The sequence below is a fragment of the Paenarthrobacter sp. 10N417 genome (genome assembly GCF_056394745.1).
The window spans coordinates 57,672-114,116 of record NZ_JBFTIL010000027.1 but is presented as its reverse complement, the minus strand read 5'-3'; the positions used below and the strand labels follow the sequence as shown (position 1 = coordinate 114,116).

General features: G+C 62.2%; 57 protein-coding genes and 4 pseudogenes (2 of these 61 running past the window's edge). 32 read left to right on the top strand and 29 right to left on the bottom strand.

What is annotated here, in order from left to right:
• On the bottom strand, positions 1-153 hold the beginning of the coding sequence (locus AC1DCM_RS24165) for a hypothetical protein (protein ID WP_477520009.1). The gene continues 336 nt to the left of window position 1, outside the view; 153 of the gene's 489 nt are visible here — the first part of the coding sequence; the start codon lies at positions 151-153; its stop codon lies beyond the left edge, outside the window.
• Positions 154-375: 222 nt separating this feature from the next.
• Positions 376-840 (bottom strand): single-stranded DNA-binding protein, encoded by a 465-nt coding sequence (locus tag AC1DCM_RS24160; RefSeq protein ID WP_477520008.1) that lies wholly within the window; start codon positions 838-840, stop codon positions 376-378.
• A gap of 200 nt (positions 841-1,040) precedes the next feature.
• Between AC1DCM_RS24160 and AC1DCM_RS24155 the strand changes: the two genes are divergently transcribed.
• Positions 1,041-1,331, top strand: coding sequence for a hypothetical protein (locus tag AC1DCM_RS24155; RefSeq protein ID WP_477520007.1), 291 nt, complete (start codon positions 1,041-1,043; stop codon positions 1,329-1,331).
• 461 nt (positions 1,332-1,792) lie between these two features.
• Here AC1DCM_RS24155 and AC1DCM_RS24150 read toward each other — a convergent pair whose 3' ends face one another.
• The 17 genes from AC1DCM_RS24150 to AC1DCM_RS24070 form a co-directional block, all read right to left on the bottom strand.
• Positions 1,793-3,034 (bottom strand): hypothetical protein, encoded by a 1,242-nt coding sequence (locus tag AC1DCM_RS24150; RefSeq protein WP_477520006.1) that lies wholly within the window; start codon positions 3,032-3,034, stop codon positions 1,793-1,795.
• Positions 3,031-3,573 (bottom strand): DUF4365 domain-containing protein, encoded by a 543-nt coding sequence (locus AC1DCM_RS24145; protein WP_477520005.1) that lies wholly within the window; start codon positions 3,571-3,573, stop codon positions 3,031-3,033. Before AC1DCM_RS24145 ends, AC1DCM_RS24150 begins: the two co-directional genes overlap by 4 nt.
• A 511-nt stretch (positions 3,574-4,084) precedes the next feature.
• The gene (locus AC1DCM_RS24140; protein ID WP_477520004.1) at positions 4,085-4,936 is read right to left on the bottom strand and encodes a hypothetical protein; all 852 of its coding nucleotides are present in this window, start codon (positions 4,934-4,936) and stop codon (positions 4,085-4,087) included.
• Between the two features lie 115 nt (positions 4,937-5,051).
• Entirely contained in the window at positions 5,052-5,348 is a 297-nt protein-coding gene (locus AC1DCM_RS24135; RefSeq protein ID WP_477520003.1) for a hypothetical protein, read from the bottom strand.
• Positions 5,345-5,740, bottom strand: a complete 396-nt coding sequence (locus AC1DCM_RS24130) for a hypothetical protein (protein WP_477520002.1) — start codon at positions 5,738-5,740, stop codon at positions 5,345-5,347. The genes AC1DCM_RS24135 and AC1DCM_RS24130 overlap by 4 nt, the downstream gene beginning before the upstream one ends.
• A gap of 4 nt (positions 5,741-5,744) precedes the next feature.
• A complete protein-coding gene (locus AC1DCM_RS24125) occupies positions 5,745-7,577 on the bottom strand; it encodes a type IV secretory system conjugative DNA transfer family protein (protein ID WP_477520001.1) in 1,833 nt (610 codons plus the stop codon).
• A complete protein-coding gene (locus AC1DCM_RS24120) occupies positions 7,574-9,136 on the bottom strand; it encodes a conjugal transfer protein TraC (RefSeq protein WP_477520000.1) in 1,563 nt (520 codons plus the stop codon). Before AC1DCM_RS24120 ends, AC1DCM_RS24125 begins: the two co-directional genes overlap by 4 nt.
• On the bottom strand, positions 9,133-10,671 hold the full coding sequence (locus tag AC1DCM_RS24115) for an SCO6880 family protein (protein ID WP_477519999.1): 1,539 nt from the start codon (positions 10,669-10,671) through the stop codon (positions 9,133-9,135). The genes AC1DCM_RS24120 and AC1DCM_RS24115 overlap by 4 nt, the downstream gene beginning before the upstream one ends.
• Before the next feature lie 186 nt (positions 10,672-10,857).
• Positions 10,858-11,910, bottom strand: a complete 1,053-nt coding sequence (locus tag AC1DCM_RS24110; RefSeq protein ID WP_477519998.1) for a hypothetical protein — start codon at positions 11,908-11,910, stop codon at positions 10,858-10,860.
• A gap of 103 nt (positions 11,911-12,013) precedes the next feature.
• Positions 12,014-12,373: a hypothetical protein gene (locus tag AC1DCM_RS24105; RefSeq protein WP_477519997.1), complete on the bottom strand. Its 360-nt coding sequence runs from the start codon at positions 12,371-12,373 to the stop codon at positions 12,014-12,016.
• 15 nt (positions 12,374-12,388) lie between these two features.
• Positions 12,389-13,054: a hypothetical protein gene (locus tag AC1DCM_RS24100; protein WP_477519996.1), complete on the bottom strand. Its 666-nt coding sequence runs from the start codon at positions 13,052-13,054 to the stop codon at positions 12,389-12,391.
• Positions 13,055-13,239: 185 nt separating this feature from the next.
• Positions 13,240-13,884 carry a hypothetical protein gene (locus tag AC1DCM_RS24095; protein WP_477519995.1) on the bottom strand — a complete coding sequence of 215 codons (645 nt, stop codon included), beginning with the start codon at positions 13,882-13,884 and terminating at the stop codon, positions 13,240-13,242.
• A 31-nt stretch (positions 13,885-13,915) separates the two neighbouring features.
• The gene (locus AC1DCM_RS24090; RefSeq protein ID WP_477519994.1) at positions 13,916-15,058 is read right to left on the bottom strand and encodes a transglycosylase SLT domain-containing protein; all 1,143 of its coding nucleotides are present in this window, start codon (positions 15,056-15,058) and stop codon (positions 13,916-13,918) included.
• Complete coding sequence (locus AC1DCM_RS24085; RefSeq protein ID WP_477519993.1) at positions 15,055-15,417, bottom strand: hypothetical protein; 363 nt, start codon at positions 15,415-15,417, stop codon at positions 15,055-15,057. Before AC1DCM_RS24085 ends, AC1DCM_RS24090 begins: the two co-directional genes overlap by 4 nt.
• A 44-nt stretch (positions 15,418-15,461) precedes the next feature.
• Positions 15,462-16,289: a sigma factor gene (locus AC1DCM_RS24080; protein ID WP_477519992.1), complete on the bottom strand. Its 828-nt coding sequence runs from the start codon at positions 16,287-16,289 to the stop codon at positions 15,462-15,464.
• A gap of 142 nt (positions 16,290-16,431) precedes the next feature.
• The gene (locus AC1DCM_RS24075; protein ID WP_477519991.1) at positions 16,432-17,496 is read right to left on the bottom strand and encodes a DUF2637 domain-containing protein; all 1,065 of its coding nucleotides are present in this window, start codon (positions 17,494-17,496) and stop codon (positions 16,432-16,434) included.
• A gap of 156 nt (positions 17,497-17,652) precedes the next feature.
• A complete protein-coding gene (locus AC1DCM_RS24070) occupies positions 17,653-18,588 on the bottom strand; it encodes a hypothetical protein (protein ID WP_477519990.1) in 936 nt (311 codons plus the stop codon).
• Between the two features lie 151 nt (positions 18,589-18,739).
• On the opposite strand from AC1DCM_RS24070, the gene AC1DCM_RS24065 reads away from it, so the two are divergent.
• Entirely contained in the window at positions 18,740-19,135 is a 396-nt protein-coding gene (locus tag AC1DCM_RS24065; RefSeq protein WP_477520023.1) for a winged helix-turn-helix domain-containing protein, read from the top strand.
• On the opposite strand, the gene AC1DCM_RS24060 is transcribed toward AC1DCM_RS24065, so the two are convergent.
• Positions 19,132-19,848: an SDR family NAD(P)-dependent oxidoreductase gene (locus AC1DCM_RS24060; protein WP_477519989.1), complete on the bottom strand. Its 717-nt coding sequence runs from the start codon at positions 19,846-19,848 to the stop codon at positions 19,132-19,134. The two genes, AC1DCM_RS24065 and AC1DCM_RS24060, sit on opposite strands and share 4 nt — an antisense overlap.
• Positions 19,849-19,980: 132 nt before the next feature.
• Between AC1DCM_RS24060 and AC1DCM_RS24055 the strand changes: the two genes are divergently transcribed.
• The 5 genes from AC1DCM_RS24055 to AC1DCM_RS24035 all read left to right on the top strand — a co-directional run bounded on the left by AC1DCM_RS24055 (position 19,981) and on the right by AC1DCM_RS24035 (position 24,464).
• Positions 19,981-20,241: a hypothetical protein gene (locus AC1DCM_RS24055; RefSeq protein ID WP_477519988.1), complete on the top strand. Its 261-nt coding sequence runs from the start codon at positions 19,981-19,983 to the stop codon at positions 20,239-20,241.
• Positions 20,242-20,274: 33 nt separating this feature from the next.
• Positions 20,275-21,372, top strand: coding sequence for a hypothetical protein (locus AC1DCM_RS24050; protein ID WP_477519987.1), 1,098 nt, complete (start codon positions 20,275-20,277; stop codon positions 21,370-21,372).
• On the top strand, positions 21,373-22,140 hold the full coding sequence (gene fabI / locus AC1DCM_RS24045; protein ID WP_477519986.1) for an enoyl-ACP reductase FabI: 768 nt from the start codon (positions 21,373-21,375) through the stop codon (positions 22,138-22,140). It begins immediately after the preceding gene.
• Between the two features lie 9 nt (positions 22,141-22,149).
• The gene (locus AC1DCM_RS24040; protein ID WP_477519985.1) at positions 22,150-22,464 is read left to right on the top strand and encodes a hypothetical protein; all 315 of its coding nucleotides are present in this window, start codon (positions 22,150-22,152) and stop codon (positions 22,462-22,464) included.
• Between the two features lie 350 nt (positions 22,465-22,814).
• Entirely contained in the window at positions 22,815-24,464 is a 1,650-nt protein-coding gene (locus AC1DCM_RS24035) for a hypothetical protein (protein WP_477519984.1), read from the top strand.
• A gap of 161 nt (positions 24,465-24,625) precedes the next feature.
• Here the strand turns inward: AC1DCM_RS24035 and AC1DCM_RS24030 are convergent, their stop codons facing one another.
• Entirely contained in the window at positions 24,626-25,702 is a 1,077-nt protein-coding gene (locus tag AC1DCM_RS24030; RefSeq protein ID WP_477519983.1) for a hypothetical protein, read from the bottom strand.
• A 337-nt stretch (positions 25,703-26,039) separates the two neighbouring features.
• Here AC1DCM_RS24030 and AC1DCM_RS24025 point away from each other — a divergent pair, with 337 nt between their 5' ends.
• From AC1DCM_RS24025 to AC1DCM_RS23945, 17 genes and pseudogenes are all read left to right on the top strand, one after another.
• Positions 26,040-26,681 (top strand): division plane positioning ATPase MipZ, encoded by a 642-nt coding sequence (locus AC1DCM_RS24025; RefSeq protein ID WP_160679531.1) that lies wholly within the window; start codon positions 26,040-26,042, stop codon positions 26,679-26,681.
• Positions 26,674-27,006 carry a hypothetical protein gene (locus AC1DCM_RS24020; RefSeq protein ID WP_477519982.1) on the top strand — a complete coding sequence of 111 codons (333 nt, stop codon included), beginning with the start codon at positions 26,674-26,676 and terminating at the stop codon, positions 27,004-27,006. Before AC1DCM_RS24025 ends, AC1DCM_RS24020 begins: the two co-directional genes overlap by 8 nt.
• 583 nt (positions 27,007-27,589) lie before the next feature.
• On the top strand, positions 27,590-27,823 hold the full coding sequence (locus tag AC1DCM_RS24015) for a hypothetical protein (protein WP_477519981.1): 234 nt from the start codon (positions 27,590-27,592) through the stop codon (positions 27,821-27,823).
• A gap of 76 nt (positions 27,824-27,899) precedes the next feature.
• Positions 27,900-28,406, top strand: coding sequence for a hypothetical protein (locus AC1DCM_RS24010; RefSeq protein WP_477519980.1), 507 nt, complete (start codon positions 27,900-27,902; stop codon positions 28,404-28,406).
• Positions 28,407-28,438: 32 nt separating this feature from the next.
• On the top strand, positions 28,439-28,717 hold the full coding sequence (locus tag AC1DCM_RS24005) for a glutaredoxin domain-containing protein (protein WP_477519979.1): 279 nt from the start codon (positions 28,439-28,441) through the stop codon (positions 28,715-28,717).
• 127 nt (positions 28,718-28,844) lie between these two features.
• Positions 28,845-30,329, top strand: a complete 1,485-nt coding sequence (locus AC1DCM_RS24000; RefSeq protein ID WP_477519978.1) for a MinD/ParA family ATP-binding protein — start codon at positions 28,845-28,847, stop codon at positions 30,327-30,329.
• Positions 30,330-30,580: 251 nt separating this feature from the next.
• Positions 30,581-30,934, top strand: coding sequence for a hypothetical protein (locus AC1DCM_RS23995; RefSeq protein ID WP_477519977.1), 354 nt, complete (start codon positions 30,581-30,583; stop codon positions 30,932-30,934).
• A gap of 44 nt (positions 30,935-30,978) precedes the next feature.
• The gene (locus AC1DCM_RS23990) at positions 30,979-31,140 is read left to right on the top strand and encodes a hypothetical protein (RefSeq protein ID WP_477519976.1); all 162 of its coding nucleotides are present in this window, start codon (positions 30,979-30,981) and stop codon (positions 31,138-31,140) included.
• A gap of 9 nt (positions 31,141-31,149) precedes the next feature.
• Positions 31,150-31,308, top strand: coding sequence for a hypothetical protein (locus tag AC1DCM_RS23985; protein ID WP_477519975.1), 159 nt, complete (start codon positions 31,150-31,152; stop codon positions 31,306-31,308).
• A 147-nt stretch (positions 31,309-31,455) separates the two neighbouring features.
• Positions 31,456-31,842 (top strand): hypothetical protein, encoded by a 387-nt coding sequence (locus AC1DCM_RS23980; RefSeq protein WP_477519974.1) that lies wholly within the window; start codon positions 31,456-31,458, stop codon positions 31,840-31,842.
• A gap of 1,449 nt (positions 31,843-33,291) precedes the next feature.
• Complete coding sequence (locus AC1DCM_RS23975) at positions 33,292-33,960, top strand: hypothetical protein (protein WP_477519973.1); 669 nt, start codon at positions 33,292-33,294, stop codon at positions 33,958-33,960.
• Positions 33,957-37,715, top strand: a complete 3,759-nt coding sequence (mobF, locus tag AC1DCM_RS23970; RefSeq protein WP_477519972.1) for a MobF family relaxase — start codon at positions 33,957-33,959, stop codon at positions 37,713-37,715. The genes AC1DCM_RS23975 and mobF overlap by 4 nt, the downstream gene beginning before the upstream one ends.
• Before the next feature lie 493 nt (positions 37,716-38,208).
• Positions 38,209-38,928: a hypothetical protein gene (locus AC1DCM_RS23965; protein WP_477519971.1), complete on the top strand. Its 720-nt coding sequence runs from the start codon at positions 38,209-38,211 to the stop codon at positions 38,926-38,928.
• A 777-nt stretch (positions 38,929-39,705) separates the two neighbouring features.
• Positions 39,706-39,924: pseudogene (locus AC1DCM_RS23960) on the top strand (ATP-binding protein); the annotation flags it as partial.
• Positions 39,925-40,031: 107 nt separating this feature from the next.
• Positions 40,032-40,361 (top strand): hypothetical protein, encoded by a 330-nt coding sequence (locus tag AC1DCM_RS23955; protein WP_477519970.1) that lies wholly within the window; start codon positions 40,032-40,034, stop codon positions 40,359-40,361.
• On the top strand, positions 40,358-40,738 hold the full coding sequence (locus tag AC1DCM_RS23950; RefSeq protein WP_477519969.1) for an MBL fold metallo-hydrolase: 381 nt from the start codon (positions 40,358-40,360) through the stop codon (positions 40,736-40,738). Before AC1DCM_RS23955 ends, AC1DCM_RS23950 begins: the two co-directional genes overlap by 4 nt.
• A 37-nt stretch (positions 40,739-40,775) precedes the next feature.
• Positions 40,776-41,381, top strand: coding sequence for a hypothetical protein (locus AC1DCM_RS23945; protein WP_477519968.1), 606 nt, complete (start codon positions 40,776-40,778; stop codon positions 41,379-41,381).
• 234 nt (positions 41,382-41,615) lie between these two features.
• On the opposite strand, the gene AC1DCM_RS23940 is transcribed toward AC1DCM_RS23945, so the two are convergent.
• The 3 genes from AC1DCM_RS23940 to AC1DCM_RS23930 all read right to left on the bottom strand — a co-directional run bounded on the left by AC1DCM_RS23940 (position 41,616) and on the right by AC1DCM_RS23930 (position 43,644).
• Entirely contained in the window at positions 41,616-41,825 is a 210-nt protein-coding gene (locus tag AC1DCM_RS23940; protein WP_477519967.1) for a hypothetical protein, read from the bottom strand.
• A 68-nt stretch (positions 41,826-41,893) separates the two neighbouring features.
• Positions 41,894-42,619 (bottom strand): iron-sulfur cluster assembly protein, encoded by a 726-nt coding sequence (locus tag AC1DCM_RS23935; protein WP_477519966.1) that lies wholly within the window; start codon positions 42,617-42,619, stop codon positions 41,894-41,896.
• Positions 42,616-43,644 (bottom strand): amidohydrolase family protein, encoded by a 1,029-nt coding sequence (locus AC1DCM_RS23930; protein ID WP_477519965.1) that lies wholly within the window; start codon positions 43,642-43,644, stop codon positions 42,616-42,618. The genes AC1DCM_RS23935 and AC1DCM_RS23930 overlap by 4 nt, the downstream gene beginning before the upstream one ends.
• Before the next feature lie 271 nt (positions 43,645-43,915).
• Between AC1DCM_RS23930 and AC1DCM_RS23925 the strand changes: the two genes are divergently transcribed.
• Entirely contained in the window at positions 43,916-44,944 is a 1,029-nt protein-coding gene (locus AC1DCM_RS23925) for an NAD(P)-dependent alcohol dehydrogenase (protein WP_477519964.1), read from the top strand.
• A 357-nt stretch (positions 44,945-45,301) separates the two neighbouring features.
• Here the strand turns inward: AC1DCM_RS23925 and AC1DCM_RS23920 are convergent.
• Positions 45,302-45,796: pseudogene (locus tag AC1DCM_RS23920) on the bottom strand (transposase); the annotation flags it as partial.
• A gap of 124 nt (positions 45,797-45,920) precedes the next feature.
• Between AC1DCM_RS23920 and AC1DCM_RS23915 the strand changes: the two are divergent.
• From AC1DCM_RS23915 to AC1DCM_RS23885, 7 genes and pseudogenes are all read left to right on the top strand, one after another.
• A complete protein-coding gene (locus AC1DCM_RS23915; RefSeq protein ID WP_477519963.1) occupies positions 45,921-47,141 on the top strand; it encodes a tyrosine-type recombinase/integrase in 1,221 nt (406 codons plus the stop codon).
• Positions 47,138-48,079 carry a tyrosine-type recombinase/integrase gene (locus AC1DCM_RS23910; protein ID WP_477519962.1) on the top strand — a complete coding sequence of 314 codons (942 nt, stop codon included), beginning with the start codon at positions 47,138-47,140 and terminating at the stop codon, positions 48,077-48,079. The genes AC1DCM_RS23915 and AC1DCM_RS23910 overlap by 4 nt, the downstream gene beginning before the upstream one ends.
• Entirely contained in the window at positions 48,076-49,038 is a 963-nt protein-coding gene (locus AC1DCM_RS23905) for a tyrosine-type recombinase/integrase (RefSeq protein WP_477519961.1), read from the top strand. The genes AC1DCM_RS23910 and AC1DCM_RS23905 overlap by 4 nt, the downstream gene beginning before the upstream one ends.
• 53 nt (positions 49,039-49,091) lie before the next feature.
• Complete coding sequence (locus AC1DCM_RS23900; RefSeq protein WP_477519960.1) at positions 49,092-50,363, top strand: tyrosine-type recombinase/integrase; 1,272 nt, start codon at positions 49,092-49,094, stop codon at positions 50,361-50,363.
• Positions 50,360-51,328, top strand: coding sequence for a tyrosine-type recombinase/integrase (locus AC1DCM_RS23895; RefSeq protein ID WP_477519959.1), 969 nt, complete (start codon positions 50,360-50,362; stop codon positions 51,326-51,328). The genes AC1DCM_RS23900 and AC1DCM_RS23895 overlap by 4 nt, the downstream gene beginning before the upstream one ends.
• Complete coding sequence (locus tag AC1DCM_RS23890) at positions 51,325-52,368, top strand: tyrosine-type recombinase/integrase (protein ID WP_477519958.1); 1,044 nt, start codon at positions 51,325-51,327, stop codon at positions 52,366-52,368. The genes AC1DCM_RS23895 and AC1DCM_RS23890 overlap by 4 nt, the downstream gene beginning before the upstream one ends.
• A gap of 128 nt (positions 52,369-52,496) precedes the next feature.
• Positions 52,497-52,700, top strand: a pseudogene (locus AC1DCM_RS23885) (tyrosine-type recombinase/integrase); the annotation flags it as partial.
• Positions 52,701-52,778: 78 nt separating this feature from the next.
• On the opposite strand, the pseudogene AC1DCM_RS23880 reads toward AC1DCM_RS23885, so the two are convergent.
• From AC1DCM_RS23880 to AC1DCM_RS23865, 4 genes and pseudogenes are all read right to left on the bottom strand, one after another.
• Positions 52,779-53,549: pseudogene (locus AC1DCM_RS23880) on the bottom strand (IS256 family transposase); the annotation flags it as partial.
• A gap of 642 nt (positions 53,550-54,191) precedes the next feature.
• Complete coding sequence (locus tag AC1DCM_RS23875) at positions 54,192-55,178, bottom strand: phosphotriesterase family protein (protein WP_477519957.1); 987 nt, start codon at positions 55,176-55,178, stop codon at positions 54,192-54,194.
• A gap of 103 nt (positions 55,179-55,281) precedes the next feature.
• Positions 55,282-56,115, bottom strand: a complete 834-nt coding sequence (locus tag AC1DCM_RS23870) for a fumarylacetoacetate hydrolase family protein (RefSeq protein ID WP_477519956.1) — start codon at positions 56,113-56,115, stop codon at positions 55,282-55,284.
• Positions 56,116-56,244: 129 nt separating this feature from the next.
• Positions 56,245-56,445 carry the final stretch of a class I adenylate-forming enzyme family protein gene (locus tag AC1DCM_RS23865; RefSeq protein ID WP_477519955.1) on the bottom strand. The gene runs 1,368 nt beyond the window's last position, so only the last 201 of its 1,569 coding nucleotides appear in the window; its start codon lies beyond the right edge, outside the window; its stop codon occupies positions 56,245-56,247.

The following is a 56,445-nucleotide window of genomic DNA, read 5'->3' as shown; positions in this document are numbered from 1 at the left end:
CAGCGACGACGTCGCCGAGGGCACGGCGTCCGGCTCCTTCCACGCGTCCGGGTCCGTCTCCCAATCTTCCATCGCCTGGAAGTCGTCCTCCGGTGGTGCCGGTCTTTCCGAGTTCACTTCCTGCAGTTGGCGATACTCCGCGGGGTTCGTCATGTCCTACCTCCGGTTGTTCAAGGTCCTCCAGATCCTCAAAAAGAGACAACTGGTTCGGATCTACTTTGCGTCGCGCCATGTGCACGGCCTTTCAGGTTTACATAACGTGGGTACGGCCACGGAGATGTCAAGCGAGGGAAAAGGTTGGCGGCCTCTGAACGGCCACAGGCCCGCCGCCGCCCGGCAAGGGCGGCAGCGGGCCGAGATCAGGGTTGTGGCCGGTTAGTTGCTCAGACCCCATTCGCGGTCCACTGCAGATTGCTCCACGCGGACCGGTTCCACCTGGGCGTCGATGGACTCGCTCCACGCACCCTTGGGGTTGGGCTGGATCTTCACGCTGGCGAAGTCCAGTGACGCGGACACTTCCTCAGCCCAGACCCGGTGATTCATGCCCGGCGAGCCGTCCTTGGCCACGTACGGCACGGCCTCGTAGTTGCCCGTGATCGTCGCCCGGTTGCCCTTGGCCAGCGATTCCACGACGTTCCCGCCCAGCCGTGCGCCCTTGACGGCGACGTCATAGAACACCGGCTCGCCGTCCTTCCACGCGTTCGCTTCCCGGTCGAAGAGCCGGGGCGTATCCGCCAGACGGAAGGTCACCAGCTGGGAACCTTTCACGTCCCGGATCACCGGGTCATCGACCAGGTTTCCCGTCACGGTGTGCTTGTCGAGCCTTGGACGTCCAGCCATCTCATGTACTCCCTCGTCAGCGGGCACCTGCCTGTCAGGCACCGTTACCTGACATTTCGTCTGCGGGCACGAGAGCATGTGTGACATACGCCGTCGGCGTTCTGGGCACGGTTCCACCGCCGAAGCTCCATAGTGGCGCAGAACGGGCACCGCGTCTTGGGGCTTATGCTTCACTAACCATGGTCGTTGAAGGGACCCCTATGCCTGTTGAAAATGATGACGACCCTACCGCCAATCTCACCAAAGAGCAGATTCTTGAGGCTCTGTTGCCTCACCGTCCACGCGTCGGTGCTGAATGGATCGAGATTGACGATATTCGGGAGCCTCTCGCCCCCATTCACTACTATGAAAAGAACTGGCCTGGCGACATGCTTAACAGCCTGAAATCCCGTGAGGAAATCTACCCGCCGGAAGACTTCGTTCTCATCGTCAGCGAGGTGACCGATCAGCCGTATCACTACAGCATCCTGCCGTTTTGGCGTAAGAAGTAGCAGGACCGGAATGACGTAGGCAGCACACATCAAGACGAGGGCTCCGTCCTGGCGTCATAGGTACGTCAGTGACGTCACCCGGTGCTTCTGTCAGCAAATATCCTCCTGCGCCCAAGCCGCTACGATCAGCGGTCTTAAAACGGAGAAATACCCGGCCACAACCTTGACTGCAGCCCGGATCGCCATCGCGGGGCTGGGAGGTCCGCATGATCGCGGAAGAGCCGCTAACGTACCTAACCGCGTTGACCACGGCGAAGATCAGGCCCCAACCGACCCCGCTGATGAACACGATGTACTGGTCACAGGGCGCGCTCGCACCGTATGAAGCCACGGTCAGTGCGCCTCCCAGAACCGCGTTACCAACATTTGGCCAGGCCAAGCCGGCAAAGCGCCTCCCTGCTGGTCCCAAGTCAAGCCAGTGAACGGCTAAAAGCCTGCCAATTAGCGGATGCTGGAGCCGATTAGTCGTTCAGCTCGGAGAGCATCAGTTGGGGACGCGATGAACCCAGCTTGTGTTGGAGATGTGAGGTGTCTGGAATAATCGGAGGAGCGAGCTCCCAGCTCCTTCCCTTTTTCACCAACGTTCCTTCAACGGAATAGACCAATTTTTGATGATGAGCGATGATCGCCCAGACATAGTCGTTACCCGTCAGCGGAACTCTTATCCGCCGAAGATTTCCCCGCACGTCAGCAGATATGACGGCCACTCCGTTGTCTTCGCCGTCATCGCCGGGAAGCCCTCTCTCCAAGCTAGCAACCTGGCCCATGATCGTCTCGGTTGCCGGCGCGATCTTCCTCTTCAATCTTTCTTCAACTGAAGGGAGTTCGAGAAGCTCGCTTCGATTTAGAACGATCGAGTCGACCACGTCCGTCCCGACAATCTCACTCGGTGACCATTGAAATGACATGTCGAGGTTTTTCAGTGTTTCAGCCGAACCGATGTCGCGTAGTGCTCTCACTAACGGGAGACTCACCCCTTCGCCGAGGGCCTCATCCAAGCTAAGGTGCTGCGACGAATCCCTGTCAACGTGACGTTGGACCGCTTGAAGCCCCCGAGACAGGGTTGTCATGACGCGGCGAGTGTATGGCAACGGTTCGGATCGGTCGATATCCTCAGAAGTGCTCACCTGGTCAAGCGCCTTCGCCTTCACCGGCGGTTTTGCATCTTCATCGTCGAGGCGCGCAACCACCGTAATAATGAAGCTGCCCTTCTTCGTGTGCCCCATTCGAACATCGTGTTCCATAAAATGATTTACCCCGCGCGGTAGTTTTCCGACGTGGCTGTGTCTCGGATTCGCCGCCGTGGTCGCCGCGGCACGTACCATTTTTTCGATTGAGTGAATAAGCTCGGTGGCTTGAGAAAGGGGGATAGTCCCGTCGGCGGTGTTTTGATCCAAACGGACAAAGAATATGTCTGCCCGCGCACTCAAAAGCTTGTCTGACAGTTCCGGGAGTGCTACTCCGAAATGCCGAGACAGGCTTTCAATGGCTTCTCGAAGTCGAAGGTCGTAGTCAACGTATGTTTTATCGATTGGAACGAACAGTGCTTTTCCGCGAATAGTTGCCACCCCAGGGGAGCGCCAAATTCGGCCCCCACGTTGCGGTCCTTCGCACCTCCAGTCTTCGCTGGCCAGAAACTGCTCAACGCTGTGGAAGTCAAAAGCGTAGCTGCTGGCGACAGAGTCCTGCTGATCCAAACTCATATTTCCTCAGCCCCGTACAAATCTTTGATCATGGTCAGCAATTGAGCCGCCGTGAATTCGTTGCTTTTCGGTACTTTTACTTGGATTGAGGCTTGGTGATCCGGGAGAAGCGGAAAATCACGTGCTGGCATCCAGTACGTGTGCGCCCTTGCGAGCAACCCGTTGGTGTCATAGTGAAGCCAGTGGCCAGGTTCAACCGGAATTATCGTTATACAAAGAATGGCAGGCGAATTACGTTTCGCACTGGTCATTTTTTCGTACGTGCGTCGATTTATCGAATACAAAACAAAGTCGCCGCTCGAGTGGCTGTCAGAACTGGTGCATTTCATCTGAAGGTCAATAGTCGGGCTTATAACATTGGAGTATTCAACCTCAGACTTGAGAGTGAGATCGACCGCCCCCATATCGGTTTCCCAGCGTCCCACAGTTAGACCGGCCGCGGCTGACACCAGATGGGCGCACGCGAGGCTGAGCTGTTCCTTCATCTGGGAGATATCGAGAGAGCCGACTGGCAGCGTGTGTGAGATTGCAAGCGTCATACAGCTTCCCCATTGATATGCATAGTGACATCAAAGCACATGATGTCCTGACCGTCGTCGCGGGAACCTATGAATAGGACAGTTTGGCCCGGGACCGGCGTGGCGGGGTGGATCCTAACGATCCTCGCAGCCGTGAGGCAACCACTTCGTCCCCGGATCGCTGATTGTCACTATGAGACTGAGACGCCCGAGTCGTTTGGCACCCCATGACAGCTTCAGGAGCTTACACCGAGCTCTCATCGGCCAACGAGACGGTCATCGCGGATCTTGTCCGCAAGGCGATCGGCGATTGAGGGTATTGACGCATAGGCGTCGACGCGGCCGCCGCGACGACTTAGAGGCACTGATCAAGGTCAGGACATGCTGCGGATGTACAAAATGCTCAGGCCACCGACGCGATCGAGCGATTTACAGCCGGGGGCGACACACCGGGGGTCCGTCCCCGAGCCCGGTCACGGAAACCCGCACCAATTGCGTCCGGCTTCAGTTCTCTGTCTTGAGGTAACTGTCATCATTTCTTCTGCTCCTCATCACTTTCGGCTTCTTGTTCGGGATGTCGTTCCCAGCCCTCAGGACTGGTCTTATCCCGGGTAGTTTCCCAATACACGTCTTGTTGCTCGGGTCTGGCACCCATGTCGGTTCGACGCACTTGGATGCTGTCTGCGGCGGCGCCGGAGAGCAGTGTGACGTGTTCAATGACCGGCCCGCCCGGCTTGGGGAGGCCGCCGGCGAGAAGCTCGCGTCCGGTCTCCAGGTCGCCGCCGGCACCGACGGCCACCGGCCGCCACCAAGCGTTTTCGCTAGTGCGAGGCAATTCCACCGTGGAGGTGATCCCGTCCCGGACGGCAGCCCACCGTTCCTGGTTGTAGGTGAATGGCAGGTCAGGTTCATCTGCGACGTGATTGACGACGGCGCATTGGTGCGTTGATGCCATTTCCGTGAGCCGGCCTTTGAGTGCCTGGACGTGGGGGTGCCAGGTGGTCATGGCTCCGAGTCCGGGTGCGCCTTCTTCCCAGATCTTGTATTCGGCACACATCGCGGCATATAGCTCGGCCACGAGGTCGGAGTGTTCGTACCAGCATGCCGGGATGATGGCGCTGTTGATCTTGTACTCGCGGATGAACCAGTCGACCCATTGCCGTAGTCCGGTCCACGCCGCTGCCTGGTCTTCCGGTGCGATGTCCCGCCACCGGATTCCGAGCCATTCGGGCGGGCCTTCACCGAGGGCCGTTTCAAGGTCCGGGTCCAGGAACCCGGGCAAGGCCTTGGGCTCGTCCGTGCCGCCTTGGTTCCAGACGTCGACGTCCTCGTCGGCGTTGAACGGTTCCGCGTTCCAATCTGTTACTGACGGTTCGCCATTCATGGCTTGGCCTTTGTTCGCATCATGTTCCGTTCGTTGTGGCCACCGTTATCGGGGCCCCGTCCTGGATTGTTCTCCCGGCTGCAACAGTGCGTATGTCGGGCTTGAGCGGCCCGGTTCACCGGGGCCTGTGTGGCTGATATCCGGGCAGCAAGGTTTCCATGAACCGGTCCAGAAGGGCATCGAGGGCATCGGCCGCGGCGTTGGTTCCGGGGCGTCCATGGGAGCGCATCCATTGGTGCGCGGCGGTGTGGCAGCGTGGACACAGCGGCACGGAAACGCCGGTTTCGGCGGCGTTGCAGTCCCGCAATTCGTAGTGGTCGTGCTCAACGATGTGTTCTTCGATGCGGTTGGTAGGCAGGTGACACAGCCAGCATTGCCCCAGGGTGCCGGTGGTGCTGTGCGGATCGTTCATGGTGTCCTTTGATGTTTGCGGGACAGGATGGCGGTGATGACGAGGGTGGCGCGGCGCCGGTCCCACCCCCAGTAGTCCCCGCGCCGGTCATCGAGAACGCGGTGCAAGACTTCGTGGTGGTCCCTGCAGAAAGGCAACAGATCAGAGTCGGCCTCCCCCGCCCGGTAGCTGCCGTCGTCTCCGATGTGGACGCCGTCGTAGCTCGTGTGGTGAAGGTCCAGGGAACCGGCGTCGGTCAGGGTGATGCCGCAGACCTGGCAGGCGGGCTCAGAACCAGCCTTCCGGCAGTCCCGGAACCAGCGTTGCCGGCGCCACGACCACGCACCGGAGCGCAGGTATCCGGTGTAGCGGCAGCGCCGGCTGCCGGTTTTGCGTCCAAGGGAGTACCCCACGGGCTTATCCGGGGACTTCTTCGATGACGCGCGCGGTCTTTTTGGATGGTTTGTCGTCGCTGGTGAGTTCGGCTAGCAGGGACTTGTTGAACGTCCCGATGCTCGCTTCGATTTGTTTTGCGTCGGGGCGGTCACGCCAGCGGGTCATTTTCATCAGGAACGGCCGGCCATTGCGCCCGACGAACAACCCGTACCCGAAAGGCAGGCGCCGCAGTTCTGCCACGGTCAGGACGTCTTTGTCCCGCTTGGAGGTGTTCGAGGAGAATCCTTCGGCGGTGTGTGTGACGGATTGTTCGGTCACGGTGCGTGTACCGAGGAGTTTGACGAATGATTCGAGGTCTTTGTCGTTGCCGGATCCGCCGAGCTGGATTTTCACGGTGGCGGAGTCGAACACGGCCTGGGCTTCTTCGGAGCCCCATCCGCCGCGTGCTTGGGCGAGGGACTGAAGGACCACGAGCGGGCTGATCCCGATGCCGCCGCCGTCAGACATCAGCGTGACAAGGCCTGGCCAGGACGAGGACATGTTCGCGATTTCATCCAGCACCAGTGACATGGGCGGGTCCAGCCGGTTGCCGGGCAGCCGGATGGCCATTTCCCGGGCGGTTTCGGTGATTTCGTCCATCATGGCGATCAGGAACGGGGCCATCGCCCCGCCGCCGGACTTCGTTCCAATCAGATACAGCGTCCCCCGGTTCTTGATGAAGGTCCGGGGGTCCAGTGCTTCCTCCGGCGTGGCCGGTTTTAAGGTCTCACGCACGAGGGGCACTGCGAGGCCGGCGAGGGCTCCTTCGACGCCGAACCAGCGCGATCCCAGCATCTTCGGGTCCCCGTCAAGGATGGACTTCAATGACTTCCCCCAGCCGAACGCGGCGTCGGGGTGATCTTCAAGGATCTTCGTCGCCGCCGACGCGGTCGCCGGCGCTGTCCCCCACAAATACAGTTCATCCACGCTCAATCCGCCCAGGGCGGCGGCGTGCAGGAGGGACTGCAGGATCGTGATCGCAGCGCCGGCCCATTCCTGGTTCGAACTGGACTGTCCCAGACCGGAGGACCCGATCAGGGACGAGGCCCGGCGTGCGGCGACTTCCGGGCGTTCACAACCGGTGATCGGTGACCATTTCAGCGAGGACTTCGCCCCGGTGAGGCCTTGCGGGTCAAACAAGGTACAGATACTGCCGGCGACTTCACGCAGAGCGTGGGTGGCCGCGAAGTTGTCCGCACGGGTGGAGGTGGTGATCACCGAGCCAGGGGCGTCCAGGATGGCGCTGATGAGCAGGTGGAAGCCTTTACCGGAGCGGGGCGGGCCGACCAGCACAATGGATTCCTCACAGGAGACCAGCACGGCCTGGGACAGGACATGGCCCATGGTGATGGACGCGTCCGCCGCTGTCGGCCTATCCAGCGTGGGACGGATGCTTTTCGCCCGTTGCTGGATCTTCTTCTCCCCTACCGTGGCCTTCACTTCCTTGACCTTGGCCAGTCCCTCACGGCCCATGATGTCGTTCACGAAGTACTCGTCCGAGAGCTTCCAGTCATGGACCAGCTTCCACACACCCACGATCATCACCACAGCGACGAGGACCAGGAGGATCATCCAGAAGATCACGGCCCCGGATTCCGGGCCGCACGCGCTGGCCGTCACCCCGTACACCGAGGCGTCGGCAGGGCGGGAAGGATTCAGGAACCCCAGCGGGTGCAGAACCGAGGGAAGGGTTGTGAAGGATCCGCACCGGAACCATGCAGCGATCTGTCCGGGCAGGTACAGCACATACAGTACGAGGGCGACGGTTCCGAGTCCTAGGACCGCCATCTGGGTGGATTTCTCCATGGCTTTCATGCTGCTGCCCGCCTTCCGTGAGGTACTTCGCCCAGGGTGGCTCCCCGGGTTTTTCCGTCAGTATCGAAGACCGGGATTTCGGCGGTGGTGCGTTTGTTCCGCACGCTCACCGTCCGGGATCCGACCTTCCACAGCCCGGTCCCCTGTTCTGAGCCGTTGATGTCTTTACGTTCGGCTTCGGTGAGGCCAAGTTCCTTCTGGGTGTCGTCCAGGTTCGCCGTTTCCTGCCGGTAGATCACCTTCACCTCGGTGTCGCCCAGCAAGGACCGTGCCATGGCTGCCATGGCCGAGCCGGCATCCCCGGCAATGGCCAGGTCAGCGAGCTTGTGGATGATCAAGATGTTGAAAATGCCGTAATCGCGGGCCAGCTTCCACGCCTCCATCATCCGTGTCAGGGACGCTTCGTCGCTGACCGAGTCCCAGCCTTCCTCATACACGCACAAACGCTGCCCGGAGTCGGCGTTGGTGACCATCGACTCAGCCCACGAACCAGTGCAGGCGTAGGCTATTTTCCGCGCCTCACGGGAGGCGCCGGTGAGTGCTTTGGTGTTGACCGTGATGATGGGCGCGTCAGGGTCGAAGTCGGCGGTGGTTTCGCCGTCGAACATTCCGGCCAGGTCGCCCTCGGTGGTGCGGGCGAATGCGTGCAGCAAACGTTCGGCTGCTTCGGCGACTGACACGGACTTCTCCGTTGTCGTTGCCATGTCCCTTAGCTGGTTGATGAACATCGGCAACGTCGGCACCCCCGGCGCTACGAGGCGGACGGCGTTATCCAAGGCGATGGACAAGGCTGTGTGTTCGGCGCCTTGGACGCGGCGGTCCAGCAGGATCTCGCCGATGGTCTGCAGCAGGTTCAACCGTCGTGCCCGGACCATCGCGGCCCACCGGGCGTCGGTCATCGGCTCCCCGTCCGGGGTGGTGGAGGGACGGATCCCCTCGTCCAAGGGGTTGACCCTGTCCGGCTGGCCGGGACCGACCTTGATCGTGTGACCTCCCACGAAACGGGCCACGACATCCCATTCGCCTTTGCGGTCGGCCAAGATCAGCGCTTTACGGCCCAGCAGCACCAGACGGACGACCAGAGACTTGGCGCAGGTGGATTTGCCCGAGCCGACGGCCCCCATGAGGATCATTGACATGCCGGTGATGACTTTCGCCCGGTAGAGCTCCCACGGGTCGAACACGAACGCGCCGCCGCCGTAGACATCCTCCCCGATGTACGCGCCGTGGTGTCCCAGGTTCGCGCCGGCAAGGAACGGGTACGCCGACGCGAAGGAGAACGCCGTCTCGTGGAAGGGCCGCGGCCGCAGCCGGAACGCACTGCGCAGGTTGTGTCGGCGCTGCTTCCCGCCGCTGGCGAACGCCCGGTCCGGGAAACCCTCGGCATTGATCCTCGCTGCGGACAGGGCCTCCGTAATGGCTTGCTCGCGGGCCAGCTTCTGATACGCCCTCGCCTGTCGGGAAGAGGCGAATACGTCTATCAGCGCCACCTTGCCGGCGGCGGCATTGCGTGCCCGCTTCGCCGCCCGGCGGTTCCTGATCCTTGACTTGATGCTCATAGCAGCCCCCTTCCCAGCGGCATGGCGGCGGCCACGAATCCTTCGGCCTGCTGCCCGTACAGGCAGCGCAATTCGATCTGGGACGCGGCCGCGGCGTTGCGCAGTTTCGTGGAATTGGTCTCCAGCTCGTGCTCATCGGTGGCGGAGACTGTCACGTAGCCGCCGATCTTCAGCGCCCCGAACCCGTCCGTGAGCTGCATTTCCCGGAATTCCAGATCAGAACCTTCCAGGCGTTGCGCCCGGGAAATAGGCCGGCCCAGCCGGTCCTGGACCCGCAACCCTGCCTCCCAATCCGAGAGTGACGTCGTGACTTCCTTCATCGCCTTCGCCACCGAGTAGGGCCGGGCAACCAAGGTCACGGTGTGCCGGAAGTCCCCTGCGAACACGAGCTTGGACATGAACCCGAGCTTCGCCCGCTTCCTCGGCCATTCGGAGATCCACCAGCTGCGGTGCACGCCCGTGTCGGTGCGCAGCGAGGACCATTCCGGCAGCATCACCATCGGCCCGGCCGCCGACGGTGCGACGCCGGCGAAAGCGCCGGTCCGTTCGGAGATTTCCACCGCCGATGCCGGATCCGTGGCCCGACGGATACAAGCGGCCAGTTCGCGGGCGTTCATCCAGAACTTCACCCGGGTGCCCGTGGACGCCAGCGATTCCGTGACGGATCCGACCGTGCCGCCGGCGACGTCCATGAACCCGCCCAACCCGCCGCCGTGCGCGGTGATGGTCTTCTCCAGTTTTTTCTGGCTCAGCACGACCACCACCCAGCCCTCGTGGTGCATGATGCCGCGCCCGCCGGAGACAAGATCCTCATATGCTTGGGAGGCGAACGAGTTGATTGTCGTCCCGGACAGCGGCACGAGGTCCCCGGCGCGTTCCACCAGCGGGGCCTGTGCGCCTTTGGCTTTGTAGTAGTCCCGGATTTTCGCCCCCGACACCACCGACGTCTGGTCTGTCAACTGCAGGAACTCGATGCCGTCCTGCGCCGACAGCGCCGTCAGCACCGCGGAGAACGCCTCCGTCCGGTTCACTTGGTCATCATCGGACTCCAGTTCGAACGCGTTCGTGGACTCCACCTGCGCGGCAATGATCCCGTACCGGTTCACCGGGTCATACACGAACGCTTCCCCGGCCGGCAGTTCATAGCAAATCAGTTCGTTCAACTCCCCCGGCAGCATCAACCGTTCGGGTTTGCCCGGGATCAGCTTGCCGTTCTTTCCAGGCTGCGCCCGGTACACCGGCGGACCGTCTTCGGGGTCCAATTCCACACGCGGCGCTCCTTCAAGATGAACGGGCACAATCTCCAAAGGGGTTTCGGCGCGGGTCTCGCGCAGGAACTTCCCCTGCCCGGTCGCCGAGGCCCAGCGCAGGCCCGTCCATTTCGCCAGCCACTGCAGGGTGGACTTCCCCGCCCACCGGGTGCAGCACACCAACGTCGAGAACACCAGCACGGACCCGCCAATCAGCCAGCCCAGCGGGAACCCGAAAACCCCCACCAGAACAACCGTCACACCAAGGCCGATGCCAAGGAACACCAGCTGGTGTTTCTCCAGACCAAGCACCACACCGCGCTTGGCCTCCCGGCCAAAACGGACATCATCCCAGGTGAGCTCCTGCTCAACCACCACATCTGAACTCATCGGACTACCTTCCCCAATACTTCACGCATCATCTTCTTGTTCTCAATGCAGGCGGCGCCGTACCTGCCGCAGCGGTGTGATTTAGCGTCCACGTGCAACCCTGCCCGGGAGCCTGGCGACCCTGCCGCCCGTGCGGGTCAGGCCCCGGGTGAGTTGACCGCCGTGCCGTTCAATCCGGCGCCCGGTCGAGGACGCTGCACCGGCTCCGCCGCCGATGATCCCTTCGCCCGCCCCGCCGGTGAGGAAGCCCATGAACTTCATCATCAGCATCGGCATGACCGCGGCCATCAGGATGCACAACAACCCCGCAAGGAACTGGAACGTCGAGTTCGACGTCGAGGACACGACCATCCCGAACTTGAGGACCATCGCGGACATCGGCTTAGCGATCAACAGCGCCAAAGCAGTGATCCCGAAAGCTTTCATCAGCCCTTTCGCGGCCTCCAAGGGCTGGGACATGACAGCGATCGGCAGCATCGAGGTCAGAACGATCAACCCCAGCATCCGGAACACCATGAACCCGGCCATCAACAGCGCCAGAATCCAGATCACGAAGATCAGTAGAACCGGGACAAGGACCGCGCCCGGGTTGCCTTGGTCTTTCGCCATCGCCCACTGCTGGTAGTTCTCATCCATCACCACGGACTTCGTCGCCGGGTCCCACGTCAGGCCGAACATCGCCAGCACCCCGGAGGTCACGTCATTCTCAGACGCTGAGTTCCCCGCCTGCAGGATGAACACCGAGACATGGTCCAGCGCCTGGATCAGGGTGAACATGATGCCGGCCAAAATGTACGTAGCGGGGATCGCGAACACCGCGGCCGCCCCGGCACGGATCAAACCCACCGTCGAGGACCGGAATAGGCTGACAACAACCTGCACACCGACCAGCAGCACCAGGACCGGTGCCATGACCTGCACCAGCTGGGTCAGCATCCCCGGGTGCGTCACCGTCGTAACCGTGCCGCCCACATGGGTGTTGATCGTTCCGCCGATCACCGAAATCCACCAGTTCGAGTTCATGTCCGTGGAACTGAAAGCGTCCTTCACCACGTCAAAAACACTGCCCGCGAACCCTTGAATGCCGCCTTGGAAGAACTTCTGGATGTCCTCCGCCGGACCCATCGGGACCATGACCGGGGCCATCACCAACCACGACCATTCAGGGTGCTGACCCGGTAAGGGAAGCAGCCGGCACACCGAACCCTCTCGGCGATTACGCTTGGGAGTGCCGTCATCAGGCGGCCACGCCCAGCAGCACGCCCAAAGCCTTCGCCGGTACGGCTGGTGCGAGGTTGTTGCCGGTGGCCCAGAACACCAGACCGCTGATGGAACCGATCACGGCCGCGCCGACGAGTCCCCAGACCAGGATCATGAATCCGGTGGACTGTGCGCTGGCCATGCCGGCGAGCTTGCCGCCAACGGCCATGGCCGCACCGATCACCAGGATGATGACGATCAGTACGATGCACGTTGTCATCACCCCGCCGGCAATGTCCCGCAGGACCGCCATCCAGGGGGCTTTGTCGTTGGGCTTCACGTTCGGATCAATCGCCTCGAAAGGGATAGCCGACAGGACAGAGGTCAAAACACTCATGGGATTTTCCTTCAACTAGTTCTTGCACTCGGAGGTAGTGCGCGGCTTGTAGGCTTTCCCGCTCGAGTAGGACTTGTCCCCCAGGACTTTGATGTAGACGTCCTTGCACGCGTCAGGGCTGAGGTTGCTGGAGGTGCAGTCCGGGCCGGTCGGGGTCCACGTGATCTTCTGGACACCGGAATCACCGAACGCGTTCTTGGAACCGATGACACTGTTGGCGTCCTCGTCGGAGAGCAAAGCCTTGGTGTACCGCGCGACTTCGTCCGGGGAGAGGGTGTTGATACCCGTGGGGTCGGACTTGGACACCGTGTTCGAACAGGTGGATTTGGCCGGGTTCTTGGTGACATCAATGGTGGGTTGCTGTGCCCCGGCGGGCATGAGGTCGAATTTGCCGAGCCCGGAGCCGTAGAACACAAGCCCGCCGACGGAACCGACGATCGCGGCACCGAGGAAGATCCGGCCCGTCCACATCAGAGACTTCGCCTGCGTGTTCGTCAGCGCACCCATCTTGCCAACGATCCACAAAACCACCGAGATCGCCCCGGAAATGACGATCAGCACGACGACGCCGGCAAGGACCATGCCGGCAAAGTCACGTAGACCGGCGAGCTGGTCCTCGGAGCCCACGTCGGCGGGGTCCGCGCCCAGGCGCCCTGCCAGAAATTGGAGCGGGTTGAACATGGTTTTCCTTTCCACAGGTGGGACGTCTCCACCGGCTGTTCACGCCCCAATTCCCCGTTCCCCTTGCCGGGCGTGTGTCAGCGCGGCGTCCGACGACACCTGGATCGGAGCCGAGTTAAAACGAGGAATGCCTTGGCACCAGCCCCTCAACGGGGCGGTACCAAAGCATCGGCTCTTGGGTGGTGCTACTTTTTCAGTTGTGCGGGGCGGATGATGTCCGCCAACCAGTACGAGCCGGGACCGGCCTTGTTCAGGCGCACCCGGTAGTCCCCGTCATTGGTCGGCACCACCGCCCACACCCAGTACGGATTCGGCGGGGACTCCAGTTCCAACCGTGCCGGGCCGGTCACGCCCGTGGCCGTAAACGCGGACAGCCCCGGATCCGACCATGCGTTCTGCGCCCTGCTGGTCAGCATCGGTTTGATCCTAGCCATCCAATCGTTCTTGGACGCCTTGGTGTTCGTGAAAGCCACCATGACCTCCAGTGCCCTTTCCTCGGCATCCTGCGCGGCACGGACGTCCCATACTGGAGCGCTCGTATCCACGCCTTGGCCCAGCTGCGGGGGCGGCTCGGGCGCGAACATCCCGGACGGTGTAGCCGACAGCGATGGGTGTCCTGCGGCGCCGGAAGGACTAGCGGTTGGCGCTGCTCCCATGGTGGTTCCGGCTGTTGCACTGGCACTTGGCGATGCAGAGGATGTCTGGTCAACAACGGGACCGATGCCGCCGCATCCCGACAGCAGCAACCCTGCCGTGAGGGCCACTGTCAGGCCAATGAACGGCCGGAAGTGGAATCCCGCGGGGCGTGCCCGCGTGTGGTGCGTCATCATCTTCTTTCCTTTCACCGAGTCTTGCCGGGGTCTACTTCGTGGGCAGATGCAGGAACATGTCCGGCATCGTATTCGCACGTTTCATGGTGTAGTACTTGTGATCGTCGGGTGGGAACCCGAAGTTGTAGCCTTCCTCGAGGTAGCTCCCGTCCGGGTAGACAGCCTTGACGATTGCTACGTGACCATACCCTGCCGGTGCGACGGGGTTGCTGGGCCCGTACCAGGCCACTGCCCCGACCGTCGGCGTGCGGTCCGTGGGCCAGCCCTTGGCCACCCACGCACTGAAATAGTCCCGCGCGTCGCCGAGCACTTTGCCGTCCGGGCGGAAGGAACCGTTCGTGATCTTCCACGGCGCCTGGGTGGAACCGAAGTCCTGGTTCAACCTCCACATCACGAAGTCCACACATTCGCGGTTGAACGCCCCGAACTGGGACTGCGAGCCGGCGGGGCAGCCGGCGTACCCGCCCGTGGCGGTCAGCTGGCAGTGCGGAAGATCCTTGAACGGGTAGTCGTCAACCCCGGTGCCCTGCCCCGTGGCGATGTCACAGCCGGCAGGATCCGGGGCCGATGCCTTGACCGCTGTCCCGCCTTTGTCCGCGAAATCGTTCGCGTACTGTCGGATCCGCACCACGTACTGGGCGGTCTCCCCGTTATCCGGGATGCCACGGGCTGCAGTGACGCCACCCCAGCCGGCGTTGTACCCGGCCAGGGCCAGATCCACCGGGTCCCCCGGAAGTCCGGAAGTCTTCGCCTGTTTGAAGAGTTCGGCCATGTACCGGCCCTGGGCATCGATGCCGGCCAAAGGATCAAACGGGTCCGCGCCCTTACCGTAAGACGCCCACGTGCCCGGCATGAACTGGGCAATACCCCGCGCCCCGGCAGCAGACACGGCCTTGGGATTGAACCCGGACTCCTGCTTCAACTGCCCCGCCAACACCGGCGCCGGAAGACCGGACACCTTCGAGGCAGCATTCAACGCGGCAAGGTACTGGGCCGGGACAGTCCCAGTAGCCAAGCCGGCACTCGGCAGGCCAGGCACGCACGCCGCAGACTGGGACGACGCATCAGCGGCAGAGCCACCGGAAACGGCCCCGACAACGACCGCAACCAGCAGGGACGCGCCAAGGATGACGGCGGCGAAGAACGCCCCGGCGCTGCGGAACAGCCCTTTCATCGGCCCAGCACCACCGCGCACCACAGGGCGGTGACCACCAAGGCCACCATGCCGATGCCCACACGCCGCCACACGCTCCCGGCCAGCCAGGCCGAGAAGCGGCCACTGCCGGTCTCGGTGTCGAATCCGCCCTCCAGGTCCGGCGGGGTCGCGTTCTCCACCATGCCCTGAACAGTGTCTTTGACGTTCAGGGCACTGTGAGCCACCCTGTCGGCGGCACGTTGCCGCCAGCTGCGCTTCTTGTTCTGATCAAGCAGTGCCCGCAACTGGACCAACTGCTCCTCGGTGAAACCACCGTCACCGGCGCTGTCTCCTGATTCATCCGGATCGCCCAGTGCCGATTCGTTGTTGGTACTCATGATCGGTTCCTCGCCCTTGTCGTTCCTGTGTGCTGGATGGAGCATCATGTGTTTTGGTTTTCAAGGACCGTCCGGGCGACCTGAAGAAGCCACAGTGCTTCGACCACGTACTGACGGCAGGTGTTCAGCGAGTAGCCAGTCACCGCGACAAGGTCAGCTGCTGTGACGTTCCCGAAACCGCCTGCCCGGACCACGGCCATGGAGAACGCGGTCGCCCATGCGCCTTCTTCGCCGCCGTCAGCCGGCAAACAATCGACCAGCGTCCCTACCGTCACCGGTTCTCCGGCCGTACGGGCGGCAAGGGCCTTCACCACGACCCGGGCACAACGGGACACTTCCCGGCGGGAGTCCCGCAGGGCTTCCGGTGTGATGCCCAACGCTGCAGCAGCCTTGCCGACGTCGCCTTGGTAGGTTTCCACCAGTGCCGTGACCCGGTGGAAGCTCTCCGGGTTGGCGACCAGCTGCGCGGTCAGGCCAAGGACGTTCCGGGCGTGTGCGGACCCGGCCAAACGGTCCACGACGTCCTGGCTGAAGTCCTTTTCTGTGATCCCGAGCGCCGTGTCCGGTCCGGTGGCCGCGACTTCGAGCTGGCCTTGCAGCCGGCCCCGAGTACCGGCCCTTTTCACGTGATCGAACGCCCTGCGCTTGGCGATCGTGATCACCCAGCCCAGCACATGCCCCTTGTCCGGATCGAAGGAATCCGCGCTTTTCACCGCGGCCTCGGCGGCGTCCGAAATCACGTCATCGATGTCCTGGACCATGCCGACCGAGCCCAGAACGGCGGCCACGGCGGCCCGTGTCCGTCCGTCCAGCACCGCAGTCGCGATGTCATTTTCCATGCCAGCGATCCCCCGGCCCTGACCAGCTATCATCAGCTTTTCCTGTCACCAGACGCCGACGAAGGACGGTGGAATACAGCTAACGCCAATGGCATTGACCGTTCGTACGGCTTGCACATCGTTTGGCTCAGCTGGCCCGGTTCCCGGGGGGCGTGCTGCACCATCGGATCCTCATTCATGAGTGCGTGCCTTCCTTCAACGCTTCCCCGGTGAAAAGGGCAGGCTTGGAGACCTTCAAATCATTCAGGCGTGTCCGGCCTGTCCGTTCAGACACGCCAAGGAGCTCAGCCGCACCCTTGCCAGTCGGCTGAGAACCGCTGGCGATCACCGACATCACCCACTGCTCCAAATCCGTGGGGCGCGGCGCACGGCCAACGACGGACAGCGCCGGGCGTGCCGGTTTTGCTACGGGAGCCATGGTCGCCGGTTCAAGGTGCGCCCCGGAGGACTTTGCGGGTTCAACAGTGACGTCGGAGCGTTCCGGGGCGATCGGCGGTTCGACGGGCGTTTCGGAATCGACGGTCTCAGGAAGGCCGTCAATGGTTGCAGGCTCCGGTTCAACGTCGGCGGCAACATCAAACACCGAGGTCTCTTTTGCCGTGGACGACACGGGCACGGAACCAACTGGCTCCAGTACGGGCTCAACTTCCGGAACCAAAGGCTCAGGGGCGTCCACCACCAGCGCTGCCGTGACAGCCGGCACCACAAGATCGACGGCCGTGTTCTCAGGGATCCTTTCACCACCGCCCGGTCCACCGGCCGACGGCGACTCAACCAACGCCGCTGGCACGGTCTCGTCCTCTGGCCGTCGGATCACCAACCGGCCAAGCTGCTCCGTGGCCGCGAACACCGCCAACGGTGCCAAGGATGCGACGGCCGCGCCAATGATCTGCTGTCCCATGTCAGGGTGCGGGATGGAGAGAGCGTGGGCCCCGTTCGCGACCATCGAGAACACGGTAAACCCCGCCAAAGACAGCCATGACGCCCACGTCCGCTCGCCTCGGTGCCGGTGGATGAGCACCGCCAGCGTGTAGGCCAGGATCGCGACGTCAATGAACACCGGTACCGCCCAGCGCAGCCACTCCGGCAAACCGGCCCACGCCGCAACCTCGTGCAGGCCTGTAAAGGAAACCATGAACGAGGCCACGGCGAGGAATCCCACCAAGCCCACGGTGAGCCACAAGGTGACCATCGAATCCGGGTTTATGCGCTCCGTTCTGCGTTCAGTAGTGCGCGCCATCAAATGTTCCCCCCATGGCCATGATCGCGACCAAGTGCGGGAACACGCCTGGCGTGTTCAATCGCTGCCGATACCCTGATCCAGGGAAGTAAAGCCCTTCGTACGTGATTGAGTGAATAGGCAGCCCCGCCCGGCCAGGTCAGGGGCTGTTTGCCTTTAACGGCGCTTCCGCGACTGCAGCGCATCCAAGAACCTCCCCAACTCATCGACCGCGTCTGTGACCAAAGCAGTCAAGGCCACCGCGTCGTCGATGCCACCGGCCAGCACTTTCACATCAATCGCCGTCAACACGTGAGAGAGTGCCAGCACGCCACGCCCGGCATCCGAAGCAAGCTCGGTCAGGGTTTCCGCGTCGGTGTCGTCCTCGACAGTCAGCGACGCAGGATCCAGAGTGATTTCCCCCGCCAGTCGGATCACTAGCGGCAACGGGGAATCCATAGTGCCCGTCAACCTGCGGGCCGCCGCCTTCCGCTCCCGCGCCGGCCGCGGCGTGAACGCCGACGGCGTCAACGCAGCGATCCCCATGTCCGACGGAGACAACGCCCGAAGCTCTTCACTCAACGGCTGATCCTCAAAGAAGCCGCGCTCCGGCTTCCTAGGCCGTGAAGGGGCTGCTGGATAGGACTTGCCATCAAGGCCCACGACGTTGCTCTCGGCAGGTGGCACATATGTGCCACCTGCCGAAGTGTCGGCGGCTTCGATAACACGCTTGCTGCTGGCAATGTCGCGCTCAATGGTCGTATGGCTCGCCTGAAGCGCAGACCCGATCGCCCGCGTGCTCATACCCGCCTCACGCATCGACATAACCACCGCCTGCCTCTCCTCACGAGGCGGCTGCAACGCCAAAGACCCAAACTCACCCTGGCAATACGCATCCCACGAGCTGTACCCCATAGCAGCCCACGCCCTCCCTTGATAGGCCGCAATGACCAGCGTGTAGGAATGCTCCAAAGCGACTCTGATTTGCCTTGTGAGTGCACGCGCCCTCGGGGCGTCCAGAGATGGGTTATCCGGATCAATCTCGTCGATGATTTCAACATCGTCCGAGGCCAAGGTTGTCCCGTTGTGCTCGCGGTCGATAGCAGTGGTCACTGTTTACCCTTCCAACTCCTGCACGCGATGAACTCGCTTAATGCCTTCATGGTTGCCTACAATGTAACATCATGAGTGTGTTAAGTGAATCCAGCTATGCATTTAATGCGTTCATTAAGGGTGAGTGAGAGTTGATGGAGGCGGCGTGAGTATGAAAACAGTGGAGATTAGGGGCAAAATGGGAGGCGTGCCTAAATATGCCCTTCCCGAGGAGAACTGGTCAGACGATCTGCTTCTAGCCCAGAGGGTCATCAGCACCCCGGCGCGGCTCGCGATTGTTGGATACCTCTACTCGCAGGGCCCAACCCTACGCGCAACACTCATCAAGCAGCTCTCGCTCGACAGCAGCCTAGTAGGCCGCAACCTTGATCAGCTGGAGGACCTCGGCATCCTCCTTGGAGACCCACCCCGCGGGGAGCGAGTTGGCCGCTCTACCCGGTGGGAAGTGAATAAAGAGAAATACAGCAGCATGGCAAAAGCGCTGTATGACTTCCTGGGCATTGATCTGCTCGGCCCCCCGGGGCAGGGGACCGAGCGCGAAAACTAGTAGCCGAGCCCTTCCCCGCCGCTGACGGGGATCAAAGCGCCGGTCAGGTATGTCATCGTACTGATCTTGTAGATCGCGTCGGCGATCTCAGCCGGCTCAGCGATCCTCCTCAGGGGCGAGCTTTCGATCAGTTTCTTCATGTCAGCTTCTTCGACCTTGGCTAGCATTGCCGTTCGCGTTGGGCCCGGCGCCACAACATTGATCCTGATGCCGCGGGGGCCGGCTTCCCACATTGCCGACCGCACAAGTCCATCGAGAGCAGCCTTGGAGGACGTGTAATGGGCTGATCCAGGGATCCCGGTCCGGGAGGATTCGGAAGAAACCAGAATGATGGACCCGGCGCGGGCGCGACTCATGTAACGGAGTGAAGCCTGGACGCACCCGAAGGCACCAAAAAGATTCGTCTCCATGACAGAACGCAGGTCATCATCGCGCATCCGAATGAGAAGATCTTGACGAACAACACCGGCGTTGTAGACGACGGTGTCGAGCCTTCCGTACATTTCGTCGATTTCCTTGAATCCGGCTTTCATAGCCTCGGAATCGGTGACGTCCAACTCGATGCCGTGGACGCCGTCAGAGACCCCGCCGCCACGATGGCTTCCCACGACTACGCAACCCTCTTGCAGGAATCGCTCAGCCGTCGCCCGACCGATGCCGCGGGATGCTCCCAAAACGAATGTGACAGGCTTGTCAATTTTCAACTTGCTCACCAAAGCACAATACAGGTACCGTCATTAACGGCTCACAGGCTTTTGTGGCCTACATCTTACATACTTTCAAGTGTGCTGCTGGACAGTGGTGTGCTGGCTTCCAAACCCAACGAATCGTTAGGGCGATAAGTCATGCACCCCGAAGCAATCAACGCTGTTTGCGCCGCAGCCTCAACTCCTTCACTCCGGATCCTCCGCGCCCTGAATCTCCTTCAGACGCCACAGAGACCCGAGGAGATCGCCGAAGGGCTCGATCTCTACCTGTCAGTGGTTACCCATGAGCTGGCAAAACTGGAATCCGCCAATGTCGTAAGGACAATTGAGGGACGTGTCCATTTGTCAGTCAACCTTGCCGCTTTCTTCGCCGGTCCGCTCCTCATGTCTCAAGCTTGACCCAACGCCTCAGCACAGGAAGAAAGGGTATCCATGTCTAAACCCAATGAGATCGACGCACGAGGCCACTGGGTCGTCATAGACGTCACCCCCGACGGCGCTTCCCTGCTCGCGGTCGGCGATGAAGACCACCCGGGAATCAGCCCCAGGAACTGGCTCGATGTCAGGACACGTACAGTCCTCTTGGAAAAACTTCGGGCAATTCTTACATCGGGGGAGGCTTTCGAGAGCACCGTGCATTACGGATCCCGGGAGTTCTTCGTAGTAGCCAAGCCCGTAGTCTCACCGGACGGAAAGCAGATCGTGGGCGCCTACGGGATCTTCGAAAACCCCGGGCATCCGATCCCCGTAGAGCCCCTGGTAGGCACATGGCAATGGAGGGTCAGCAAGCAGACGGGGAAGAATGTTGGGGAAGATGCCTCGCTTTGGGACGACAACCTCTTCAAGATGTACGGAATCGATCCCGCTACTGTCGAGAGCAAGCGTGGGCCAGCTGGCGAATGGCTGGCCAAGCTCATTTCCACTAAAGACCGCGACACCATCAAGCTAGTGATCGACAGCGGGATTTCCGTGAACAACCGAAGTCGTCACCTGCTGTCGTACGAGGTCATCTATGGCTACGGAAGCGCAAATCCACGCAAGAAGCAGATCGCCAATTCGGCGCGTGCCTACGACGATCCTGATTACCCGGATGCAATCATGCTGCGCGGCTTCAGCCGCGAAGTGGCCTCACCGATGAAGCTCATAACACCAGGGCTTTCCCCTGTTTCAAGTGGACTAATGACCGAGGCACTTTTCGCGCTGGCCGCGGACCGTGCCTTTGCGGCCATTGACATGCAACAAGAAGTGACCTTTAGGACGTCTGCCAAATGGGCCGACTTCGGGCTCCTCCCCGACTTTGAAGGGAACCTGGCCGCACTCGCTCACCCAGACGACAAATTCGGCTTTGAGCACCATCTTGCGTCTGCCGCTGCAGGCAGGATCGGCCCGGAAACGTCAATCAATGTGCGTTTGAGGACCACAGCCGAGACTTGGCAGGCGTTCACAGTTGAAGTCGCCCCGATTGGTTTGTTGGACGGCGAGAGCCGTTATCTCATGACAAGTCTGGTTCCGCAGGGCGAAGGAGCGTAGGTGGGAATTCTCGATGGCAAGACGATACTCGTCACGGGCATCTTCACAGAGCGGAGCATTGCATACGCGGCCGCGGAACTGGCCCAGCGAGAAGGGGCGAGATTGATATTCACAGGCTTCGGCCGGCGCTCCAAGATAACGCAAAAGATAGTCCAGCGCCTTCCCTCCGCCGGCCCGGTCCTTGAGCTGGATGCCACTAGCCAAGAGGACCTTGATTCGCTTCACTCCCGGCTGCTGGAGCACACAGGGCACTTGGACGGAATTATCCATTGCATCTCGGCCAGCAAACCGGAAGCTGTCGGCTCCGGATTCATGACCGCAGGCTGGGACGACCTGTCCACCAGCCTTCAGGTCTCAGGGGCATCGCTCCAGGCGGTAACAAAGGCCTGCCTTCCATTGTTGAGGGACGGGTCCAGCATCGTCGGGGTAACCCTTGATGGAACGCCAGTGTGGCCAATCTACGGCTGGGCCGGTGTTGCCAAAGCGACCTATGAATCAACCAACCGGTACCTCGCCTACCACCTAGGAACACGGAAGATCCGCTCCAACCTCGTCGCATGTGGCCCCTTGGACAATTTCACAGTCGCCGCCATCGATGGCATCGAGAGCGCCGACGGAGTGTGGGAAGGCCGCGCACCTTTGGGCTGGGACAGGGCTGACCTGCAGCCGGTGGCGAAGGCCGTTGTTGCACTGCTCTCAGACTGGTTCCCTGCGACCACCGGCGAGATCGTCCACGTAGACGGCGGCTACCACGTAATGGGAATGTGAAATTTGGCCATGGTCGAGAACACGTTCACGCATAAAGACCGCGACACGCCCGCCCCTATCAAAGGTTTCGGTAATAAAAACCGCTTAGATGGCTCTATGGCAATCCGAAAGCTCGCTCAGGGTGGACGCCCGTCAAAGGGCCCACGGCACACATTTCTTGTTAAACCAGATATTGCCCGCGCTGAAAAACTGCAGGCCATCATGGAAATCCTCCACACCAACGCCGTTGACTATCTGACACCGCTGGTTGCCGCACACATCGACTCCATCGACCTTGACGCACTGAGAATTCAGGAGGCTTTGCCTATCACGAAGGCCGGTTAATAACTGAAGGCCCGCACTTGGCGGGCCTTCGTTAAGTATGCAGTTCAGATCCTCATCTTGGCGGATCCGCGATCTGAACTATCAAACACCCACCCAGTGGGTGGATTTTTGGTACCCCCCGAAAGGAGTAACTGCTGTCTATGGTACAGCCCTACCCATCTGCGTCAATAAACGCGCGGCCGAGTTTTCCGTGTCAAGCTACCCCGGAACAGGCGTGGATCCTTGCACCCCTGATTGCTGGCCAGCCTTCCTACAGGTTCGGCCGTTGGATCGGTGACCGGTTCCAGTACCCGCGGCCGACGACGCTATCCAGGATCACGGCGGCTCTGCCAGCACGACCGGCGGCTGTCATGGTTCACGACGTCGACGGCTCCGTGGCCACGATCTGCCTTGACCTAGACACCTCCAAAGCCCTCAAACACGTGGTTGACCAGGACGCAGCTAGTCTTGGCCGCCTTCTTTCGGAGTGCGGTCTGCGGTGGGTTGAGGACTTCTCTCCCAGCGGCGGACGGCACTTGTACATTCCTCTGACCGAGCGGATGGACGGCGCCGCCGCACGCGAGCTCGTCGAAGCCATGACATTACTGGCGCCGAGCCTTGACCCCGGCCCCCACCAAAACATCACTGACGGCTGTATCCGTGTCCCGGGATCCCGGCACAAGTCCGGTGGCCACCAAACACTTCTCACACCGCTCTCAGCCGCGTACGACATTCTCCGCTGGCGGAACCCGACCACTGCCGTCGCCGCGCTACATCAAGCACTGGCCCCGGAGCTCCGCCGCGCTCAGGACCTCAAAGCACGACGCCTCAAAACAAACAGCGTCCACCGGCCGACGTCGCCCAGTTCCACGCCCGGACTGGCCGGCAGTGAAGCCCCCCTGCGCCGTGTCGCCCGGACAGGCATCTACGACACGGCCAGATATTCCAGCGCGTCAGAGGCGCGCCTGGCGGTGCTCAACCATTTCGCTTCCTGTGGCTGGACCCTGTCCCAGGTCCGTGGCGAACTCTCGGGCCAGTTCCCGGGTCTGGCCGCCCTGTACGGGGACAAGCAGGACCGTCTCCTGGAGAAGGAGTGGGCTCTGGCCATCGCCTGGGTGCAGAAAAAAGCCCCTTCTACGGCAGGGAAGAACCATGCGCTTATTAACGACACAAGCCTCGCTAATCCCACAGGGGGGGCATTCAAACCCAGCAGCGCAGCTGCAATCCACCAGCTCGTGAACGATCTGGAAAATGTGCTCTTCGCAGTTCTTGACCACCGGCTTAAAGAACACAAACGCGAAGGACTTAGCCTCCGCTTCCTGCTCCGGTCCCTCTTGGGATACATGCGGACCATGGAAACCGACGTGCTCGACGTTGGCTGCCGCACCCTCGCCGTCGCCTTGGGAAACCACCATGCGACGGTGGCAAGGCTCCTGCCTGTACTGGCCAAGCACTCTGACGGGATGCTGAGCAAGATCGCCGACGCCCGCTACAAGGCCGCGGACGTATACCTTATCCAGCTCCCGGAGCGCCACGATCAGCTGGCCAGGGAACTGTCCTGGCGCAAGGGGAAGATCTACGGGATCCGCCCGGTATTCCGTGCCCTGGGCGCCCCCGCGGCACTGGTCTATGAAGCGATCGAGCGAGGCCGCCGCTCCCCCACTGCCGCCGACATCATCCGAACCACCGGTATCAGCCGCAACGCCGTTGAAACTGCCTTGGCCTCGATGGCCGGCTTGGGCATGATTCACCGGGAGGGCCGGCACTGGAAGATCACCGCGGCCGCCAACCTCACCCAGCTCGCGATCCGACTAGGCGTCATGGAAGAGGTTCAGGCCCAGATCAGCCGTAACCGCCGCGACCGCGCACAGTGGCACGCGTGGCTCGACCGGTTCAACAGCACGGACGGATACCAGGTCCGCGAGGAAGACCTCTACGACCCCGAACGGGACGAATTCTGGTTCCCGCCTCCCGACGCGGATGGTTTTGACCTGCCCCGGCGGCTGCTTCAGGTTGCTTGACCGTCGTGGTCACGTTGGGGCAGCTTGTGAATTCATGAAGGGTCCGACGCCAAGGTGGCCGCGGTCCGCGATGTCATGTATAGCGTCGCCTACGCCATGCTGCGCACCGATCGGCACCGGGGCTGAGTAAGATCCGTGCCGCCAATAGCGCAATGCCGGATCTAGCTTGTCCCTCCCGCGGACCGCGGGCGCGGGGTCCGGCGTTCCTTAGTCGTTGTCTCACGGGTCTGGATCAGTTCGTCGCGCAGTTGGTCGACTTGGCGGCCGTAGGTGTTGTGGAGGTCCTGGACGCGCTGCTCTCCATGGGCGCGTTCACGCTCAACGTCGGCTTTGGCCGCTTCGCGCTCGGCGGTCAACTTTGCCAGGGTGCCGCGCAGCTCGCCCACAACCTCACGGGTACGCTCGAGGTCGGTGCGGGCACTCTCAAGCTGGCCCCGGACCAATTCTGTAGCGGCGTCCCCGCGGTCGGCGCGCTCCTCCTCAGCCTTGGCCCGGCTCTCGGCCGCGCCTGCGCGCTGCTCTGCCTCGGCCCGGGCTCGTTCCTGCGCCTCGGCCCGCTTGGCCGCGACGTCACGCTCCTGCTCGACTTGCCCGAGGTGGGCGCGTACGGCCTCGAGGTCCGCCCGTAGCTGCTCAGCTTCGGCTTGGGCCTGTTCCCGGTCGGCCGCGGCAGCCGCACGAGCCTGGGTGAGCTCAGAAGCTAGCTGGCCACTCCCCTCGCGCTCGGAGGCCAAGTCGGCGTTCACGCCCGCCAAGGCGTCGGTTAGTTCCTCATTCTGCCGCGTTGCTTCCTCGGCTGCGGCGTCGGCCTCGTCCTTCTCGGCTTCGGCCCGGCGCTGAGCCTGCTCTGCACGGCTGGCTCGCGCGTTCGCGGCAGCGACCTGCTCGGCGGCTTCGCTGGCCACCGACTCGATCTGCGCCTCTGCTGCCTCGGGGTCCCCCACCGTGCGCAACTCTTCAACCAACGCCGCCAGCTGCTGCCCGAGGTGCTCAATCATCCCGGTGACCTGTCCGGTGATCTCGCTCGCCCGTTGACGGGCGGTATCCACTGGGCGCGCCTCGGCGGCGCGGGCGATGTTCTCGCCCAACCCCTGGCGGGCCCGCCAGGCCGAGGCTCGGGTGTGTGCGGGATCGTCACAGTACTCCGGCGGCCGGCCGGTGCCGGTCCCGGAAGCCACGGCCGGACGCCGGCACCCAGGGAACCGGCAGATGCGCTCTTCGACGATGCTCTCACTCATGGTCCCCATCGTATCGCGTTCTGTCACATGACGGAATACGAAACGAAACGAAATATGAAACTCAAATCAACCCACACTGGTTGCGTTCTTGTTTGCAACCAGTTTGGTTGCAAACAAGATGCGTTCAGCTTCGCAACCGAATACGTTTGGATCTTATTCCATTCTCGTTGCAAACAAGTTGCGTTCAACTTCGCAATTGGTTACGGTTAGATCTAGTTTCAATCTGGTTCTATTCCGAAACGCTGTTAGTTGCGAATAAGAATGGAACGAGTTGGGCCACCTGGTCAACTAGCATGCAACTAAGCGAAACTGCAGCGGACGGAAAGGCTTGCACCTCATGATTCTCACCATCGGCTCGCTCAAAGGCGGGTGTTCAAAATCAACACTTACGGTCAACGTGGCGGCCGAACTGGCACGTCTGGGCAAAAAGGTCACCGTTGTGGACGCGGACCCAATTGCCAGCACGACGAACTGGGTCGCCGACCGCGAGGAGCGTAGTCCGGATCTGCCGGCAGTGATTGGTGTGCAGAAGAAGGGAAACCTGCGCGCCACTCTTCTGGACCTTGAGGCAAGTGCTGACTTTGTCATCGTCGACACAGGCGGCTATGACTCACAGGAGCTGCGTACAGCGGCCACCGCATCCGACCTTTTGATCGTCCCAATGAAAGCATCTCCGCTGGACCTCGACACTTTGCCTAAGTTTGTCAAGGTGGTCGAGGGAATCATGGACTTCAATGCTGAACTCGAAGTTCGTGGACTGTTCACCCAGGCATCCACCCACGCCATGGACAAGCGTCTGGACGAGTCCCGCGACATCCTCAGTGACTACCCCGAGATCCCACTGTTCGACACCACGATCTACCAGCGCAGTTCCTACATGGATGTGATGCCAGTGGGTAGGGGAGTCGTGGAGTGGAGCGACAGCAAGGCCAAGGCAGAAATTCAGGTACTCGTACAGGAGATGATCAACCTTGGCTAACGCGCGCCCCACCCCCAATCGCCGCCGGCGTGAAGCCAGCCCGGATGAGGAAGCCCGAATCGAGGCTTTCGCCCAGCAGGCAGCGACGCTGCTCCCGGTGCCTGAGGCCGAACCTGTCCCAGTCGCGCCGCCGGCACCTGTCCCAGTCGCGTTGCCGGCGCACATTCAAACTGCCGCACCTGTTGAGAAGGAACCAAAGAACAAGTCCTACACGTTTCGGATGACGAAGGAAACGTTGGACAAGCTCAGGAGTGCGGCTGCGGCTGAAGATCGGAGTATCCAGTGGGTCTTCGACAAGATCCTCTTGCCAGCCCTCGATAAGTAAGTAAGGGTCCGGGGTGCGTGCGATGAGTTCCGGACTGACCTTGGTTGCACCGTGCATTCATTGTTGTTGCATCGCTGGTGACTCGTATTGAAATGCGGCGGACCCTCGCGGTCGCTTGCGCCCAGCCGAAGTGACGCTCTTCTGAGGCTGGACTAAGTCCAGGGATGCCTTGCTATGCGTCGTGAGTGTCGAAGCGTGCAGATCAGGGGGAGATGTTGACGGGCGTACGCCGTTGGCAGAGCACGCCCGGGCGGCTAGGACGTTGCCTTCTAACCCTTCGACGAGACCGCCTGAAGGAGGTCTTACCAGCGTCGGCTGACGGCGCTTGGTGCCGGTCACCAAGCTCGCAGCCGGCATGTCGCCGGCCACGATCGCGACTGCGGCGATCACAGCTTCGCTGCCGATACTTACGCCCGAGGGCAAGATGGTTGCCCCGGCGCGATCCAGACGTTCTCCGCCCAGTAACGGACGAAATTGTCATTGCCGCGTGGAAGGATGCAGCACAGATCGAGATGTCAGGTGGCACATTTTGTGCCACCTGACATCCGAAATGGGACGACCTAGATGGACAAGGGCGGGAACGATGGTTTGGATTATTGGTGGGGGAGTGGTGGTGCTGCTCCTGGGCTTGATGTGGAACATATTTGTGCACCCGATACGGTTTGGTACCGGCCTGCTCAAGCTGGCACTGGGCGTGGCCGGCATCATATTCGTGCTTGCGGGGATCTTTGCCGGGAACTTCGGTAACGGATTCTTGGGCGTTCTGCTTCTGGCAGGCGCATCATGCGTGAGCTGGTTCCGAGCAAAGCACTTGTGACCCGTTTCGTGGGCCAGACATGCGTGTGGGCTCGTTGGAGTGAATAGATCCTCATCGCGCAAGCAAGGAGGAACGCATGGCTATCGCTACAACAGTGAGCATCAAGTACAAGTGCGGACACACCCAGGCAACGGACTTGTCCAGGGTCCCGGCGGGCCGACGTAAGGCCCATGCCTACGGAATGGGGCTGAACCGGATCTGCGGCAGGTGCTTTACCAAGGAAAACGCCGCCGCACGGGAAGCGTGGCTCGCGGAACGGAACGCCCAGGCGTTGGCTGAGGCCGAGTCATTCGAGGCAGACCACCAGTTGCCGCCGGTTGAGGGCAGTGAGAAGCAGGTCCCGTGGGCGACAAGGGTCCGGTACGAACTTCTTTCCAAGGGACTGCAGGCGTTGACTGTTGACGCGGACGAACCGCTCAGTGCCGAGGACTTTGAGCAGCGAATTCTGTTCCCCGCACGCCAAATCACCCGGGCCAGGTGGTGGATTGACAACGGCGATGCCGCTTCCGAGGACGTCGAGGAGCTTGTCAGCACGGCTATTGAGGACACGGACGATCATGTCGAGACCGAGAACCCGTTTTAGGTCCGGTACTCATGCCCGAGAAGGAGGAGCCCGTGAGCATCAAAATCTATTCAAGCCGCAGCTGCACCCAGTGTGCGATGACCAAACGCCTCTACGACCGTGACGGCGTGGGCTACGAAACGGTCATGATTGACAACAACGAAATCGCGCAGGCCAGGCTGAAAGCAGCGGGCCACCGGCAGCTGCCCGTGGTGGTCACCGATACCGAGACGTGGACTGGCTTCCAGCCTGAGCGTGTCAAGGCCAGCATCGAACACTACAAAGCTTCCCGGCCGGCATCCGCGGCGATGGATGGTCCTTCCATCGCCTAACCCACGCCCCCATGGGCCGGTGCAGCAGATCATGCTGTGCCGGCCCTTTCTTGTGCACTGACACACGCAGCGAAGGGAGGGCGCGGAAACAGTCCATGAATGTCCGCGCTCGAGGAAGGGAATCACAATGAGCGAGAACACATTGGCGCCGCTGAAGATGAGAGTGGTCCCACAAGCAAATATCGTCGATGGCCACGGAACATCGGTGCCGGCACGAACGGTGGCTGAGGCCTGCAAGGTCCTGGTCCAGACCGCCGGCTTGCAGGGCGGATCAATTCTGGTTGATCAGCAGGGCTATTCCGAGGCAGTTCCAAGCAAAGGTACCACTCTTCGGATCCACGCAGACGGGCTCATCGAAGACGACCCATTCGGCGCGCACAACGCAGAATGGACCGTGAACTACCACTCGTGGACCGTCACGGTTCCTGGCCAGAACCCGTACCAGATTGCGGGCGTCGAATACGCCCGGTTCGACGCACAAGCACTTGCGAACAACCGCCGCCGTCCCGTCAGCGTGCATGTTGAAGACATCAAGAGCAGCAATCATGCCGACACGTGCGAGTTGATCGAACCAGACCCGCAGCTCTCCCCGGCTGCCTTCGACCAGCCGGCACCACCGCAACCTGATCCGGTGCGATCCTCGCCCGTTGAACCCCGGCCGGAGACAAGGGCTGATGCCCTTGCCGGCCCTGACGAGTCAGCAGCGATCCGGTTCAGCCGCGCGAAGCAGCCGGCATCGACCGGACCGGCGCAAATAGGCTTCCGCGGTACCCTGAACCGGACTTTCTACACCAAACTTGGCCCTGGCGCCCACGAGAAGCAGCTGCGTGCGTGGCGCAATTCCATCCAGCGCGGGCTGAACGGACACAAGACGATCTGCGGGATGAACCTCAAAGGTGGCGTGGGTAAGACGACGTTCGCTTTCCTGCTGGCCGCAACCATTGGCAGGATCCGCGGCGGGAACGTCGTTGCCTGGGACAACAACGAAAACCAAGGCAATCTGGACGAGCGGTCCCTTACCGCCAACCATGACCACACCGTGATCGACTTGCTCGACAACATCGCTGAAGTCCGCGCCCAGGGAGGGGCGGAAAAACTTGTCAACTACGTCCGCCCGCAAGGCGAGGACAAGTTCCACGTGCTTTCCAGCGCAAACCGGGCAAGCAACCAGGTCCGCATCGACCGGGACACCTTCAATCAGGCTCACGCGGCGCTGCGCGAGTTCTATCACCTGACGGTGATCGACACGGGCAACGCCACCAATGCCTCTACGTGGGAAGCGACAGCCGACGCCGCGGATCTCATGGTCATTGTGACGACGAATAAGGAAGACGGTGCGAGGAAGGCATTCGCCACTATTGATGACTTGATCACCAAGGGCCACACGGACAAGCTTGCCAACGGAATCGCCGTGATCAACCAACCCTCCAACGCCAGTCCGGAACGACTCCAGCGCATCATCGATGGCATGAAAGCCCATGTCCGGGCCTGCGTGGTCATTCCGTTCGATCCTGCCTTGGACGAGGGCGAAGAAATCTCCTACGAAGCCCTCAACGCCAAAACGAAGGAAGCCTACATGCAAGCGGCCTCCCTCGTCATCGACGGGCTGTAGCCCGGAGCCTCCGCCGCCAACATCGGGTAACTCACGAACCGCCGCCGTCCTGCACTCTTCCGCAGGGCGGCGCTTTCGTCTCCAAGCAAAGAGATTTCAGTAGTTTACTAGGGGGACTCGCAGATATATTCCTAGGGGGGATAGAGTAGGAATACTAGAAGGCCCCCGGAGGGAAACGAAATGTTCATCAAGACCACCACCGACAAGGGCACCACGATCAACTTCGGCTACACCGATAAAGGAGCGTGGTCATGATTCACAAATGCATTGCTCTGGTTGTTCCCGCCCGCCTGAGCGAAGAGGTCAGGGCCACGAGTCTGGACGTCCGCCATGGGACGCTCGAAGCCCTATTCAACGGCGCGCTTGATCGCATCGTCCGAGGTGACTGGCAGGTCTATCTCAGGGCCGACAGCAGCAACGTCCGTGCCAACGTCCGGGCCACGCAACTGCTCCACGAGACAGGTCTGTATCTGCCCGAGGTTGGAGGAGACGCGCTCTACCTTGGCCGCACCGAGCACGGATGGGACACGGACGCACCCGCCCACTTGATCCGTCTTGCGGAGAAGCTGTTCGATGCCGGCCTTGCAGCCGCCGAACTCGTATAGAAAGGGCGCCGGAATCCCCGGCCAGCGCAGAAAGGACTGTCACCATGACTGAACTTGCCGGCCAGCTCGCGCTGTTCGACATTCAAAGCTTTCCGACGATCTTCGACGCAGAAGTCTATGAAATTGCGTACTGCCCCGCGTGCCACTCCAACTGGGGTGTCGAACACGCCCGGTCCAAGCCCGGCGTTCAGGCCACCCTTGATTAGGAACACGGGATGATGGCCGATGGCCGCTGCGCGTTCATGCACAAGCGCGCAGTGACAGAGCCCTTCTATACGCTCCAAGAGGTCGCACGTATCCGCCTCGGAGGATGGCCACTGTCCTATCCCCGGCCCAAGGGATTCGGCGGTTTGTACGAACTCGGATCGCCCTAAGCCCCGTTGAGTCTTTCCTAGCCCCACCTGCATTGACATGCAAGTGGGGCTAGAATCACGACGTATTGCCTCCGGGACGGGACGACCGTGGCCGGCTGTTCCTCCAGCCCACCGTCCGGCAGAGCACTACGAAAGGAATCAACCGACATGACGATCAAACGCGAGTTCGAAGCCGTTGCCCACAAGGAGGGCAGATGGTGGGAAATCCACATCCACGAACTCGGCGAGGTAACCCAAACCAGGAAGGCTACGGACATCGAGGACATGGCCATCGATCTGGCGGCCGCCGTGACCGGTCTCGACCCCGAAGAGGTCAAGGTGAACGTCAGCCTCCGCGCTCCCGGGGACGTCATGGAACGCTGGGCGAAGGCCCGGGATGACATCGAGAAGGGCCAGGAACTCTCCCAGAAGGGCGCCGCGGAATCCCGCGCCATCATCGCTGAACTCGGCAAGGAGTTCAACGGAACCGAAATCGCCCGGATGCTCGGCGTTTCCACCCAACGGATTTCCCAGCTCAAAGCCAAGAAGGCATAGAGCCAGAATCCTGGCTCGGCAGCACAACACCGTTCACGGGAGGGGCCGTTTTCATGCCCAAAGGGCGGCATAAGGTGCACCCTCGAGCACCAAGGGCCTGCTTCACCCTCAAGCTAAGCCCTTCGTCCACACCTGTGCGGCAAAAGCTACATCCCTTCGGGCTTTTCCCGCACAGGTGTGGACGACGGGGACCCACCTGACCGGCTGCACACAACCACCAGGTCACCAAGTCCTGTCATGACACCGTTGCGCTGCCGGTGGATGTGCACAGCCTCCATCCGCGGGTGGTTACCAGACGGCCGGCTTTCCCATGGACCAAGACCGCGGTGGCCGGTTCACCAGAGCAGGGTGGCAGGGCTTCTTTCAGCCCAGACGACACACATTCGGTGTGCGGGGCCTGGCTGCTCTGAACCCACCGGAGCACCCGGCGGCTCTTCATGCGCCTTGGGGCTTCCTGTATGGCTGGGGGCGGCGATTACCACAATGACCGCCGGCGATGATCGTCACCCCGTTCCGTAGGCCCGCTTGATCCAAGTAATGGCACGTACCGCCGGTTCACAAAAGCCACACCGGCACCGACACTCGCCCATAGACCAAGACCAGCGCATCCGGCCATCAGGTTGCCGTTGCCGGGTTGCCGGGTTGCCGGGTTGCCGGGTTGCCGGGTTGCCGTTGCCGGGTTGCCGTTGCCGCGTGAGGTGGACGGCCTTCGGCCCTGGACTTCGTTCGGTATCCGGTCCGGTCTACGCCCACCTAGCGCTGAGCTTCCAGCCTGTGTCGTTGGCACCGTCCTGTGTCGTTGGCACCGTGGTGCCGTCGTGGTCATCCTGGGAGTCAAGAAGTCACCCATGAGGATGTACCGGTTCGCGTTGCGGCCCGGTATCGGCTAAGGCTGCGGGAAGCAATTGGGCCCAATGTAGGGGGCCAGTCCCGGACAGGTCAGGTGCGGTTGCCCCGCGTCCACAGGTGCACGGCAAAAGCTATTTCCTTCGGGCTTTTCCCGCACACAGGTGGACGCCGGGACCCGTCTGGCCGCCTGTACCCAGTGCCCACGTCGCCTTTGGTTGTTCGGCTCGCCGCCCCTGAGCGGGCAATGGGCACAGCCTGGGTTGGTAGGTGGCTGCGGTTGGGTGCTGTTGGTAGCACCCCCAGGAGCGTCAGCTGAACAGCCGGATGACGCCTCGCCACGACGTAGTGGCAAGCCCATCGTCAGAGTAGCGAGAGCCGAGAGTCATCAGCCCTACCCACCAAGGGTAGGAGACCAGCGAGGACGAGAGGCCATCAGAGGAGGCCCGAGGTACGAAAAAGGACTCACACCTCTGGCACCAAGGTGCACTCGTGGGACATCTGTCCACCGATCTCACACACGCTCTGCGTCCGCCGGGCGAACTGTGGGGCATGGATGAACGCGATTTGCCGGTGCGACGGTGCCGGAAATGTCATGGTCCGATGCCTGAAAGCAGGGACAAGCGCAGCATCTACTGCAGCGTCTCCTGCAAGGACGTGGCGATGAAGCGCCGCCGGCGTGGACAGCCTGTTGAAGATCCTGTTGCGGCGTCCGATGCGCTGGCGTTGGCAGTCAGGATTGCCGGAATGGCGGAGACGGCCCGGCAGGCAGCCCACGGTGCTATCCGGGCCAGGGAGTCCCGGGACCGGTACAGGGCCAAGGTGCGTGCGTTGGAAGCAGCTGTGGCCACGGAGCGACGGCATGCCGCTGACGTAGTCCGGGAGCAGGCGGCCAAGACGGCTGCGATGCGTGATGAGCTTGCCACCTTGCGGCGGGAGCTTATTGTCTCGCGGGAGCAGCTGGCGACGACGCCGGCGGCGTCGGGCGGCAGCACGGACGTCGAGGGCGAGGGCAGGTTGCGGTCCCGGCTTGCCGAGGGCAACGCCGCTTACGGGAAGTTGATGGAAACCCACCAGCAGTTAAGGTCCGCGTTCGATCAACTCAGTGCACAGTCCACGGCCATGCCGGGGATCCTCCGCGCCTGGGACAGGTTGTGTTCCCGGCTGTATCAATCCACGAAAGGCCGGCCCTCGACCGAGGTCGAGCAGCAAATCCTTTCCCAATGGATCACCTGGCGCAACGCGCAGACAAAGAAAGCAGGCATCAAGTGACGGTCAGTATCGGGCGGATCAACATTGACTACTACTTGGACTCAGCTGCAGCCGGTGACGCCGCGCAGATCGGGACCCGTGATCTGACCGCGTACTACACCGAAACGCAGGCGCCGCCTGGCAGTTGGTTCGGCAAGGGTCTGGACGCCGTCGGCCTGATCAATGGCCAGCAGGTGACGAAGTGGGCGGCCAAAAGCATCTACGAGCAGTTCGTCCATCCAGAGACGGGCAAGGAGCTTGGTGCCCGTCCGATCCAGTCCACGACAGCCCCGGAAGGGGCGCAGACTCCGATCGGCAACGCCGCCCGGTCCGAGCGTGAAGCAGTAGCAGGTTTTGACCTGACGTTCTCGGTTCCGAAGTCAGTGTCCGTGCTGTGGGCGTTGGCCGAACCGAAGCTTCAAGCCGATCTTGCCGCGGCACACCGGCAGGCGGTGGAAGAGTGCATGGGTTGGTTGGAGCGGAACGTCATCCAGGCTAGGGCCGGCCACGGAGGCGTCGCGTGGGTTGCCGTCGAGGGCGTTGTTGCCTCCATGTTCGACCACTGGGATTCGCGCGCCGGGGACCCGCAACTGCACACCCACGCGGTGATCGCGAACCGTGTCCGCAGGATCAGCGACGGCAAATGGGTGACCTTGGATTCCTACACCTTGCACCGGCACATGGTGGCCGTGTCGGAGAAGTACAACAGCATCCTCTTTGACCGGATCTACGAACGCACCAGTGCCGTGGCCGAGCTTCGCGCCGGCATCGACGGCCTTGCCGGCACGGACGCCGAAGCACTGTTGGCCAAACTCGGGGAACCGGGAAGTGACCCGGTGAATCCCCGAGCCGAGCTGACCGGGATCCCGGATGCCCTGATCACCGAGTTCTCGTCCAGGTCCTTGGAAATCACGTCCCGCACCGACGAGCTGGTGGCCAGATGGGTTGAACAGCACGGCAGCCGACCGCCGCAGGCGGTTCTGCTGAAGCTGCGCCAGGAAGCGACCCTGGCGACCCGCTCAGTGAAGAAGCCGTCCACGGAGTCGTTGCCGGAGAAAATGATCGGCTGGCGGCAGCGCACCCTGGATTCCGGTCACCTGCCCGCGGACATCGTCCGGGACGCCGTCGGCCATGACGTGCCGATCATCATCAACGCCGACATCGGCGTCGACGTCGTGAAGGTGCTGGGCCGGCACGCCCTCCATGACACCTCCAGCCGCCGGACCACCTTTACCAGGGCCAACCTGGTAGCTTCCACCGAACGGATTCTTCGTGGCGTGCGGATGGGAGGGGTGCTCGACCGCGAAGCCCTCGTTGACCGGGTGGTTGAAGCGGCCGCCGTGCAAGCCGTGGCATTGAGCCCCGAGCGCATGAGCGCACCGGAGCTGGAGGATCCGTTCCTGTCGGTCCGTGGGCGCAGCGTGTTCGAACATGAGGAGACGAAGCGCTTCACCACCGCCCAGATCATCGACGACGAAGCGTTCCTGATGTCCCGCACCACTGCATCGGCCGTCGCGCTGCCGATCGGCGACACCACCGCGGCGCTGCACCGGACCCGTACCCGCGAAGGCCGGACCCTCAGCCCGGACCAGTCCGTCGCGGCAGCCACCGTATTGAACAGCGGCAGGGCCATTGATGCGATCATTGGCCCTGCCGGCACGGGCAAGACCACCACCATGCGGGCCATCCGCCAGCTGTGGGAGACCGCCCACGGGAAAGGCTCCGTGATCGGGCTGGCACCGTCCGCCGTCGCGGCCGCCGTCCTGGGCGAAGAAATCGACACAGCCACCGACAACGTCGCCAAATGGTTGTACGAGTCGGTAGGCGACAGCGCGGCCCGGAGGGTGCTCCGTGTGTCCAAGCTCGAGGAGCGGCTCACCAGTCTTGATACCGCGATGAAGCAGGCTCCGCGGCGCAGTCCGGCCAGACGCCGGATCGAAGCCCAGCTTCGGCTGGCGCAGTCCACGCTCGCTGCACAGTACGCCGAGCAGGCCAAGTACCGGATGCGGCCCGGGCAGTTGGTCATCCTGGACGAAGCTTCCATGGTGGGCACGGCCGCGGCCGCGGAGCTCGCCCGGCAGGCTGAGAGCGCCGGCGCGAAGATCCTGCTCGTTGGTGACCCCGCCCAGCTGGACGCGGTGGAAGCCGGCGGCTTCCTGGGCTGGATGGAACGCCATACCGACGCCCCGGTCCTGAACAGAGTGTGGAGGTTCGCTGCCGAATGGGAACGCACCGCGTCCTTGAGGCTGCGTACCGGGGACGTCGCCGTGCTGGAGGCGTATGCGGAGCAGGGGCGGATCATCGAATGCCCGGAGGGCAGCGGCGTGGACCGCGCCTACCAGGCGTGGATGGCCGACACGGGCGGCGATGCATCCTCCAGCCTTCTCATTGCCGGGGACAACGAGACCGTCAATGATCTGAACCTCCGGGCCCAGCTCGATCTCACGGCCGCAGGCAGGGTGGATCTGGAAACCACCATCCCGTTGAGGACCGGCATCGCCGGTACCGGGGACATCATCCTTGCCCGGCAGAACAACCGCCGGCTCACCGACGACGCCGGCCACTTCATCAAGAACGGCACCCGGTTAGCGGTTCAGGCCATCCACTCTGACGGTTCGATCACCGCGGCCCGGACGGATACCCGCGCCGTCGTCGTCCTGGACCCTGGCTATCTGGAAACCTCGGTGGAACTCGGGTACGCGTGTACCGCGCACCGCTCCCAGGGCGTCACCGTCGATACCGCCCACACCGTCGTGAGCTCCGGCCAGTCGCGGGAGCTCTTCTACGTGGCCATGACCCGCGGCCGCCACGGGAACACCTGCTACGTGGACATCCCCGAACCCGAGGAAGATACCCCTGACGAATGGGGCATGGTCCGCAAAATCACACCCACGGACGCTACCGCCATCCTCCACGGGGTCCTGGGCAACCAAGGCCAGGAAATGAGCGCCCACGAGGTGCGAGACGCCGAACACGGCCACGCCAACGACTTCGCACGTCTCATTTTCGAATACGACTACACCGCCACCGCCGACCGCGCCCAGCAGATTGTTGCCTGGCTCCGGGCAACCGTCCCGCACCGTGCCACGGACATCATGGAGGATCCCTTGTTCCCCGCTTTGGTCAGGGCCGAACCACACTCACGGCTGCCCGCAGAGTTTGAGGTCGAAAGGGCCACCGTGAAAGACCTCATCGCCGCCTGCGCTCCTGCCCTGGGTCCCGGCGAACACGTCGGTGGAGGCATCACAGGACGATTCACGGCATCCACGCCGGAGGTGGCAGCCGTCGAAGCGCAGCTCCGGGAGAAGATCAGCGAACGTCTCCAGCAACTCGTCCCGCCCACCGAGGGTGAAAACATCCCTGACTGGGTGAGCCAGCTCCGGCAGGAACACCCGGACGCCCCTGACTTTCCCGCGCTGCTTTGCGCCGTCACCGCGTGGCGGGAAGCGTCCGGCCAACAGGACGCGGAAAACGCGTGGGGGCAAGCACCGAAACCCACGGACAAAACCATGTCCGGCTATTACAACGCCGCCCGCCGGCACCTGCCGCCGGCGCAGCTACCCGCCCATCGTGAGCCGGAGGACGTATGGGCCAATGTGTCCCTTGAGGAAGACGCGGACCGGCTCGTCCGTGCAGAACAACTCATGGGACACCTGCCACTGCACGCTCCCTCAACCGCGCGGGCGACTACGCCCCCCCCCCCCCCCCCCACCGCTCGCTGTCGCACGGTTGGTTGCAAGCAACGGTGGCCTGCGTGTCGGACATTGACGGCCTAACCAACCTAACCGACCTTGTGAAGGAGCTCTTCAAGAGCCCTCCCCGGAACAAGCCAGCCCAACAGAACTGGACAAAACTCGATGGCCCGGCTCCGCGAAGCTCCTGACGGGGAATGGGTCGACTCGTACAACGCCGGGTATGGGATCACGGCAAAGCGAGGATCCCCGGCTGCTGGTACCGGCACGGCCCCGTTTTGGAAAGCTCACCGCCGTATGGATCGCTTGGCAGGCAGCCTACTACGGAACCTCGATCCCGAACCGTGCCCCCGCTTACTGGCACGAACGCATCCTCGGCCAACCATTGACCGGATCAAAAGGTCAACCGGGGCTTCCGTCTGCAACCCCGACCACAAAGACCGCGCCACAGCAAAGAGTCCTCAACCGAGGCAGGATTCGCCGAATTCCTGCACACCTTCGACCCCGTATCTATGGAGGCAACAGCGTCGTGCGCTGGCTCGATGAAGTGGCCCCCGGAGAGGATTAGGCTACGGCCATGAGGATAGCGAAATCCGACATGGTCGCCGGCTTGCCGGCACCCGTGGCCGGGGACTTGGTTCGCCTGTACCGTGGCGGCACCTTCGCGCAGGAAGCAGCCGACACGCTGCTCCGCAGGAACGGCGTCGAAGACACCGAGGCAGTGTTCGCGCGCATGGAAAATGCCGGCTACCTGGGGAAGCCCGACATCGATGATCCCGGCTACGTCTGGTGGGAGGCGACAACGCTGGGAAACGCCCTGGCCATGGCCAGCTTCGGCAAACCCATCACCCGATCGACGGCGGACCGCCTCGTCGCCGGCCTGCTGGAACGGGCCCGGATGTACAACGCGGAACCCGGGATGCCGCTGTTCGTGGACCGGCTCCGGATTTTCGGAAGCTACCTTGACGCGACCGTCGACCCGCTCGGAGACGTCGACGTCGAACTCTCCTTCGGCATGCGCACCAGAGACCACCAAAAGATCAGCGCGTACGTGCGGGCCAGCGGTAGGACCTTCGATTCATTCATGGGAGAGCTGTTCTGGCCGCAGAAGGAACTCATCCAAAAGCTCAGAAACCGTTCGGCAGCCATCAACATCACCACGGAAGATATCGACAACATCACGGACAAAGCCCGGCTCGTTTACTCCATCAAAGATGACCCCGGCGCGGTTCCGCGGCCCGTCGAGGCAATAACGGAACCGCAGGTGACGCGTTACAACGGCGTCCTGCCGAGGTAGGCGTTCGTGAGCCAGACAATCCTCGACCAGAAACCGAACCCGACAAGCGCCCATATGTCGTCTTGAAGAGGTCTTCCCCCTTAGTGTCAGGTTGGGCTTTGAGACTTCAAAAGCATGATGTCAGAAAAGATTCATGGGAGTTCTATTCTGACGCTCTCGGTGCTTCATCCTGACGTCAGGGTGGGGTGTACTCCACCCGACACTGCACCGCGTGCCTGCTTACAGCGTCATTCGAACTTGGAACGGTCCTGCGTTGCTCGCGGGCTGCTCGTGCCCTCCCTGAATGACCATCAAGCTGTGTCGGGTGATGGCCGCCGTCCTCTCTGTGGGCGGCGGCGCCGCTCCGGCGCAGGCGGCTTGTACCAGCATCAACGGCTCCCCATACAACCAAGGCTCCACGTTCAATCAGAATCAGATCCCCAACGGGTGGGGCGGCACCGTGGCCACAGCTTCGCAGGGCGCAGGGGTGCCTGCCGGGATGTTCTCGCCAACGACCAGCTCGAGGCGTGGGGCTGGGCATTGTCATTAGTAGCGTGGTAATGACTTCGCGGCGAAGACTGTCGCTCCTTCGCCGCCCATGGTAAAAAAGTTCTCCTCATTGCTCGTGGACGACGCCAGCACCAGGACAGCGGTCCCGGCAGGTTGGGCCCACCGGGCGACCATTAGAGAGCGGCCGCGTAGGGGTTACTCTCGTCTTCGTGGATCACCGGCGTAGCGTCGGCTTCCCCCGGTCGGCCGAGTACAGGGCTGGTTTTGTGAGTTTGCCTCGGGCAGGTTATGACCAGCAAACTCTCAAAACTCACCCAGGCTTTCCGCAACGGTTGGCCTGGCGTGTCCGCCGAGCTTCGGGAAGAACTCCTTGCGGCAGCCATCCGCGTCGGGGAAGTAACCCAATACCGCGGTGCGGGTATCGTGGAATTCCTCGTGGCGCCACGCACCGGCGAATTCGTCTTCTTGGAGATGAACACCCGCTTCCATGTCGAACATCCCATCACGGAGCTGGTCCACGGAGTAGACCTCGTTGAGGCTCAGTTCCGCATCGCTGCAGGCGAGGAAGCGGGGTTTGACCCGGGAAACCTCCATCGAACGGCCACGCCATTGAGATGCGCATTTATGCTGAGGACCCGGTGCGGTTCATACCATCCCCGGGTCAGATCGCAGAATGGTCATTTCCAGCAGAGGACCACGTCCGCGTCGATGCTGGTTACACCTCCGGCGACACGGTGTCATCATTCTATGACCCGATGCTGGCGAAACTCTGCGTCTGGGGAAGCCACAGGGCAGAAGCTGTGGAACAGGCGAAGAGCGCAATTAAACTTTCCCGCATTACAGGGGTGAAAACGAATATCCCGTTCTTCGACGCACTTCTTGAACACCTGGACTTCACGAGCGGCGACTACGACACCGGCATTGTTGATCAGGTTCTTCAGTGAGCCCTCGGGCCACAGCACCTTCCTGGACCCGCGCGACCCGGAATGTCCTCGGTCTAACTGCCGGCAACGGTGATGCTTACACACTGGATGGAACGAATACCTGGGTCGTCGCAGATCGGGCCCATGGAGAAGCGATAGTCGTGGATCCGGGCCCCGGAGACCAAGCCCACTTGATGGCGATTCTTCAGTGCTTGGAGTTCCACAGCCTGCGGGTTTCCGCGATCGTATTGACCCACGGCCACGATGACCACTCGGACCTGGCACCTGCGCTGCAGTCCGCCGCAGGGGCCCCCGTGTTTGCCAGGGATCCGGAATTCTGCATCGATGCCCCACCGCTGAACCACCTGCAGACGTTGCATGCAGGCACACTGCGGTAACGACTTCATGAATCCCGGATGGCGAGGCCATCAGCCATTGCAGCTCGTGAACATGTCAGGCCTGCCCATTCGGATCGCTCCACTTTTCCCGGTCGCACAACTCAGTTTTGTCCGGCTGACACAACTGAGCGATGGGGTCTACAAAGAGGGTGAGCGTTATATGAATGACGATGGAGGACCGTCAAAGTGGTGGCGTGATGCACTTGTGCGCAACGTCGTGAACGCATACGGGCAAGACAATCTTCCTCGGTCGGTAAGCGACCGTATCAACGGAGTCATCGCGGCTGGAGCGTTTAGCGACGAGCAGTTGGTGCGGTTGCTCGACTTTCGGGAGTCAGCCGTTGTAGCGCGCTTCACCGACGGCACTCAATTCATCAGCGAGTTCGCGGAAAAGGAACTGTCCTCGAAGAGGCGTAGCCAGGTACAGCGTGCGTTGAAACTGGGGTCATCTCCGATCCTGATCGGTGCCTTCCTCGGCTCCCTTTTTGTTTTCCCGCTCACCTTACTGCATCTGGCAATTGCGATCGCCATGGTCGCCTCGATTGTGGTCGGCCTAGGCACGCTACTTAGTCGTCATGACGATGACTACTTCATTCCTCTGAAGTGGCGGCAGTTTCAATCGCAGGAACGCCCGAAGGAGTAATCGCCGTCATGCCGGCGGGTGCCGAGCCTCTCAAGCCGGTCGGGTGGGCGATTCTCTGCTGGAGAGCAACCTCTCCGCTAGTTTTCTCTTAAGAGGACGGCGCGGACCGCCTCCGCGATGGGGAAAGCGAAGACGATGCGGATTCGGTTGACCGGCGAAGGCAGTCCCAACTTTGTTGAATCAACGCTCCCTCCCTCTTTGTACTCCTCGAAAGTCTGAGTCAGGGCACCGACATTAGGCATCGGACAAAAGGTCCTGCCCGACGGCGCCGGAAGTGTCTTCCGCTTTCTCGGCGGCGGCCAGGTCGCGAGCCAAATCCAGAAGGTCGCGCAGGAAGTCCACAGAGTCCGGGCCTCGGTCGGCTGGCGCTCCCGAAAGCGCTCCAACCGCTCCGAGAGGCTTTTTAGGGGCAGGGTGGGCGCGGCTCTGTGGCCTTCGAGCCATTTACGCAGCCTTGCCGCGGTGGTGCTTGGAAAGAACTTGCTGATCGGAACCGGTGACGCGAGTATGCATCAGTCTCCGGCGCTCCGAGCCGTCTCGACGGGCTCATCGTAGCGCGTGCGTAGCAGACCGCGGCAGAAATGGGCGTTTCCCTCAATAGAGATGCGTGTCGCTCTTGCGAACCGTATCTGGACCTCGAGATCCGTGGTGTCCCACCGCGAACCATCGGCGTTGACAAGGAGGAGCGCGTTGTCGGCGATTCTGAGCCCCAGATCGCTGCGGCGCCTCAACAGCGCTTCCAGCTCAGGCATTGGCGGCACGTCCACGAGCCTCAACGTCGGCAGCGAGTCAGGCACTACTGCGTAGGTGGACACCAGCTTTGCGATGACCCGGTCGAGGGACGCGAGGTGCGCCTTGGCGCGAAAGATGGCACGGAGTTCCTCTAGATCGCCCGATGCTTCGTCAGGGTAGGCATCAGTGAATCCGACTCCGGCTGCGACCGCAGAGTTGATGCGATCGGAGTCAGCATTGCCCTCGAGCACGACCCGCGTGCGCACACCGGGAAACTCCGTCCTCAAAGCGTCGGCGGCATCGGCAGCCATCATGAACGCGAAGTTCGGGGAGCAGAATGCCGTCGGTAGTCTAAGAGTTACTGTGAGGAGCCCGTCATCTGCCTCAACCGTTCCGACGAATCCGAGGGCAGTGAGTGACTCATCCAGTTCCGGGTCGATGACCGTGGAGAGTGCACGCCAAGCTCGGTCTTCGAAGGCGCGCAAGTGCGTGGTTGTCGCGTTCACTTGTCCAACGTGCCCACGGGTTCGGCCTCGGCTGCAGAGGGATCCAGGCGAAGTTGGGCAGGCACCTCGATGTGCGGATAGAGTGCGGCGGCGTTGAGGCCTAGGATCTTCTTTTTCTGCGCAACCGTGATCTCGCCGTATTCACCCTGCATGTCCTCGGGAATCTGGAAGTCGACGAACTTCTCCACAAGCCACTTCGGTTGCCAGAGGGCGTAGTCGGAGCCGAAAAGGATCTTGTCCTCGCCGATCCAGTAGAGCAGCTCGCCGATAATCTGCGCCCAGTAGCGCGGACGGGTATGGATGAACGGCATAGCGACCGCGAGTCCCCCATAGACATTCGTCTCCTGCGTCGCGATCCAACAGAAATCCTCCAGGCGGGGAAGGCCCACATGCTCGACGATGAAGTTGAGGTCCGGAAAGTCGGTCGCGCAGTGGTCGATGTCAGCGACGTCGAAGGAGTCGCGGTCAAGCGGCTTTATCGTCGGCCCCTTGTGGACGTGGATGTTCTTGATTCCGAGCTCTTGGCACTTCTCCAGGTATCGGTAGGTTTCGCGGTCGCTCATCTTGAAGCCACGGCTGTCTCCGTACCATTCCGCCGTATAGATCTTGACGCCTTTGAGCCCGAACTCGTGCGCAGCGTCCTCCAGGCGACGGAGTCCCGCCTCACCATACCGAGGATCGAAATTATGGTTGTAGGTGAGGCGATCCGGCGACCGACGAGCCATGTCCTGAGCGAGGTCGCGGCTGAACCCGTTCTTGTAAAAGGCGGGGAGAGCAGCGGGGTTGAAGATCGCGTGATCGACATAGCCGTTCTCGAACACGTCTGTCATGAAGTTCTGCTCGGTGTACTTCTGATACTTGCGAAAATCCCACACGTATTCCTCCGGGGAGAGGTTTCGGTGGTAGGCGTAGAAACACTCAATAAACTCGGCACCGTGAACGTTCAGCTGGTTCTCGTCTGAGCCATCCCACATGTGGACATGGGAGTCCACTACGAAATAATCTTCCCCGTCTTTGGAGTACATGGCGACCTTCGTTTTCTCTACCCGCAACGGCGGCGTCACGGCGTTTGGATATTGCACCCGGATGCGCAAATCTACCAATCATGTGTTTGGCAATGCAAGACCATCCAAGACTTGCCCCGACTTACAATCCTGTCGATGTTGGACTTTTCCGAAAGATTCTGGCATTTGAAGTATGCAACGAAGGGGTAGTGAGGCCAGGAAAATCTTCAGTGGTCAATCGACCATTTGTTTGTTAGCGTAGTTATCACGGACCGGACAGTGAGGTAGGACCATGAAGGCGCTTCGTCTCCACAGTTATCAGCAAGCACCCTCGATCGACGAGATCGACGAGCCAACGATTTCCGGACCGTGGGACGTGATCGTCGAGGTTGGGGCTGCCGGTGTCTGCCGCACTGATCTGCACATCATCGAGGGACAATGGGAGTCGATTCAGAATCCCGACCTTCCATATACCCTCGGACATGAGAACGCTGGATGGGTGCGAGAAGTCGGCAGCGCCGTAGACAATGTCCAACCGGGCGACTTGGTAATTCTGCATCCACTCGTCACGTGCGGGCTCTGCGCCGCGTGCCGCATCGGTCAGGACTCGCATTGTGAACGTGCGAGCTTCCCCGGCATTAACGCTGACGGCGGGATGGCCGAGTTGATCCGCACAAACGCGCGGGCCGTGGTCAAATTGGACTCTTCGCTCGCTCCGAGCAAAGTGGCGGCCTTGGCGGATGCCGGCCTAACCGCTTACCACGCGGTCAGGAAGGCCGCACCCGGACTCTTCCCCGGCACTCACGCGGTCGTCTTCGGTGCCGGCGGGCTCGGCCACATCGGGGTGCAGGCTCTTGCTGCGATCACCAGCGCCGAGATCACCGTCGTTGACCGCAGTGAGTCGGCTCTTGCGCTGGCGAAGTCGCTTGGAGCGCACCACACTATCCTGGCTACGACAGACAATGAGGTGAAGAACGGGGTGCGGGAGATCACTGGGGGCGGGGCGCACGTCGTCTTCGACTACGTCGGGGAATCCGGGGCTGAGAAAATTTCCCCGCAGCTGCTACGTAATCGGGGATCGCACTACGTGATCGGCTATGGCGGCGCAATCGATCTACCGACGATCGAGGTCATCTCGAAGGAGATCAGTGTCATCGGGAATCTGGTCGGCACTTACACCGATCTGGTCGAGTTGATGACGCTTACGGCCAACGGCCAGGTGACACTCCACACCTCAGAGTATCCACTCGATGCAGCGCTCGATGCGTTGGACGATCTCCATCGTGGACGCGTCGTCGGCCGTGCCATCCTCGTGCCCTAGATGAAATGAAGCGTGATGGGCCGGGTCCCGACAGGACTCGAACCTCGCTTCAACGAGGTCGTGCATTGCCGGTTCCCGTTTCCGCTCGGAGGTGGGGCGGGGCTTCCAAAACCACATCATTTGAGTCGCGTGGCTCGCCGTCGGGCTGGTGCCGGAATGCCCGCCGCCGTGGTTCGGGTAGGAACAGGCAGCGGAGGGATGGATAGGCGCGTGCCGTCACGGCCACTTGTGAATGGGTTCGAAAGCGTGGAGGGGACACTCGCCCGGTAGGCGACGCGACTATGTACGAGCGGCAATCGGCGGTTACGTCCCGCGGAGTGGTGGAGTTTCTCGACACCGTGCAGGTCAGTTATCTGATTATGCTGCAGTGAGTTCGGGGAGCAAAATCGCCTCCTCGATTGGTTCGGTGATGGCCGCATCCATGGCTGCGAGTTCGGTCATGGAGGCTTCGGAGAGGTAGCGGCGGTCGCCGGCTTCCCATTCGTCGTGTTGCTCGACGAGGACCGCGCCGGCGAGCCGGAGGAGGGCTGCCGGGTTGGGGAAGACCCCGACGACATCGGTTCGCCTTTTGATCTCTTTATTCACTCGCTCCATGGGATTCGTGGACCAGATCTGGCGCCAGTGTTTGGCGGGAAACCCGGCGAATGCGAGTACGTCAGCCCGTGCGTCATCGAGCATCGCCGCTAGCTTCGGGTGGGACTTCTGGAGCATCCGGGTGACCTCCTCGAACTGGGTGTTGACGTGCCCGGCGTCGGGCTGGGTGAAGACGGTGCGGATGATCGAGGCGACCATGTCTTGGGATCCCTTGGCCACGGTCGAGAGCACGTTGCGCATGAAGTGGACATTATGCCGACCTGCGGATTATGCCGATGTGGCTGCGGGGTCCTTTGCGGGGCAGGGGTTTCGTGCTGGCGAGGTCGGCATAATCCAGTGAGCTGATCCATGCTTGCCTTTCCATCGTGGAGAGGAGAGCGTCATGGTCAAAGTGTTGCGGTCATTCGTGCGGGGGCCGTTGGAGCCGCACGTTGCGGGGTTCGCCGAGGAATTGCTCCGACAAGGGTATACGCGGTCCTCGGCCGAGCAGCATGTCTGTTTGATCGCGCATCTGGACCGTTGGATCGAGGCGGCGGACATCGCTCTTGGCGATCTGAACGGGCCGCTACTTCAGCGTTACCTGGCCGAGCGGCGTGCCGCTGGTTATCGGGAATATCGGTCAATGAAGGCATTGCGGCCGCTGCTGGATTACTTGCTTCCGCTTGGCGTGCTGCCTGTTCCGCGGGAGATTCCGCTGGGACCGGTGGATGAGTTGTTGGCCGATTTTCGGGGCTGGCTGCTCCGTGAGAGGGGCCTTACCGAGGGCACCGCGCGCGGCTATGCCGACTGCGTTAGGCCGTTTGTCGCCAATCGCTTGCGCGGTGGTGCGGTCGAATTTTCCACCCTGACCGCAGCTGATGTCACCGGGTTCGTGCGGTCTGCTTGTCCCGGGCGGGCCGTCGGGTCAGCGAAGTTGATCGTGTGCTCGTTGCGGTCGCTGCTGGGCTGGTTGCATGTCACCGGCCAGATCCCGGTGTCGCTGGCCGCCGCGGCGCCGTCGGTGGCGGGTTGGCGGCTGTCAGGCTTACCGAAAGGGCTCGAGCCTGCCGAACTGCGGCGCTTGCTGGCTGGCTGCGATCGGCGCACCGCGACCGGTCGGCGCGATTTCGCGGTGATGCTGCTGTTGGCGCGGATGGGCCTGCGCGCTGGCGAGGTCGCCGCTCTCGGATTGGACGACATCGATTGGCGCCACGGCGAACTCGTTATAGTCGGGAAAGGCAACCGGTCCGAAAGATTGCCGCTGCCCGATGAGATCGGAGCTGCGATCGCGGCATACCTCGGCCGGGGCAGGCCGGCCGATGCCGAGGGACGCAGCGTGTTCGTGCGCGTTCACGCCCCGCACCGGCCGTTGACGACCAGCGGGGTGACGATGATCGTGTTCGACGGCGCACAACGCGCCGGGCTTCCCAGGATGCACGCCCATCGGCTGCGCCATACCGCGGCCACCGCGATGCTGCACGGCGGGGCCCCGTTGGCCGAAGTCGGGCAAGTCCTTCGGCATCGGTCAGCGATGTCCACGGCGATCTACGCCAAGGTCGACCACGCAGCGCTGGCCGTGCTGGCCCGTCCCTGGCCCGTCGACCCGGCCGGTGTTGTGTCATGAGCCGGCTTCTGAGTGAGGAATTGGCTGACTACCTGGCGCTGCGCCGTGCGCTGGGTTACCGGTTGGCCCGAACGGAGAAACTGCTGGGCCAGTTCCTTGAGCATCTAGAGCGGGCTGGCGTGGACGTCGTCACGACCGAGACGGCGCTGGACTGGTCGCGGCTGCCTGCCAACGCAGACTCGAACTGGCATGCCCATCGGTTGTCCGTGGTTCGCGGCTTCGCCACCTACCTGCGGACCGTCGATCCGGTGCATCAGGTCCCGGCCGCGGACTTGCTGCCGCAGCGCCCGCACCGCGCCAGCCCGTACTTGTATTCCGACGCTGAGATCGCCGGGCTGATCGCCGCGACGGCCACGCTGCGCACCCCTTTGCGGCGGGCCACGTTCTCGACACTGATCGGTTTGCTTGCCGTGACACGCATACGCGTCGGCGAGGCGATCGCACTGAACCGAGATGACCTGGACCTCACAGCACGGCGGCTGCTGGTGCGGTTTGGGAAGTTCGGTAAGACCAGAGCTCTGGAACTGCACCCAACAACAATGGAGGAGCTGCGCGGCTACCAACGGCTGCGTGACCGGGTTGCCCCGTCGACCGGGACACCTGCTCTGCTCGTGTCCACTGCCGGAACCCGGCTGATCTACTGCAATGTCCACCACACATTCAAGCAGCTGGCCCGTCTTGCCGGTCTCCGACGGCGATCCGGGTCGTGCCGGCCCCGCATCCACGACCTTCGGCACTCCTTCGCCGTCCGGTCGATGCTCGACGCCTATGCAGCAGGCCAGGACGGGCAGGCCCAACTGACGCTGCTGTCCACCTGGATGGGTCACGTCCATCCGGCCAGCACCTACTGGTATCTATCCGCATCGCCGGAGCTTATGGCCCTCGCCGGGCAACGCCTCGACGCATACCTCACAGACCAGTCAGCAGGCCGGCCATGAGCGCACTCGCCCCGACTCTGGAAGCGTTCTTCACCGACCGCCTTATCCGGCAGCGGCACGCCAGCGCACACACAGTTGCCGCCTACCGCGACACCCTGCGTCTGCTGCTCGGATACGCCTCGGCACAGACGAGGCTCGCACCGTCGGCACTGGATCTATCCGACCTCGACGCACCCTTGATCGCTGGCTTTCTCGATCACATCGAGCACGAGCGGGGCAACAGCATCCGCACCCGCAACGCCCGTCTGGCCGCGATCCACTCCTTGTTCCGGTTCGCCGCCCTGGCCCACCCCGAGCACGCCGCCAGCATCGCCCGCGTACTGGCGATCCCGCCAAAACGCTTCGACCCGGCCCTGATCACATACCTGAACGAGGCCGAGATCAACGCTCTTCTCGCCGCCTGCGACCCAACCACCTGGACCGGCAGACGCGACCACGCTCTGTTGCTGCTCGCCGCCCAGACCGGGCTACGGATCTCCGAAATCACTGGGCTCACCCGCGCTGACGTGCATCTGGGCCCCGGAGCGCACGTCGCCTGCCACGGCAAAGGGCGCAAAGACCGGATCACCCCGCTGACCAGCGGCACCATCACCGTCCTCCGCGACTGGATCAAAGAACAGCACGGCGAGCCCAACGAGGCCTTGTTCCCCACCCGCCGGGGAGCGAAGCTCAGCCACGACGCGATCGAGCACCGAATAGCGCACTACGCCAGCAAAGCAGCCGCTGCCTGCCCATCGCTGCACGCCAAAACGATCACAGCACACGTGCTCCGGCATTACGTGGACGGCTGGGTTATGTGGCTGGTTGGGTGTTTCCGCTGGTGGGGGCGTTCGTGGGGCTGGTTCCGTCCACATAATCCTGGGTGTCCGGGTCAACGTCCTGGTTCAGGTCCGCGTCTTCAACCCTGGTGGGGGTTCCGCGCCTGTTTTCCATGCCGGGAGGCCATCGCTATCCCTTGAGCGCGGCGAAGAATTGCCCTGTCTGTTCACCGCTAGCAGAGAGGCCGATTCTTATGGAAACATCAGACATTCGCGAAGCGTCAGGGCGGGTGATCGCCGCGTTGATGGCGGCGGACAGGTCGCGCACAACGATCAAACGCCACGCGGCGGAGTTCAACGCGTTCGCCGGGTTTCTCGAGGCCCGCGGCCAGGGGCTCCCCACTGAGGCGGACTGCCTCGATTTTGTTGCCGAGCGGTCCGGGTCCAGACTTGGCGCCCTGCGCGAGCCAACTCGCTCCAGGCATGCTCAACTCGCACGCCGGCCCCTGATCCTCCTGATGGAGGCCCTGGACGGGGGCCTCCCTCAGGTGGGCCAGGCCACGACGCCGCTGATCGAGAACTGCCCAGCACGTTTCCGCGCGGTCAGGGACGAATACCTCGCGGCGTGCCGGCAGCGGGGCAATGCCGAAGCCAGCGTCGTGACGAAGCAACGCGCCGCGGACCAGTTTCTCGCCTACCTCGAGGAGGTCGGGCGGGAAACCCTCTACCAGGCGCAGGCCCAAGATTTGGCCGGGTTTTGGGTCCGGCGTCAGCGCCGGAGGTACGCCCCGAAAACCACTGGCTCGCTGCGTTCGGCATTGGCCGATTTCCTGCGCCACTTGCACCAGGTAGGGCAGGTCCGGGAAGATCTGGCCGGTCGGCTGCCGCCCCAGCGCTATCCTCGGCGGGGTGAGTCGGCCCCGTACCCGTGGACGGCTGAGGAGGTCCGCCTGATCTTGGACCAGATCGATCGGCAATCGGCCATCGGGAAACGTGACTACGCGATGGTCATACTGACCGCCCGGCTCGGTTTGAGGGTCGGCGACCTGCGTCGCTTGGAACTCGGATGGTTCGACTGGCGGGCAAAGACCGTGGCGTTTTCGCAGCACAAGACCGGTCTGCCGTTGACACTGCCGCTGCCGGGTGACGTCGGGTGGGCTGTGATCGATTACATCCGCCATGGACGGCCCGAAGCAGACTGCCGGCAGGTGTTCGTGAAACACCGCTACCCCTTCACAGCTTTCGGTTCGTCCACCTCCGCGGGTAGCCGGCTGTGCTACTACGCGCGGCGGGCCGGGATGGTGTTCCCGGCGGGGCGGTCGCACGGCCTTCACTCGCTGCGCGGCGCCTTGGCGGTGGCGATGCTCCAATCCGATACGCCCCCGCCTGTTGTAACGGCGGTTCTGGGCCATGCGTCGGCCAAGACGACGGCCGCGCACTACTTCAGACTCGACACCGAGCACCTGCGTGGTTGTGCCCTCGACGTTGAAGATGTCCTGGACGCGGGGGAAGGGGCGCAGCCGTGAACGCGCCGACGCTGCCCGCCCTGGTTGACACCCTGGTCGCCGCGCGCCGCGCCGGCGGGTTCCGGTATAACGGCCAAGAGCGGGTGTTGCGCCAGTTCGCCGATCACTCCCGCCGGGAAGGATACGCGGATGGCTCGATCATCCAAGAAGCTGTCGATGGATTCCTCTACGGCCGCCATCTCAAGGCGTCCACCATCCGCCGCGAGGAGATCGTCTTGCGCGAGTTGGCCGAACACGCCCGCCAGTTCGGCTGGCAAGCGTGGGCACCACCGACCCTGACACACGTGAAGACGGCCCACCGGCCGCCGCCGTATGTGTTCAGTGACGACGAGATCCGCCGCCTCTTCCACGCTATCGACGCCCAGGCGCTCTCGGAGATCTCGAACAGGGCGCTGGTCGACCCGGTGCTGTTCCGGGTGTTCTACGCAACCGGGATGCGCCTGTCAGAAGCGCTCAGTCTGGAACTGTGCGACTTCGACCCGGTCCGCGCCACCATCGAGGTGCGCGACGGGAAGAACCACGAGAACCGTCTCGTGCCCGTCACCGGACGCCTCGCCGCCACCCTGGAAAGCTATATCGCGGCCGCCGAACCCCACTTCGAACCCGCCCACAAGCTGTTTCACACCGGCGACCCCTCCAAACCGGTTGATAAGTCCACGGTTTACAACAGGTTCCGCCGCTACCTCTCCGACGCCGACATCCCCCATTTCCGGGGTGGCCCGCACATCCATTCGCTGCGCCACGGCTTCGCCGTCCAGAACCTGCGCCGATGGGCGGCCGGCGGCGTGGACCTGGCGGTGATGCTGCCTTACCTGTCCGCCTATATGGGTCACGCTGACTTGCGCGGGACGCAGTATTACCTCCAGTTGACCGCGGACGCACGCCCGGAGGTCGTCGCCATGACCCAGGCCAGGTTCGGTTACGTCATCCCGGACCCGGCCGCGACGGAAGGCGCTGAGCGATGAGACGCGTCAACCAAGGCGGCGGGGATCTGGCCGGCAAATGGCTTTCGAAGTTCCTCATCGACCACCTGGCTGGGGAGCGGGACCTGTCCGCCCAGACCATCGCATCCTACCGAGACGCGGTCAAACTGCTGCTCACCTGGTTCCGCGACGTGGAGGGAACCCCACCCGAAAAGCTGAGCCTCGCGGACCTCGACCGGGTCCGGGTACTCACCTTCCTGGACTGGCTCGAAGCCGAACGGGACAACTCCGCGGCGACGCGCAACCAACGTCTCGCCGTCATCAAATCTTTCGTCCGGTACACCGCAGTCGAGCGGCCAGAGTTCCTCAATCAAGCCACCCAAATCCTCGCCGTTAAGCAAAAGAAGACTTCGGCCCCCGACATGGGCCACCTCACTGCAGACCAGGTGAAAGCCCTTCTGGCCGCACCGGACCCGGCCACCGGGCGTGGGCTGCGTGACACTGTCCTCCTTTCCATGCTCTACGACACGGCCGCCCGCGTCCAAGAGATCTGCGACCTGAACACATCCGACATCCGCATGGCCCGCCCCATGGTGGTGACGCTGCATGGCAAAGGCTCCAAAACCAGGCGGGTCCCGCTGATGGACCCCACAGCCAGGCTCGTGACGGACTACCTCGCCCGTCGCCCTCCCCACCCCGGCGTCGGTGCAGACTCAGACCCGCTATTCAACGGGCCAAACCAAACCCGATTGACCCGTTGGGGCATCACCAAAATCCTCGCCAGACACGTCCAATCCCTGCGCAGCCGCGACTCCGGATATGCAGCGGGCCTGAACGTAACTCCGCACGTGATCAGACGAACCCGGGCGATGCACCTGCTTCAAGCCGGAGTCAACCTGATCTACATACGGGACCTGCTCGGACACTCCGACGTGTCCACCACCGAGATCTACGCCCGCGCCGACACGGAGGCAAAACGCATTGCCATCGAAAACGCCTACCAGTCGCTGACGCCAGTGTCCCTGCCGGACTGGACGAGCGACCAGGATCTCCTCAAATGGCTCGACCGCGCCTGTCAATAACACCCAGGATTATGTGGCCGGATCCAGGCCCACGAGCGCTCCCCCAGCGGAAACACCCAACCAGCCACATAACCCAGCCGTCCACGTAATGTCGGTTATGTGGAGTTCCACATAACCGGCACACCTGCGCCATGCGGCTGCTGCACGCCGGCATCGACACCAGCGTAATCGCGCTCTGGCTCGGTCACGAAAGCGTCAACACCACGCAGATCTACCTACACGCCGACCTCGAACTCAAGGAGAAGGCACTTGCCAGAACCAAACCACCCACAGGCCGAGCGGGCCGATACCAGCCACCCGACAGCCTTATCACCTGGCTCGAAGCGCTCTGATTATGCCGACCTCGCCAGCACGAAACCCCTGCCCCGCAAAGGACCCCGCACCCACATCGGCATAATCCGCAGGTCGGCATAATGGACCCGGCAGCGCTGCCAGGCCGCGCCCCGGAAGACCGTTCCGATGGCTTTTTTCAGTCCGGTGTGGGCATCGGAGATGACCAGCTTCACGCCGTCCAGTCCGCGGGTCTTCAGCGACCGCAGGAACGCCGTCCAGAACCCCTCGTTCTCGCTGTCGCCGACGTCAAAGCCAAGGACTTCCGGGCGCCCGTCGGCGGCGACGCCGAAGGCGACCACGATGGCCTGGGACACGACTCGGTGCCCGACGCGGGCCTTGCAATAGGTGGCGTCGAGGAACACGTATGGGTAGCCCATGGCCGAGAGGTCCCGGTCCCGGAATGCACCGACTTCGTGGTCAAGATCCTCGCAGATCCGAGACACTTCGGACTTGGAGATCCCGGTGTCTGCACCGAGTGCCTTGACCAGGTCATCGACCTTACGGGCGGAGACCCCGTGCAGGTAGGCCTCCATCACGACCGCGTAGAGGGCCTGGTCCACGCGACGGCGCCGCTCCAGCAACGCCGGGAAAAACGACCCGGACCGCAGCTTCGGGATCTTCAGGTTCAGGTCCCCCGCGGTGGTCGTCAACGTCCTTGGCCGGCTGCCGTTCCGTTGGGCAGTACGGTCCTCGGTGCGCTCGAACGGGGCGGCGCCGATGAACGCGGTCGCCTCCGCATCGATGAGCTGCTGGTACAGCGTTTCCGTCGCGGAGCGGATCCTGTCCGAGACATCGGTGAGTTTCAGTTGGCCAAGGAGGTCAAGCAGGGCAGACTGGTCTAGAGCCATCGTGTGTTTGTGTCTTTCTGTGAGTGACTTTGATCGGTACTCACTGACCATCGCACGATGGCTCACTACGTTGCCCAGGCAACGCGCAACTGCGGAGAACTACACCATTCCAGGGGACGTAACCCAATCGGCCGGCGGCGCCCCACAATGCCTACGCCGGCGCCACCCTCCAGCGCGGACGACGCGAAGTCTTCGAAAGAACACAAAAAGAGCGTTCCAAACAAACCCGCCTTCGCGCGTTCCCTCCCCGCCCTCTTGACAAGAGATCCTACACATCCAGCCGTCGAGTGGGCTGGGCCCCGGATCTCCAAGTAGATATTCTTCGGTGCCCGGATCATCGGACGTCCGGGCGAACGGGTCCGGCTCTGCGCCGCATGATCAGTATGGCCTGAATGGAACCTGGACCTTGCCAGCTACCCAACCAAATCCCTCCATCATCCATGGTCTACTGTGGAATTGCGTGCGCTTCGTATCACAATTCCCATTGCTTGTACCTACGGCGTTTTTCTGAGAATTCCCGACCACAGGCCTCCCCCGGTCCAGCCATTGCTTGTCCTAGCAACGAAGCATTTTGCACTTACTACGGACCAAGCCCCGCCCCGTCTTGGCTGATTCCGCCAGACCAGGTGGGGAGGGCATGCGCTAGAAGTTTTCTCGTCCGCCCGAGAGGACGGTCGCGGGGTTCACGTGCGTCATCAGGTGCAGATCGTCCTCCGAAATTCCCGCATTCTTCAAAGCACCAATAGCGGTGCTTGGCACGTACGACAGATTCCAGTCCGGCAGATGCTCGGTGAAGTAGTGGTCTGAGATGACGTCGCTCCAGGAGACCGAGTCCGCGGAAAGCACCATCTTGGATGCGTAGCCGAGGCGACATAGCTCTGCCACTGTTTCGACGCGTTGCGAGATTGTAAGAGCGGGACGCCCCGGCATCGTGTAGCCGAACCGGTCCATACCGAGAAAAGAGCCCCGGTCTGCAAGAGCTGTGAGATAGCTAAGATCCGTACTGTCGCCACAGTGACCGATTATCACGTAACGGAGATCGACGCCTGCATCAGCAAAAACGTTCTGTTGTTGAAGACCCACCTGGTTGCCCGCATGAGTGTGGGTGCAGATCGGAGCGCCTGTGCGCAGGTGAGCCCGCGCCGCGGCCAGCAAGAGTCGCGCATTCGTCTCGTCCACGACCGGGTCGGAGCCGGTTTTGATTATCCCGGCCTTGATGTCTGTGCCGTCCATACCCACTTCGATGTCATGAACAAACAGGTCGGCCAGACGGTCGGGATCGATACCATCTGTGGCGTCCCCAACCACTCCCTGAAGATAGAGCGGCAGTGGTTCGTGCGGGTGAGCCCCGGTCGCGGCGACGATGCTCACGCCGGTGAGGCGGGCAACTTCTGTCAATAGCGATAGATCTCGTCCCATGTTGGGCGTTGTCATGTCCACGATCGTCTCGACGCCGAGGCTTTTCGCGCGTGAGACCTTTGCTGCAACGTCCGCTACGGCGGCTTCCCGGTCAAGCAGGTGTGGCCATCGCTCATACATGCCAACCGAGAGCATGAACAAATGTTCATGCATGAGAGTGAAGCCAATCGATTCTTTCTCTACGGGCCCTTGAATCGTGCGGGCGCTCATGACAGGCCGAACGGCTGGCAGTGGACGGCGTTGCTGGGTCCGGCCAGGCGGAGGGGGGACCTGAGTTCCAGAGTGGGGATTAGCACGGCTAAACCTTCCTGTTCTATGCAGTGATACGAGTGCAGGGGTTGGAGAGGGAACCGATGCCCTCGATGGTGGAGGTGAGACGCTGGCCTTCGCCCAAGTAACGAGGGGGCTTTTGGGCAGCGCCGACTCCGCCGGGGGTGCCCGTAGCAATTACATCGCCCGGGACGAGCGTGATGAATTGACTGATGTAGGACACGATCTCCGCCGGGTTGAAGATCAACTTCGAGGTCCGCGACTTCTGCACCACATCGCCGTCAACATCGCATCGCACTTCGAGGTCGCGTGCGTGATCGATCTCGTCTGGCGACACGAGGTGTGGCCCGATTGGAGTCGATGACTCGAATGTCTTTCCCTGGAGATATTGCGAGGTGCGAATCTGCCAGTCGCGCATCGAGACGTCGTTGACAACGGTGTAACCGGCAATGGAATCCCAACTTTTTTCGACAGGGGCATGGCGTACCTGACGGCCTATGACGATGCCGAGTTCAATCTCCCAGTCGACCGCGGAGGAAGAATCTGGAAGCGCCAGGTCATCGAACGCGCCTATGAGACTCCGCGAGTATTTGGCGAACAGGGTGGGGAACTCCGGGATCGACTGTCCAGTCTCCGCCGCATGGTCTCGGTAATTCAGGCCTACGCAGACAATCTTCTCGGGATGCGGTACCACGGGTGCAAGATCCACCTGGTGTTCGTCGAAGACCAGCCCTAAGTCGCTTTCCGCGGCATTCCGCCAGTCCTGGCCCGATTCAAGGACGCTTCGCACGTCCGGATATGGCAGGACATAATACAGCTCGTTCTCTACTCGGGCTGCAGCGGTACCGCCGTCTAGCCTGATCGTTGCAAGTCGCATTTACTGCTCTCCTATTAGTGCTGCCCGCCGGTCTGAGGGCGGACGTACAAGTGGGGCCACCCCGGCTATTACCGGCTGAACGTTGGTTTGTATTCTTAATCCGTTGATGGATCTGGGTTGGTCCGGGTTTTACCGGAGCCGGTGGCGCATTACCTTCCCGCCGACATTTCGGGGAAGCGCCGACGTGAACTCGATTCGACTTGGCTGCTTGTACGAGGCGAGCTGCTGTCTGCATACGAACTGGATCTCGTCCAATGATGGCGATACTGACGAGCCCGCCCGGACTACGTAAGCGACAGGTGTGGATCCCCATCTCTCGTGGTGAACACC

Excerpts from the sequence above, each read along its gene's own strand:
- AC1DCM_RS24050 (WP_477519987.1), top strand. The coding sequence starts at position 20,275 with ATGTCTAAACCCAATGAGATCGACGCACGAGGCCACTGGGTCGTCATA.
- AC1DCM_RS23900 (WP_477519960.1), top strand. The coding sequence starts at position 49,092 with ATGGAAACATCAGACATTCGCGAAGCGTCAGGGCGGGTGATCGCCGCG.
- AC1DCM_RS23965 (WP_477519971.1), top strand. The coding sequence starts at position 38,209 with ATGAGGATAGCGAAATCCGACATGGTCGCCGGCTTGCCGGCACCCGTG.
- AC1DCM_RS24160 (WP_477520008.1), bottom strand. The coding sequence starts at position 840 with ATGGCTGGACGTCCAAGGCTCGACAAGCACACCGTGACGGGAAACCTG.
- AC1DCM_RS23955 (WP_477519970.1), top strand. The coding sequence starts at position 40,032 with ATGCGCATTTATGCTGAGGACCCGGTGCGGTTCATACCATCCCCGGGT.
- AC1DCM_RS24040 (WP_477519985.1), top strand. The coding sequence starts at position 22,150 with ATGGTCGAGAACACGTTCACGCATAAAGACCGCGACACGCCCGCCCCT.
- AC1DCM_RS24085 (WP_477519993.1), bottom strand. The coding sequence starts at position 15,417 with ATGAGTACCAACAACGAATCGGCACTGGGCGATCCGGATGAATCAGGA.
- AC1DCM_RS24155 (WP_477520007.1), top strand. The coding sequence starts at position 1,041 with ATGCCTGTTGAAAATGATGACGACCCTACCGCCAATCTCACCAAAGAG.
- AC1DCM_RS24055 (WP_477519988.1), top strand. The coding sequence starts at position 19,981 with ATGCACCCCGAAGCAATCAACGCTGTTTGCGCCGCAGCCTCAACTCCT.
- AC1DCM_RS24140 (WP_477520004.1), bottom strand. The coding sequence starts at position 4,936 with ATGAATGGCGAACCGTCAGTAACAGATTGGAACGCGGAACCGTTCAAC.
- AC1DCM_RS24075 (WP_477519991.1), bottom strand. The coding sequence starts at position 17,496 with ATGGCGCGCACTACTGAACGCAGAACGGAGCGCATAAACCCGGATTCG.
- AC1DCM_RS24065 (WP_477520023.1), top strand. The coding sequence starts at position 18,740 with ATGAAAACAGTGGAGATTAGGGGCAAAATGGGAGGCGTGCCTAAATAT.
- AC1DCM_RS24135 (WP_477520003.1), bottom strand. The coding sequence starts at position 5,348 with ATGAACGATCCGCACAGCACCACCGGCACCCTGGGGCAATGCTGGCTG.
- AC1DCM_RS23910 (WP_477519962.1), top strand. The coding sequence starts at position 47,138 with ATGAGCCGGCTTCTGAGTGAGGAATTGGCTGACTACCTGGCGCTGCGC.
- AC1DCM_RS23890 (WP_477519958.1), top strand. The coding sequence starts at position 51,325 with ATGAGACGCGTCAACCAAGGCGGCGGGGATCTGGCCGGCAAATGGCTT.
- AC1DCM_RS24105 (WP_477519997.1), bottom strand. The coding sequence starts at position 12,373 with ATGAGTGTTTTGACCTCTGTCCTGTCGGCTATCCCTTTCGAGGCGATT.
- AC1DCM_RS24110 (WP_477519998.1), bottom strand. The coding sequence starts at position 11,910 with ATGGTCCCGATGGGTCCGGCGGAGGACATCCAGAAGTTCTTCCAAGGC.
- AC1DCM_RS24035 (WP_477519984.1), top strand. The coding sequence starts at position 22,815 with ATGGTTCACGACGTCGACGGCTCCGTGGCCACGATCTGCCTTGACCTA.
- AC1DCM_RS23995 (WP_477519977.1), top strand. The coding sequence starts at position 30,581 with ATGATTCACAAATGCATTGCTCTGGTTGTTCCCGCCCGCCTGAGCGAA.
- AC1DCM_RS23875 (WP_477519957.1), bottom strand. The coding sequence starts at position 55,178 with ATGAGCGCCCGCACGATTCAAGGGCCCGTAGAGAAAGAATCGATTGGC.
- AC1DCM_RS24030 (WP_477519983.1), bottom strand. The coding sequence starts at position 25,702 with ATGAGTGAGAGCATCGTCGAAGAGCGCATCTGCCGGTTCCCTGGGTGC.
- AC1DCM_RS23915 (WP_477519963.1), top strand. The coding sequence starts at position 45,921 with ATGGTCAAAGTGTTGCGGTCATTCGTGCGGGGGCCGTTGGAGCCGCAC.
- AC1DCM_RS23975 (WP_477519973.1), top strand. The coding sequence starts at position 33,292 with ATGCCTGAAAGCAGGGACAAGCGCAGCATCTACTGCAGCGTCTCCTGC.
- AC1DCM_RS23870 (WP_477519956.1), bottom strand. The coding sequence starts at position 56,115 with ATGCGACTTGCAACGATCAGGCTAGACGGCGGTACCGCTGCAGCCCGA.
- AC1DCM_RS24080 (WP_477519992.1), bottom strand. The coding sequence starts at position 16,289 with ATGATAGCTGGTCAGGGCCGGGGGATCGCTGGCATGGAAAATGACATC.
- AC1DCM_RS24150 (WP_477520006.1), bottom strand. The coding sequence starts at position 3,034 with ATGAGTTTGGATCAGCAGGACTCTGTCGCCAGCAGCTACGCTTTTGAC.
- AC1DCM_RS24015 (WP_477519981.1), top strand. The coding sequence starts at position 27,590 with ATGGTTTGGATTATTGGTGGGGGAGTGGTGGTGCTGCTCCTGGGCTTG.
- AC1DCM_RS23990 (WP_477519976.1), top strand. The coding sequence starts at position 30,979 with ATGACTGAACTTGCCGGCCAGCTCGCGCTGTTCGACATTCAAAGCTTT.
- AC1DCM_RS24095 (WP_477519995.1), bottom strand. The coding sequence starts at position 13,884 with ATGATGACGCACCACACGCGGGCACGCCCCGCGGGATTCCACTTCCGG.
- AC1DCM_RS23940 (WP_477519967.1), bottom strand. The coding sequence starts at position 41,825 with ATGGCTCGAAGGCCACAGAGCCGCGCCCACCCTGCCCCTAAAAAGCCT.
- AC1DCM_RS24125 (WP_477520001.1), bottom strand. The coding sequence starts at position 7,577 with ATGAAAGCCATGGAGAAATCCACCCAGATGGCGGTCCTAGGACTCGGA.
- AC1DCM_RS23925 (WP_477519964.1), top strand. The coding sequence starts at position 43,916 with ATGAAGGCGCTTCGTCTCCACAGTTATCAGCAAGCACCCTCGATCGAC.
- AC1DCM_RS23985 (WP_477519975.1), top strand. The coding sequence starts at position 31,150 with ATGATGGCCGATGGCCGCTGCGCGTTCATGCACAAGCGCGCAGTGACA.
- AC1DCM_RS24010 (WP_477519980.1), top strand. The coding sequence starts at position 27,900 with ATGGCTATCGCTACAACAGTGAGCATCAAGTACAAGTGCGGACACACC.
- AC1DCM_RS23980 (WP_477519974.1), top strand. The coding sequence starts at position 31,456 with ATGACGATCAAACGCGAGTTCGAAGCCGTTGCCCACAAGGAGGGCAGA.
- AC1DCM_RS24025 (WP_160679531.1), top strand. The coding sequence starts at position 26,040 with ATGATTCTCACCATCGGCTCGCTCAAAGGCGGGTGTTCAAAATCAACA.
- AC1DCM_RS24120 (WP_477520000.1), bottom strand. The coding sequence starts at position 9,136 with ATGAGCATCAAGTCAAGGATCAGGAACCGCCGGGCGGCGAAGCGGGCA.
- AC1DCM_RS24090 (WP_477519994.1), bottom strand. The coding sequence starts at position 15,058 with ATGAAAGGGCTGTTCCGCAGCGCCGGGGCGTTCTTCGCCGCCGTCATC.
- AC1DCM_RS24000 (WP_477519978.1), top strand. The coding sequence starts at position 28,845 with ATGAGCGAGAACACATTGGCGCCGCTGAAGATGAGAGTGGTCCCACAA.
- AC1DCM_RS23905 (WP_477519961.1), top strand. The coding sequence starts at position 48,076 with ATGAGCGCACTCGCCCCGACTCTGGAAGCGTTCTTCACCGACCGCCTT.
- AC1DCM_RS24100 (WP_477519996.1), bottom strand. The coding sequence starts at position 13,054 with ATGTTCAACCCGCTCCAATTTCTGGCAGGGCGCCTGGGCGCGGACCCC.
- AC1DCM_RS23930 (WP_477519965.1), bottom strand. The coding sequence starts at position 43,644 with ATGTACTCCAAAGACGGGGAAGATTATTTCGTAGTGGACTCCCATGTC.
- AC1DCM_RS24145 (WP_477520005.1), bottom strand. The coding sequence starts at position 3,573 with ATGACGCTTGCAATCTCACACACGCTGCCAGTCGGCTCTCTCGATATC.